Consider the following 56,644-nt stretch of genomic DNA (forward strand, 5'->3'; position numbering starts at 1 on the left):
CCCTAAACAGTTCGATGTGGTGCTCACCGCTAACTTATTTGGCGATATCCTAACTGATGAGGCATCACAAATTGCAGGGTCAATGGGCATGCTTGCCTCCGCCTCTGTTGGTGATGGCGTTGGTTTCTATGAACCTATCCACGGTTCAGCACACGATATTGCTGGAAAAAACTTAGCAAACCCACTGGCTTCCATCCTATCTGCTGCACTAATGCTCGAAATTAGTTTCGGACTAAAACAAGAAGCTAAGGCACTTACTGATGCAGTAGATGAAACCTTAAAACAGGGTTGGAGAACTGGTGATATTGCCGACCAAAATACCGCTAGCGACAAAATTTTGGGAACAAAAGAAATGGGAGAAAAAGTAATTAGTTTAATAAAGTAGAAATTAAAAAATAAGCAAACCTAGAGTAAACAATAAATAGGCATTTGCCTTTTGAATTTTTACTTTTTAATTGAAATATTATGTTACACGATCCAAACAGAGTACATATTTTTGACACCACCTTGCGTGATGGCGAGCAGGTGCCAGGGTGCCAGTTGAGCACACCTCAAAAAATTGAAATTGCAAAATCGTTGGAACTGCTAGGCGTAGATGTAATTGAAGCTGGTTTTCCTGTTTCTAGCCCCGGCGATTTCAATAGCGTGATAGAACTCTCTAAAGCGGTGAACGACCCCATCATTTGTGCTTTAACAAGAGCAAACAAAAATGATATCGACGTTGCTGCCGATGCCCTACGTTATGCTAAAAGGCCTCGTATACACACTGGTATAGGTGCTTCGGATATGCACATCAAAACTAAATTCAACAGCACTAGGGAGGAAATTTTAGAACGTGCTATTGAAGCGGTAAAATATGCCAAAAAATACGTGGAGGATGTGGAATTTTATGCAGAAGATGCTGGACGTGCCGATATTGAATATTTAGCTAAAATGATTGAGGCTGTGATTGCTGCTGGTGCTACCGTGGTAAATATTCCAGATACTAATGGCTATTGCTTGCCTGATCAATACGGATCTAAAATTCTTTACCTAAAGGAAAACGTAAAAAACATTGATAAAGCGATCATCTCTTGCCACTGCCACAATGATTTAGGCTTGGCTACGGCCAACTCTATTGCTGGCTTACAAAATGGTGCTCGCCAAGTGGAGTGTACCGTAAATGGCATTGGTGAACGTGCTGGTAACACTTCCATGGAAGAGGTGGTAATGATTTTAAAAACTCATAAGACCTTGGGATTAAATACCAACATCAATACGCAGGGCTTTTATGAAATCAGTCACCAGGTACGTAGCCTGATGAATATGCCTGTACAACCAAATAAAGCTATTGTGGGAGCAAATGCTTTTGCACACAGCTCTGGTATACATCAAGATGGTTTCTTAAAAAATCGTGAAAACTACGAAATAATTAGACCTGAGGATGTTGGTTTCCCTGATGCAACTATTGTGTTGACTGCAAGAAGCGGCCGACATGCGTTAAAACATCATTTAGATAGACTTGGACATCAATTAGATAAGGAGCAATTAGCTGTGGTTTATACTGCATTTTTAGATTTAGCAGATAAAAAACAAGGGATTGAAGACAGCGATTTAAATGAATTGGTATCAGTTCATTTAGCACCGAAGTTGAGTTAGTTTTTGCTCATCGCCATTTCCCGCGTAGGCGGGAATCTTAAAGCGGTGAAAAGGTAAAAACTACAATACAAGAATTTAGTCTGTCATCCAGAGGCGTAGCGAAGGATCTAGCTGTAAAGTACTGAAAAAATAGATTCCTCGTTCCTCAGAATGACAGCAACTAAGTTTGATAAAAAAACTTGCAACGAATAGCCCCGAAGTAAATTCCGGACAAGCAGGCCTATTGTAACCGATGAAAAGCCGGAATTGCTTTTCAAAAATAAAATTAAAGCTTCGCCAACTGGCGGATTTAGAAAATGGAAACAACAACAGCATATACTTTCGACTTCGAAAAGGCTTTTGAAACGCTGCAAGGCGTAGTAAAAAGAACACCTTTGGAATTTAACGCAGGACTTTCTTTAAAGTACAATGCCAATATTTATTTGAAGCGAGAGGATTTACAAATTGTACGTTCTTATAAATTACGAGGCGCTTACAACAAAATTAGCGGATTAACTGCCGACCAACTCCAAAATGGTGTGGTTTGCGCTAGTGCCGGTAACCATGCGCAAGGTGTGGCTTATTCGTGCAAAAAACTTGGTATTAAAGGCGTCATTTTCATGCCAGAAATTACACCTAAACAGAAAATTACCCAAGTAAATATGTTTGGCGGCGATCATATTGAAGTGGTGCTTGTAGGCGATACTTTTGATGATTGCTTAAAGGAAGCTTTAGCCTATTGCGAAGCGAAATCAGCTACTTTTATTCCTCCATTTGATGATGAAAAGGTAATAGAAGGCCAAGCTACTGTGATGATGGAAGTTTACCAAGACTTGCCAGATTTGGATGCGATAGTAGTTCCAGTTGGTGGCGGCGGGCTAGCATCGGGTGTTACTGCTTATTTGCAAACGGTGAAGCCTAGCGTAAAAGTTTTTGGTGTTGAACCGATGGGCGCTCCATCCTTAACTGAAGCAATTAAACATGGCGGACCGGTAACGGTAGAAAATATTGAACGATTTGTTGATGGTGCCGCAGTAAAACGCATGGGCTGGCTTACCTACAAATACTGCAGTGATTTACTTAGCTCTACTTATTTAATTCCGGAAGGACAAATTTGCACCACCATTTTAAAGCTGTATAATGAAGATGCCATTGTGGTTGAGCCTGCCGGAGCTTTATCTGTAGCGGCATTAGAGCAGGTAAAAGATCAAATTGTTGGCAAAACCGTTGTATGCGTGGTAAGCGGTGGCAATAATGATATTGAGCGAATGCAGGAAATCAAGGAGAAATCTTTGCTTTTTGAAGGCTTAAAGCATTATTTCATTGTACGCTTTCCGCAGCGACCAGGAGCCTTAAAACTTTTCGTGAATGAAGTTTTGGGCCCTCAGGATGATATTACCCGTTTCGAATTCATCAAAAAAACAAACCGTGAAAACGGTCCTGCATTGGTAGGTATAGAATTGATGAACAAGAATGATTATCCTAGTTTATTGCAACGCATGAAAGACTTTAAGTTTGATGTAATTGAACTGAACCAGGACGCTACTTTGTTTGAGTATTTGGTGTAACGTCAGCCAGCCCCTTCATAAGAGTAGAAAAAAAATGAGGTTGCAAAAACTTCTAAATTACAACACACATTGTTCAATGCTGCTCTCTCCTTTTAGGGAGAGATGTCCGCAGGACAGAGAGGGTAAAGAAACCTTTCCATAATTGTAACATCTGAATAGGAGCCAAGAAGTTGTCTCCTATTTTGTTTTCAGCGCAAATAGAATATCCAAAAAAACGTCCAATTTTATTTGTTAAAGCTTCAACATTAAAAAATAATCAATCTATTTTTTTGTTACAAACCTTTAAAAAACCATGCTAAATCGCGTTAAACAAAACTCTCTTTCTTTTGTTTACGATTTTTTAGTTTAATGCTTGACCTTGACATTTTTTTGGCATGATTTTAATGTATGTTAAATAACACACAAATGAAATTGAATTGAAATATCCAAAGTGCAAACCTAGGAGTTTCTGAATCTTAAACAACAAACAATGAAAAAGCTAACCTTACTCCTACTTTGCGTTGCCACACTAGGTCTGGTATCATGCAAGAAAGACACTTACATCACACAAGAATTAAAGGCGAAAACTTACAATTACGAAATTAGAACCTCAGATTGGAAAAGAAATGCCAATGGAAGTTATACTGCAACTTGGATAAATAAAAAATTTGATAATATAACGTTAGAAGACGAAGGTGTGATGGTTTACTTTGAGCACCCAGTTACACCAAGTAGCTTTATTCAACTACCATATACATTCAACTATAGTGCTTACAGCTACGAACTTTTCAATGGTGGAATTGCTTTTGATGTACAGGACACTAACAATTTAGCGAATAGTGTTGCACCTAATTACACCATACTAGTTAAAGTGGTGGTGGTTCCTTCGGAATACGAACCTAATTAATTTTTAAACTTAATACTCTAAAAAACGGCCAATGTTCACATACACTTGGTCGTTTTTTTTGTGCTCACCACTATTGAGCTGCAAGGCTCTAATGTACACTCCATTTCTTTCTAATAATAACTCGTCGTAAAAACCTTTGTAATAAATATCGCGTACGTTAAATTTCTTTGCCGACCAGCCCGCTTTTAGCTCCACCCACTCAGGGTAAAAACAAACCTGCTCGCCACTTACTTTTAGTTCTAAAGCTTGAGCTTCTTTTTTAGAAAGCACTACTGCATTGCCCAACATTTTGGCGGTATAGGTGCTATTTGGATGATTGTAAACTTCCCGTGGTTTGCCCTGTTGCAACAACTTCCCTTCTTTTATCATCACCAAACGATCAGCCATAAACAAACCATCGGTAGCATCATGAGATACCATAATGATGGTCAATCCGGTATCTTTTGACAACTGTTTAATATCGGCTCTCAACTGGTTTTTTAAAATAGCATCTACTTGAGAAAAAGGTTCGTCTAGCAACAAAACTTTGGTATCGCTAACTAGGGCTTTTGCAATAGCTACACGTTGTTGTTCGCCACCACTTAATGCTATAATTTTTTTGTCTTTAAGTGCAGTAATTCGAAGGTGTTCCATTACCTCCATGGTTTTTTGCTGCTTTAAAGCAACATTGGTGTTTGAAAGCTGCGAAGCAATGTTGTCGTAAACCTTTGCATAAATATTGAGCGAAAAATCTTGGGTTACCATTTTCATTTCTGCATGCCCCGGAATCAATTGTTCATCCGGACCTTTAACACGCTTGCCATTGAAAATTACTTCGCCCTCATCTACTTTTAACAAACCGTAAATACATTTAAGCAAGGTTGATTTACCACTACCACTTTCGCCAATAATAGCTACAATTTCACCTTTATTAATTTCAAAACTGATATCGGAAATTCCAGATAATTGCTCTGCCTGATGCTGCTTTGTTAAATGCTGTATACTTAAAATTTGTTCGCTCACGGCATAAAGATAAAGAAAGTCCGGGAGTTTGGAAGTGGGAAGTTGGCAAGTCCGAGAGTCCGGAAGTCCGCAAGACCGTAAAATTAAATAGACCGGAAGTGTAAATTGATATAAGTTCCCTTGCAATTACTAACGCTACCTAATTCATGACAGCTAACCAAGCACAATTCTCTTCTTTTTGGGGAGAGATGCCGAAGGCAGAGAGGGGCAAAAAAAATCCTGCCTCTTTTACAGAAACAGGATTAAGTTTTATTTGTGTGTGTGTAATAGTTTATTGGTTCATTGGTTCATTAGTTCATTGGTGCTACATTCAAACCTATCCAACTCTCTAACTTCCCGACTTTCGGACCTCCCGACTTCTCTGACTTTCGGACTCTCGGACTTTCGGACTTACCGACTTCTCCGACTTTCCGACTTATTTAATTCAATCCAAAAGTTAAACCAAACGACATTGCTTTTAAGCCTTTTTGTGCTGGTGTATCAAACAAATCATTAGCTGAGTACTTAGCAAATAAGCCTAAGCCGCCGTAACCAACTCTCACTGTACCACCGTAACGGAAAGCTGTGAAGTGATAGTCGTCGTTTACTTTAACTTTACCATATTTTTCGCTGATTTGTTTCACTTTTCCATCAAGTAAAAATGCAACCTCTGGGCCAAATACAAACCTGAAACGTTTACCGTGGCTATTTTCTTTAGTTCTTAATTCAAAGTTCAATGGAAAATGTACATAGCTAGCCGAGAAACGGTTTTTACTAAAAGTAGCATCGGTTATTACATCATATTCCAAAGCTGGAGCATTTTTTCTGATAGTAATGTTTTGGTCTAAACGGATAAGTGTCCAATCAAAACCACCCGCCAAATAAATTTTAAAGTAGTTGTTAAATCTGTAGCCAAATTGCAAAAGATCAAATGATACGGTGCTAGTTTTCCAAGGCTTATAATCTAAGAAATTGTTAGCAGGCGATAAAGTAAAGCTTCCGTTATCTACCAATTTGGTGAAACCAATATCTAAGCGGGTAAAGGTAATTCCACCTACAAAACGACCTTTGTTTTGATCAACTTTTCCGGTGCTATCTTTTTTCTCACCAATGGTAATTCCAACACCATAGTTAATTTCAAACTTTTTACGTTTTACAGAATCTTTTACATTCTCGTCTTGCGCTTTTAAGCTACCTGCTGCCATAAAAGTAAGTCCACTTACCAATACTGCTTTTAAAATTAGATGTTTCATTTGTGTGTGTGTTTAATATTGTTGTAAGGTTGGAAGGTTACAAGGTTAAATCTCATCGATCCTGCAAAACCAAAAATCCCGTTCCTATTTATTATTTTTTTTATTCAATTTCAAAAACCCAATATTCAATCCAATAATCGATGAGTTGTCATCATCATCTGTATTAAACTTAATAAGTTTCTTTTCTCTTTTATCAACTTTGTCCACCACGTAATTCACCAAATCTCCCACGTTGCGTATTCCTTTTTTATTATCATTGTCCTCTACGGGGTCAATGTATTCCGTAGTTTCACCTTTTGTCGGAACTGCCGCTATCATTCGGTTGGTTTGTGTTTCTGTTGTTACCTTTTCTTGTTTAATCACCTCCAAAGGTTTAACCTCTCCCCTTTTGATACCGTCTTTAATAGCTAGATGATCATTCGTTTCAGATGGTTGCACGCTTGCAAAAATATTTTTTTGTTCATCGGCATTAACTGCCTCAACAGGCGCAACAGTACGTTTAACCGCTTGTACATACTTGGTAGCACTTGGCGCTGTAGTCTCATCGGCAACTACTTCATCTTGCGTAGTTACAACGGCAGTTACCGGCACAGTCGTAGTATTACTTTCATTACTTACAGAAGCCACTGCCGCAGCATTAGGCCTTAACAAAATTTTATCATCACTTTGTGTAAACAGCATTACCGATGCTACCACCGCCACACTAGCTGCAGCCGCAACCCACATCAGCGGGAAGCCCCGTTTTTTCTTAGGTTCCAATTTATCGGCAATATTGCCCCATAAATCTGCAGATGGTTCAATTTCTGCATCCATGAATTTATCGTGGAACAATTTATCAAAATCCTTATCCGGCATGTGTTGCATAACCAAAGCCCTCCAATTTTATAATTTCTTGTTGTAAAATAGCTCTTGCTCTCGAAAGTTGCGATTTGCTCGCTCCCTCCGTAATTCCTAACGTATCGGCAATTTCTTTGTGCGAATATCCCTCAATCACATACATGTTAAACACCATTCGGTATCCATCCGCCAGTTTCTGTATCACTTTCATTAAATCCTGCATACCCAAGCTACTAAAATCAAAACCGCTCGATGGTTGCTCATAAGCATCCTCAATAGGCACCACATTTAGTGTGCGTAGGTTTTTTCTGTAGCTTTCAATAGCAGTATTTACCATAATGCGTCGTATCCATCCTTCAAAAGATCCCTCACCTTTAAACTCCTTCACTTTCTGAAAAATTTTCACATAACCCATTTGCAATACATCTTCGGCTTCCATTCTGTCTTTAGCATATCTCATACACACGGCCAACATTTTAGATGCGGTTTGCCTGTAAAGCATCTCCTGCATCTGCCTGTTGCCAGCCTTACAGCCTTCCATCAGTTCGTCTAACGTATATGTTTTTGCCACCTTCATTTGTCTGCTTGTATTGGGTAGATGATCATTTCCACCCAAAGGTTGCAAGCCTTTTTATTTTTTTTGAATATTTTTTTCTAATGCTTTAAATAGGATTCCTCGAGGGTGATGTCTGTTTGTTTTTTGAAAAGCAAAAATAGCAGTTCTTGGGGTAATTTAGTCCTGCTTTTCACTCCAATCTTTTTGTTTTCTGGCTCTGGTCATTCCCACGTTAGGAGGAATCTGTTTCTGAAATGCATAAACTAAACAAATCCTTCTCCCGAAACTTCGGGATCAGGATCACAGCTTAAAAAAACAAAAAGGATTTTCGTTACAATCAGGTTTAGCGAACAAAAACCTGTACAAAATAGCTCAAATAAAGTTACTGCGTTTTAAAAAAGCTTTTACGTAACTTTAAGTAAATCAAAAAAACTAAAACGTATGAAAATTGTAAAAACCATTATCTGTGTCCTTTTTGGATTAATGTTCATTAACGGCGGACTAAACAAATTTTTCAATTACATTCCGGTGCCCGAATTACCAGCCGATCAGCTTAAAGTAATGAAAGCAATGATGACCATTCCTTGGCTAATGCCTTTATTAGCAACCATGGAAATTATTGGTGGCATCCTTTTCGCCATCCCAAAAACACGTGCCTTAGGTGCAATTGTTATTTTTCCAATAACGGTGGGCATCTTACTTCATCATATTACTGTGGCACCAGAAGCAATAATTATGGCAGCAGCATTATTTTTGATCAATATTTGGATTATTGCTGATAATTGGAGCAAATACAAGCCAATGGTAAATTAATAAAAAAAGACTTGCGAAGCTTTTAAACTTCGCAAGTCTTAATTCATCCCTTTACAGAAAGTTTTATTGCTGTAAAGCAATCATTTTCTTTTATCGGCATTAGCGCTAGTGAAATTACTCCATATTGATCGGTCTGTTTTTAGGATATTTCACCTGATATTTCAAATCAAGCTTCTTTTGTTCATTTGGCTGTAGCAAAAGCTGCCACGTAAGTTTCCCACTGGTTTCATCAAACTTTGCTTTGGAAATTTCCTGTCTTTCAACAGTAATATCACTATTTGTTGAAACCGGAACTTGATCTTCAATGGTAATATTAATTGCCTGGCTTTTCTTATTCTTCACATCAATTATAAAATGTCTGGTATCTTTTTGCGACGAACCGATAAACTGTCTTTCCGTAAAACCTTTCTGTTTTTCCCTTTTGATAGACACATTTTTATCTACACCTAAGGAAATTGTCAGCGTATCTGAATTTTGAACATCCAATAACGATTTGCCTAAATAAGTGCCTTCAAAGAAAATACTTGCTTCGCCGCTAATCAAATTAACTTCATTTAAATCGGTAATTTTAGCGGTCAAAAAAGCATCTGGAGTTACTTTAGGGATAGCGTAATATTCGTAATCAGCTTTAAAATCATAATTGCCTATGTCTACCGCAGCGTATTTTCCATCACTTAAAATAGTATAAGCCGTTTTAATCTCAAAAGTAACATTAGTGGGTTTCTCCATACTTTTTACTTCTAAGGGAACGGAAGATATAGAACTGGCACCTCTAATTTTGACATTAGTGCCAGCAACTTTACCTTCAAGCGCACTCGTTAAATTTTCTTTTGACCTGTAACCGGCCACAACCACTTCATTCAACGTGTTCACACTCGGATTAAGCCTAACATTCAGCTGTCCGGAATAGGCTGCAAGCTCCTGACGGTCATACCCCACGTAATTAAACTCCAGCTGATTGTTTCCAGCAGGCAGTTGTATGCTATAGTTACCGTCACCATCTGTTGCGGCACCTATTGATGAGTTTTTAACCCTAACCGATACACCAACCAATGGTGAATTATCACTTGCATCTACTATCCTCCCTCTAACAATATTAGCAGTTGCTGTTACCGGGTTAAAAAAGGAATATCCGGCACTTAAGTAACCTAAAGAATAAGTTGGCAAAGTTGGCTTCTCATTATTGTTGGATGGATTGCCTGAAGAAAGCGTCAATTTCACTCCCTTCCAATCTTCACCTGAATTTTGACTTACATTGGCCTTATAAACCAACTGAATAGGACTCGTTACATCTATCGCTCTGATATCATAGCTTGGGTACCAATTGGCATTTTTAACCAAGTAGCTGAGCGTGAACTTGCCTTTTGTTGCCACTTTGGCTGATACTTTCACCACCACATCGCTTGAATTGCCAATAGGCTTACCATCAACCTCTGCAGCTTGCATAGCCAATTTACCCATCTCTTTTCTCAAATCATCTATTTCTTTAGCCAATGCGGTCTGTTTATTCTTGGTGTCGGTTAATCGCTGCTTTTGAAAATCTAATGCAGCTTTCAATTTCACCAAATCATAAGTAACATAATCACCAGTTACCTTTTGGTTTTTCATTAGCATTTCTTCTTCCGCTTTATAAACTGCTATCTCGTTGTTTAACTTTTTGATTTTATCTTCATATTCATCAACTTTATTTTGCAAGGCTACTTTCTGTTCCGATTTTTTTTTCTCCAATAAGAAATTACGCTGTTTACCTACCGATAAGATAGTGAAATTGCCTTCGCCTTTGGCTTGTAAGCTTTGCGTTTCAATACTTGATGATAAACCAGAGAATACCAAAAGGCTTACGCCCTGCGGCACATCCACCTGATCAGATTGGCGCTGCACCTGTGCGCCTTGCATAAAAACAGTGACGTTTGTAATTTTTGAATTTACATTTAATTGAGGCTCTTGCGCATTAGTCCTAAAACCTGCTAAAACAAGTAATGCTAAAAGTATTTTTTTATTCATGTTGATTAAGTTGGTAACAACATGATGCCATTAAGAGCCAAATTACATAAGCACTAAACAAAAAAAGCACCACTTTAAAAGTGATGCTTTTTCTTAAGTTCGCTTTCTGTTGAAAACTTACGAAGTTTGGGAAACTATATAAGTTTAGCAACGAGTTAACATTAATGGATCCCTTTAAAAATTCGGCTCCATCTAATTTTATTTAAGAATTTCGCTTCGCCATCTACACTTAACCATATAAATAAAGCTTTACCTACCACGTGATCTTCTGGCACAAAACCCCAATAACGTGAATCAGCAGATGAATGTCGGTTATCTCCCATCATCCAATAGTAATTCATTTTGAATGTATAAGTAGTTGCCTTTTTATCGTTCAACATCCAATCGTTGCCTACTTTCTCTAATTTATTACCTTCATAAATACGGATGCTTCTTTCATAAAGTGGCATATTTACGCTGTCCAATGTTACTGTCCAACCTTTTTTAGGTACAATAATAGGCCCAAAGTTATCTAAATTCCATTTTCTGTTGATGTCATGAGGAAAAATCAAAGGATCATATTCTCCTTCAGGGCTAAGTTCCTCTTTAACCGACTTTACAAACGGAGATTTTTTAAGTTCCTCTACTAAATCAGGTGTACCTTCAAATCTGAAAATAGTTGGGAAGGCTGTTGCACCAATGCGGAAGCCCATATCTTCAAAAAGCTTAAAGTTAACTTCCGAAGTATTGAATTCAACGGTGTAGATAAATCCGCCAGTTCCAATTAACGGCGATGGTTTACCGTTTACCACAGCCATACCATTTTTCATGCTTATAGTATCGCCAGCAATGGCAATACAACGCTTAATAAAGTTTTCACGCTTATCTACCGGGCGGCTAGTTACTGAAAAATTAGACCAAATTGACTGACGAGTTTCACCGCGTAGCTGCATTTGATAGTAATTGTCATCTTGGCGTTCCAGCACTACTGTGTCACCTTCGGGAAAGTTGAAAACCACTACATCATTACGTTTAATCTCTTGCAGTCCTGGCAGCCTTCTATACTTCCATTGTACGCCATCCCAATATGCTTTAGTATTGATAAACGGCATAGTATGGTGAGCAAAAGGAAACGCAACAGGCGTCATCGGTACACGAGCGCCGTAGTTTACCTTGCTTACAAAAAGAAAGTCGCCTACTAAAAGCGAACGCTCCATTGAGCCCGTAGGAATGGTGTAGGCCTCAATAAAAAATACACGAATGATAGTTGCAGCCACTACCGCAAAAACAATGGCATCAACCCACTCTCTAGTTTTAGTTTTTTTCTTTTTAGGCTTATCAGAATCCTTTCTTCGTTGCCAAAATTTCCAGTTCATTATTAATCTTTAAAATTAAATATATCAGCTATGCTGTAAAAACCTCTTTTATCTTGTAGCCACTCGGCCGCCACTACCGCTCCCAGAGCAAATCCGGCCCTACTGTGTGCAGTGTGTTTAATCTCTATATCATCAACCTCTGAACTATATACCACGGTGTGCGTTCCTGGTACATTTTCAATGCGTAAAGACTCAATTAATAGTTGGTTGGCCTTTAACTTTTCAGGCATAGCAGCGCCCTCTAATTCATTCACCCACTCCGTTTTACCATCTAATTGTTCAATAATCCCCTCTGCAATGGTCATGGCTGTACCGCTTGGTGCATCCAATTTTTGTGTATGGTGTATTTCTTCCACCTGTACATCATAAGCTGGATAATTGTTCATCAGCTTTGCTAAAACTTTATTCAAGTGAAAAAAGATATTAACGCCAATACTGAAGTTAGAGCCATAAAGTAGTGTATTGTTACCAGCTGCGCAATCATTTTTTATGCGCTGTAATTCACCGTACCATCCAGTAGTACCAACTACTACAGGCACATTGGCCTCAAAGCATTTGCTAATGTTGTCAACGGCTGCATCTGGAGCACTAAAATCAATAGCTACATTGGCCTTTTTAAGGTTGGCCACCGTAAAATCCTGAAGATTTTCAACGCCTATTTTAAGTACAACTTCGTGTCCTCTTTCGGTAGCAAAACGTTCGATAATTTGCCCCATTTTGCCATAGCCTAAAAGTGCTATTTTCATTTGTTTGATATTTAATAAGTTGCAGCGCCAAAACCTGCTGCAATATTGGCTTATACTATTTTATTGCTTAGCTAAAGTTTAAGCGTAAGTTTTAATCCCGGCGCAATCTGATTGAAACCGTACATGCTATTTGCATTTGTATGAATTGCTGTAGGCGAAATTTTAAAAGATAGCGTTTCATCTACATTAAAATACTTTAAACGGGCAGTTACAAAAGCATCCAGCACGTTAAGTCCGTACAAACCAACTAATGATATGATTACAATTTCGCGGTTACGCTTATAAATATTTTTAGCTACTGTTAAGGCGTTAACATCCGGATATTGAGTTAAGCCGTTGTCTGGATCTGGTTTTTTATAGAGCTGACGGTATTGCAATTCACGCAAAAAGCGGTTATAGTTATTATTGTTGTCGATATAAGACATCACCAATAAAGTTCCACCGGCGTAAATGGCACCAATTTTACCAATGATGTACATTTTTTGGCCAATTCTTTTACCTTGGGTTCTACCAGCTTTTACATCATCAACCACCAAGCCATAGTTATACATTTGGCCCAATCCGGGGAAAATTAACGAACGATAAACTGCCTTTTTACCCGCTATCCTGCCTTGGTTAACATATTTGGCGGGTGCAATGGTATCTAATTTAGCAGTAGTATCCTGTTTAACTGGGGTAGCTGGATTTTGCGCTTTAGCAATTGCGAAAACGGAACAACATAAAACAGAAAGCAAAATTGCCCGCATTACCAATCTAAAAGTTCTAGGATTCGATTAAGATCTTCACTATTTACAAAAGGTATTTCTATAGCGCCCTTTCCATTATCTTTTACCTTTAACTTTACGTTAGTAGCAAATTTTGACGCTAAATCCTTTTGTAGTTTTTGATATTCGAAAGAAACTACCTCAGTTTTAGTTGGGGCTTTTACTTGTACGTGGTTAATACCTCGTACCATATCTTCCACCTTACGTACTGAAAGTCCTTTATCTATAATTTCTTGGTGGATGAAAAGTTGTTTTTCAACATCATCAACCGATATTAAAGCTCTTGCATGGCCCATCGAAATTTTATTATCGCGAATGGAAGCCTGAATTACTGGTGGCAATTTCAACAACCTTAAATAGTTGGCAACAGTAGTTCTATTTTTGCCCACACGTTCACCTAGTTGCTCAGGTTTGAGGCTACACTCATCAATCATTTGCTGGAAACTCAAAGCCACTTCAATTGCATTTAAATTTTCACGCTGAATATTCTCGATAAGTGCCATTTCCAACATTTGTTGGTTATCAGCAGTACGGATATAAGCTGGAATTTCAGTTAATCCTGCCAATTTAGAGGCCCTAAACCTACGCTCACCAGAAATCAATTGGTATTTGTTGCCGTTTTTACGAACGGTGATTGGCTGAATTAAGCCCTGCACTCTGATGGATTCGGCAAGTTCGTCCAAAGCTACCTGATCAAATTCTGTACGAGGTTGATAAGGATTTGTTTCAATATCAGCAATGCTGATGTGGCTAATGCTACCTACTTGAGGGGTAGCGGGTATATTTTCAACGGCAGGTTTTGAGGAATTAACCGTTTCGTTATCATCCAACAATGCACTTAATCCTTTACCTAATCCGGTTTTTCTTTGAAAAGATGTCATCTATAAATCTTAAATAGTTGCTGTGTTTTCTGCCTGCTCTTCTTTCACCAATCCGTTTTTACGAACAATTTCTCTAGCTAAATTTAAATAATTGATTGCGCCCTTGCTGTTGGCATCATGCATAATCACCGATACACCGTAGCTAGGAGCCTCACTTAAACGAGTGTTACGCTGAATAATAGTTTCAAACACTAAATCTTGGAAATGCGTTTTCACCTCTTCAACCACTTGGTTAGATAAACGCAACCTTACATCGTACATAGTCAGTAAAATTCCTTCTATTTCCAAAGCTGGATTAAGTCTATTCTGTACAATTTTAATGGTATTGAGCAATTTACCCAATCCTTCCAAAGCGAAATACTCGCACTGTACTGGAATAATTACAGAGTCGGCCGCTGTTAAAGAGTTGATTGTAATTAAACCTAACGATGGCGAACAATCGATGATAATGAAATCATATTGGTCCTTCACTTTTTCCAATACGGTTTTCATTTTGTACTCTCGATTGGCCAAGTTAATCATCTCAATTTCGGCACCTACCAAATCAATGTGAGCAGGCAACAAATCTAAATTGGGAGTTTCTGTTTTTACAATGGCGTCTGTAGGTTCAACATCGTTAATGATACATTCGTAGATGCTGTTTTTGATGTTTCTGGGATCAAAGCCGATACCCGAGGTAGAATTGGCTTGAGGGTCTGCATCAACCAAAAGCGTTCTATATTCCAAAACGGCTAAACTAGCTGCTAAATTAATAGATGAGGTAGTTTTTCCAACTCCCCCTTTTTGGTTTGCTAAAGCAATAATTTTACTCATTTATCCTCCTTAAAAAAGCCATCGCTTATAATGGCCTTATTTTAAAATAAAAATATCTAAAAAATGCTATTTTTGCGATGTATAGGCATTTTTTAACAATTAGCTAAGATACGAACTAAAACCAAATATTCGCATCGGCTAGTTTTGTGTTTTGCACATCTTATCAACAATTTTTATATGGTTACCATTATAGCTGGCACAAATAGGCCCAATAGCAATACGCTAAAAGTTGCTAAATATTATCAAAACAAACTGGCTGAAAAGGGCTTACAAACCAACTTGCTTGATTTGCAGGATTTACCCAACAACTTTATTGCTGAAGATTTGTATGGAAAAAAATCTGAAAAATTCGAAAACATACAAGGAATGGTGACCAATACCAGCAAATTTTTGTTTGTGATACCCGAATATAATGGCAGCTATCCCGGGGTGTTAAAAACCTTTATTGACGCCTGTGCTTTTCCAGAAAGCTTCTACGACAAAAAGGCTTGTTTGGTAGGCATTGCATCGGGTAAATATGGAAATATTAGGGGAATTGAACATTTCAACGGCGTATGCGCCTACCTACACCTGCATGTAATGCCCTTACGCATTCACATTTCTTACATTAAAAACGAGCTGAACGAAAACGGGCAGCTATACTTAGAGGATACGGTAAAGTTCACCGACCAGCAAATAGACAAGTTTTTAGCTTATTAGTATTGGTTGTTTAGTTGTTTGGATGTTTAGTTGTTTAGATGTTTAGATGTTTAGTTGTTTGGAAATTTCACTCCTAACTCCTAGCTCCTAATTCCTAACACCTGACCCCTGATCCCTAATCCCTGATCCCTTTACTTAGCTAAGGCATAAACCGCAAATGAAGCAAGCCAATGATCGCCACCGTAGTTTCCTTTAAAAATTAGAGGTAGCGCATTGGACAAAAAATGATTAGCAGTTGCTTCAAAACGTGCCTTTAACGGATGGTTTTTAGGCAGTTGCTGTGCCACTCCTTTCATGCACCAGGCTCGTGTGAAGGACAAACCAACCAAATGCACCGTTTGATAATCACTCAAATCGCTCACTATCGGAACTTCGCTAATTCGCTTGATGCTTCGCTCTTCATAAAATTTAGCTAACCATTTCACAAAATCTTCTTTAGCCAATACTCGTCTCATCAAATCTGCTATTTCCAAACTTGGCGAAAAGAAATCTGCACCATCTGGTTCTAAATAAGCTGGCGTTTGTTGGTTATCCCCGTAAAAATCTTTTGCTTTTTTAATGATTTGATTTTCAAACTCCTTATCATGATTAGCCCTAGCCCAGTCTAACGCAAAAACCAGCGCAAATGCGGTGTTACCATGCACTCCAGTACGATTTGGATAGGTTTGTTTCGGAAGATAAGCTTTCCATAACTCCAATATTTGTTGTGTTAGCGGTTGCATAGCTGCATGCCATTTTTTTGCATTCGGATCGTCAAACTGCATTAGTTCCTGATCTAGTTTTAACAACCAAGCCCAACCATAGGTCCGTTCAAAAATCTTCGCCAGCTCATACTTTTTAAAATAGTCTGCTTCCGCTTTCATGTTTTCCACGGTGAAGGTTTTATCCAGCTTAGCCACAATTTCGGCTCTATTTTTAATATCTGGGAAAGTCTTTAACAGGTGTACTAACATCCAATGACCGTGAACCGAGCTATGCCAATCGAAACAACCATAAAATGCCGGATGCAATTGTGCAGGCGTCAGTTTAGCATCAACTTCAGTATTAATGGAATGCGCCGTTTTATTTGGGTATTCCTTATCCATGCAAGACAAAGGCAACAGCGATAACCTTTCTGCAATAGACTTATCAAGTTTTGGAGCTACTTGCGCATAGGCAATTGAAATGTTTAACAGTAATAATGTGAAGTAATTTTTTTTCATAGTGATTTGAATTAAATCCTTTTTAGATAAGTGCCCTGCTAAATGGTAAATCTTATCCACTTATCTCCTTCGTAACCAAATATAAAGTGCCCAGGATGCGTCATCTCCGCTAAATCCTCAACCAACGCCACCGCATCCTCAGCTTTATTGAGCTTGTAATCATCCGCCAATAAACAAACCCTATTATATTGCACTGCCGGCCAAGCATCATCAAGCAAACCCGGTACAGTACGCATTAAATCATCCAAAGCCTTTTCGGATTCTCTAAAAATAACATATACCGCTTCAGCAGGCTGTGTCGTTAGTATGGCGCCACTCATCATTGCAAATGGGGCTAAAGAAATATCTGGATTTCCTTCCGTATCTAAAAAGCAAACTGGCACTTTATCAATGAACTTGATCTTATGTTCAACAATATCCAAACGTTCCTGTAATGCATCCCGCAATTCTTCACTGTTTTCAGCAATAATAAGCTCATTTAAAACCGACATCTGATTTATTTTATTTAATTTGTACACAAAAATAGTATTTCCACTTACGATGCGAACCTTTACACTCAATATATTTTATTGCTGCCTTATCATCTCCTTTTTTTCTTGCCGCTCCAACTCCAATTCTGATAAGAAAATATTTTACATCAACCTCGATCAAAACTTAACTTCACTTGATCCGGCGTTTGCACGAAACCAAAATGCCATATGGATGATTAACCAAGTTTTTAACGGCTTGGTGCAAGTTGATAAAGCACTGAATACCAAACCCTGCATTGCTAAAAGTTGGGAAATTTCTGAAGATGGCCTTAACTACACCTTCTTGCTTCGGAATGATGTTTATTTTCAAGATGACCCCTTGTTTAAAAATGGCAAAGGTAGAAAAGTGATTGCGGAAGATTTTGCCTACAGCTTTAACCGCTTGATTGACCCAAAGGTGGCTTCATCAGGAGGATGGATTTTTAGCGACAAAGTGAAAGACCAAAACAGCTTCAAAGCTTTAAACGACAGTACATTTCAAATACAGCTTGTAAAACCATTCCCTGCATTTATCAATCTGCTAACGGCGCAATACTGCTCAGTAGTTCCTAAGGAAGTGGTGGAACATTATGGAAAAGATTTTAGGAACCATCCGGTAGGAACTGGTCCTTTTAAGTTCAAATACTGGAAAGAAGACGAAGTTTTGGTGCTTTTAAAAAACGAAAACTATTTTGAAAAAGATAGTGCAGGCAATGCATTACCTTATCTTGATGCCGTAAAAGCCACTTTCATATCTGATAAACAAAGTGCTTTTATGAATTTCGTTAAAAAGGAACTTGACTTTTTTTATAGTGTTGATGGAAGTTACCGCGATGATATTTTAACCAAAAGCGGAAAAATGACCAGTAAGTACAAAGGGCAGTTTCAACTGATTAAAGGCCCTTATTTGTGTACCGAATATGTGGGTATTTTGGTTGATCCGGATAAAGACATCGTTAAAAACTCACCGCTGAGATTTAAAAAGGTTAGGCAGGCAATCAATTATGCCATTGATAGGAGAAAGCTGATTAAATACCTGCGCAATAGCATTGGAACACCTGCCACATCTGGTTTTATACCAAGAGGAATGCCTGGTTTTGATAGTGTGAAAGTGAAAGGTTATGATTACAACCCGGCCCTTGCTGCAAAATTATTGGCTGAGGCTGGCTTTCCTAATGGCAAAGGAATGCCAGAAGTGAAGTTAAGCACCTCTACCACTTATAAAGATCTTATCGAATTTATACAAGGGGAACTAAGTAACATTGGCATGAAGGTGAAAGTTGATGTTAGTCCCAGTACAAGCTTAAGAGACCTGATGTCGAAGAATGAAGTAGTGTTTTTTAGAGGCTCTTGGATTGCGGATTATCCGGATGGTGAAAATTACCTATCAGTTTTCTACTCTAAAAACAAAGTTCCCTTTGGCCCAAATTACACCGGCTATTTTAACAAATCGTTTGATAAGCTATTTGAGCAAGCCTATTATGAAAAAGATGATCAAAAGCGATTTGAACTTTACCATCAAATGGACAATATGGTGTTGGAACATGCCTCAGTAGTGCCAATTTTATACGACCAATCGGTTGTAATGCTTCAAAACACCATTAGCGGATACAATATTAACCCGCTGAGCTTAATGATTTTGAAAAACGTAGACAAGAAATAATATTGGCAATATTCAATATGAACTGATACGATCAAAGCTATCTCCTTGCAATCGGCAAAGCTCTGGCATTTGCACGGAAATCAACAAGTTAAATTGATAGCTAAAGCAACTTGTTTGCATAAGCGTACCTCACTAAACCAATGGCATTGTTGGCTCCAGTTTTTCTCATTAGATTTTTTCTATGGGTTTCTACCGTACGCTCGCTGATAAAAAGTTTTGCTGCAATCTGCTTACTTGTAAGCTCCTCGGCTAACAACTTCAGCACTTCCAATTCCCTGTCAGTTGGTCGATTTTCGTTGGTGGCTGTTGGCTGCAATGCCTGTAAAAGCGCCTTATTTACTTCAGCACTCCAAAATTGCTTGCCGCTAGCTACTGCATGTATGGCATTGAGCAGTTCCTGCTGCGCATATTTTTTCAAAACATAAGCATCCACGCCAGCACTCAGCATCTCTTTGATCATGACAGCTTCGTCGTGCATACTAAGTACAACTACTTTAAGATTTGGCTTTAATGCCTTGGCTTGCTTAACCAAAGTTAAACCGTCTATGTCTGGCATGGAATAATCGGTAATCATCATATCTACCTCGTAATTTTTCAAATATGACAAGGCAAAGTTACCTGAAGTTAGCTTTTCTACAATGCTAAGCCCCTCTTCATTTTGCAGTAGCATTTGCAAACCATCACTCACAATAGCGTGATCATCAACTAGTAGAAGTTTCATTATTTCAGTTTGTTTTATTAAAAATAGTAATATTCCTTTTTAGAGTAAATTTTATTTCAATTTAAAATATCAGTAAAAGCACGGATAACAAAATGTGCTTTTTATTACTAATTTTAAGCTAACTAATTGATATGCCAGCAAGTAGACTTTACTCGATTTTAGCACTATACGTTTTAATACAATTTTTATCCTTGAGTGCAAATGCTCAAAGCAGCATAGACAGTTTACGACATGCTTTAAAAACAAAACCTGATGAGCAATTGGCGTTATTAATTGAACTTTGTTGGGAGTACCGTTACCATCATCCGGATTCGGCTAGATTGTACGGATATCAGGCACTAAAAATTGCCAAGCAGCAAAACAAAAAACGATATGAAGCCGAAGCTTTACACAACCTTGCCGTTACTTATGAGGCTCAGGGAGATTATCAAAAATCGTTAAATTTTAATTTGGAGGCCTTAAAAATTAGAAGGCAACTTAAAGATGATTTAAAAACTGCCAATACCTTAAACAACATTGGAATTGCCTACGATGAATTGGGGAATTTCTCCCTATCATTGAAATATTACCGGGAAGCCTATGATACTTATAAAAAGAAGAAACACATAGAAGGCATTGCATTAGTGAGCGTAAACTTGGGTATACTTTTTAAAGCGCAGCAGGATTACAGAAACGTAATCAAATATTATCGCGAAGCAAATGCTATTTATACAAGGTTGAACAAAGCCAGAGAAATTGCCTTTACAGAAACCAACTTAGGCTCGGTTTATTTCTATACAAAACAATATGACAGCTGCATTTATTATTCGTTAAAGGCACAACAAAAACTAAAGGAACTTAATATTTTACAGTTTTTACCAACTACCTATACCAACGCTGGCATCGGCTACGCCGCCCTAAACCAAAATACCAAAGCACTCCGTTTTTTAGAAACTGCCATAGCGCTAAATAAAAAATACAACAACCGGAAGGAACTGGCTTTTGCAAATATCCACTTAGCAAAGCTGATGCTAAAACTCAACAAGCTGACTGAAGCACAGAAAGCGGCAAGTGAAGCGCTTAGTGTAGCGGAAAGCATTGGAGCCAGTAAAGAAGTGATGGATAGTAAACTGGCGCTTGCGGAAGTTTTCAAGCGTAAAGGAGAGTTTAAATCTGCCTTCGAATTGAACCTATCGGCCAACACCATCAAAGATTCCTTATTTCAGCTGGATAAAACCAAATTGATTACCGCTTATCAGGTAAGGTATCAAACCGAAAAAAAAGAGGAGCAAATTAAGTTACTACATCAAAGGAATACAATACAACAACTAAAGTTGAAACAGCGCAATTTATGGTTAGGCGGCTTGTTGGTGGTACTATTTAGCCTTGCCATTGTTGCCTACCTAATAGTGAACCGAAGAAAACTGAAGGCAAAAGCGGAATTGCAGACGGAAATTATCAAACAACAGGATTTAGCCTCTAAAGCTGTATTGGATGCTGAGGAGAAGGAACGCCGCAGGATTGCTAGCGACCTACATGATGGTGTAGGTCAAATGCTATCCGCTGCATTGATGAACTTGAACGGACTATTTTCAGGATTAAAACTACCCTCCGAAACGGATTTGAAAGCTCAGCAAGTATTGGCACTAATTAATGAAAGTTATGATGAAATGCGTTCTATTTCCCATCAGATGATGCCAAATGCGTTGATCAAAACCGGATTGGCTTCAGCGGTAAAAGAATTTATCGGGAAACTAGATAAAGATCAACTTCAAGTTACTTTAGCTACGGTAGGTTTAAACGAAAGGCTAAACGAGCAAACCGAAACTGTAATTTACCGCGTAATTCAAGAAACCGTGAACAATGTGATTAAGCATGCCGAGGCTAGCAAGCTCGACATCCAAATTATCAAAGACGAAGAAGGTATATCCGTTACCATTGAAGACGATGGAAAAGGATTTAATAAGGACAAAGTGGACTTCAAAAATGGAATGGGCTTAAGTAATATTTATTCGAGAGTTAATTTTTTAAAGGGCACGCTTGAAGTGGATAGCAGCGAAGGTAATGGAACATTAATAGCCATCCATTTGCCTACGCCTACTGGCTGATCAACTTTTACTTTCAAATAATTAGAGCATTTCTTCTCTGTATTCTTGCTGAAGTTCCAGCAAACATTTGGCGCATAAGCAACCGTCATAAAGCTCACTTAGGTACTGCACCTCGTTAATAGTTAACTGTACCACACTGCACTGGCATTTGGTGTAAGCATTTGCCTTACACTCAATAGAGGTGCCGCAACGCTCACAAGCGATGATTTCGTGCTTACTATGGATAAATGATTTGTTCATTAATGCATTGCGTTCACCAGTTCATTTTTGGCAACGATAATTAATCAACCAATGAGAAATGAACTATTGAACTGCTACAAAAGTAAGAACAAAAAATAAGGTTCTAGACTTTAAGTCCAGAACCTTACATAATCATTGCTTTTGTGTTATATTTTCCAATGGCTTAAGGTTGCTTCGCCGTTTGCTACTCGCGATAACGAAAACCCTTAAAGCCCCTCTTTTTGCAGAGTTGGGTAGGCTTCTATCCAGAGCAGCTGATACAACCTTCTTCCATTGTACAAACTGGGCCTGAAATAATTTCCTCTGCACCATTTTCAATTACTGGAGGAATAACTGCCTCAATTGCTTTACCGGCTTGATTTTCAACTGTAAACTTCACTGCTTGCGAAGCTGCCTGCGTACGTAGGTAATACATACCAGTTTTAAGGCCTTTTTTCCAAGCGTAGAAGTGCATTGAGGTAAGTTTAGAAGTATTTGGTGCATTGATGAACAAGTTCAGCGACTGCGACTGGCAAATGTACGCACCTCTATCAGCCGACATATCAATGATGTTCTTCATTTTGATCTCCCAAACTGTTTTGTACAATTCTTTGATATAATCTGGAATTTCTGGGATGTCTTGAATAGATCCGTTGGCTAAAATAATCCTATCTTTCATTTGTGGAGACCATAAGCCTAAAGCTACTAGATCTTTCAACAAGTGTTTATTTACCACAATGAACTCACCACTCAATACACGACGAGTGTAGATGTTAGAAGTATATGGCTCAAAACATTCGTTGTTACCTAAAATTTGAGAAGTTGAAGCGGTAGGCATTGGTGCAACTAATAAAGAGTTGTACACACCTTTTTTCACCACACGTTTTCTCAAGCTTTCCCAATCCCAACGGTTACTATCAGGAGTTACGTTCCATAAATCAAATTGGAACTGACCTTTTGATAACGGAGATCCTTTGAAGGTTTTGTAAGCACCGTGTTTCTCCGCCAAATCAGCCGAAGCAGTCATGGCAGCGAAATAGATAGTTTCGAAAATATCTTTGTTCAAACGCTTAGCTGCATCACTTTCAAATGGATAACGCATCAAAATAAAGGCATCAGCCAAACCTTGTACACCTAAACCAATTGGACGGTGACGTAAGTTCGAGTTTTCAGCTTCTTTTACCGGATAGTAGTTATAATCAATGATCTTATTCAAGTTTAACGCCGCTTGATAAGTTACATCGTATAATTTTTGATGATCAAATTCGCCGTTGATTACGAAGCGAGGCAACGCTAAAGAAGCTAAGTTACAAACCGCAACTTCGTCTTTAGAAGTATACTCAATAATTTCAGTACACAAGTTAGATGACTTGATTGTACCTAGATTTTGTTGGTTCGATTTGGCATTTGCAGCATCTTTATACAACAAGTACGGCGTACCGGTTTCAATTTGTGCATCTAAAATAGCAAACCATAACTCTTGTGCTTTAACTACTTTACGAGCTCTGCCTTCTTGCTCATATTTCACGTAAAGTTTGTTAAACTCTTCGCTATGGCATTCCGCTAAACCTGGCGCTTCATCAGGAGAGAACAAGCTCCAATCGCCATTTTCTTCTACACGTTGCATAAACAAATCGTTGATCCAAAGTGCATAGAACAAGTCACGGGCACGCATTTCTTCTTTACCGTGGTTTTTACGTAGGTCTAAGAATTCGAAAACATCAGCATGCCAAGGTTCTAAATAGATAGCGAAAGCACCTTTACGTTTACCTCCACCTTGATCTACGTAACGAGCAGTATCGTTAAATACACGTAACATTGGTACAATACCGTTACTTGTTCCGTTTGTACCGCCAATATAAGCTCCCGTAGCACGGATGTTGTGGATGCTTAAACCAATACCACCAGCGCTCTGCGAAATTTTAGCAGTTTGCTTTAAGGTATCATAAATTCCTTCGATACTGTCATCCTGCATGGTTAACAAGAAACATGATGACATTTGAGGTTTAGGTGTAGCAGCGTTGAATAATGTAGGGGTTGCGTGTGTAAACCAACGCTCACTCATTAAGTTGTAGGTTGCAATTGCACTTTCAATATCCTCTTTGTGGATACCAACCGCCACACGCATAAATAAATGCTGAGGGCGCTCCACAATTTTACCGTTCACTTTTAGCAAGTAAGATTTCTCTAATGTTTTGAAACCGAAATAATCAAAACCGAAATCCCTATCGTAGATAATTGTGCTGTCTAAAATCTCAGCATTATCTTCAATTACTTTCCAAACATCATCAGCAATTAGCGCAGAGTTTTTACCTGTTTTTGGATCAACATAATTGTAAAGCAACTCCATCGTTTTTGAAAACGATTTCAAAGTGTTTTTATGTAAGTTAGAAACAGCTATACGCGATGCTAATAATGCGTAATCAGGATGTTTAGTAGTTAAAGAAGCTGCTGTTTCTGCTGCTAAGTTATCTAACTCAGAGGTAGTAACGCCGTCATACAACCCCTCAATTACCTTTCTAGCAACATCAATAGGATCTACTAACTCAGCATTAAAACCATAGCACAGCTTCTCAATACGAGCTGTAATTTTGTCAAATTTTACCGCTTCTTTGCGGCCATCTCTTTTTATTACAAACATCCTTACAAAATTTTAGGTGCATATTAAACAGCGGCACCTGGTTTCAAAATATTATTTAGCATTTAGATATTGGTTATTTAGTAAAAGATAGGAGGCATTACTACCTGATATCTAAAACCTGATACCTGATACCTTAATTTAAAAATCTTCATCTAATGAAAACGCTTGTGCTTTATCTTCCGAAGAAGTTAACACACCACTTTTTTGGTAATCTCCCACTCTTTTTTCAAAGAAGTTGGTTTTACCCTGTAACGAAATCATTTCCATAAAATCGAATGGGTTAGTTGAATTGTAGATTTTAGCATAACCTAGTTCGGTCAGCCATCTATCCGCTACAAATTCGATGTATTGCTTCATCAAATCTGCGTTCATACCAATCAATTTCACCGGTAAAGCATCACTAATGAAATCTTTTTCGATTTCAACCGCATCTTTAATGATGGTGTGTACCTGTTGCTGTGTTAATTTGTTTTGCAACATGCTATAAAGCAAGCAAGCAAACTCGCAGTGCGAACCTTCATCTCTTGAAATCAACTCATTACTGAACGTTAAACCTGGCATTAAACCACGTTTTTTCAGCCAAAAGATAGAACAGAAACTACCGCTAAAGAAAATACCTTCTACCGCAGCAAAAGCAACCAATCGCTCTGCAAAGGTTCCATTTTCAATCCATCTTAAAGCCCATTCCGCTTTCTTCTTCACCGCTGGTACAGTTTCAATGGCATGGAAAAGCCTATCTTTCTCTTCAGGATCTTTAACGTAAGTATCGATTAGTAAGGCATAGGTTTCGGAGTGGATGTTCTCCATCATGATTTGAAAACCATAATAGCAACGAGCTTCGGGAATTTGCACTTCGCTCATGAAGTTAACCGCCAAGTTTTCATTTACAATGCCATCACTAGCTGCGAAAAAAGCTAGGATATGCGAAATGAAATGACGTTCTCCACTATTCAAGTTTTCCCAATGTTTGATATCATCAGAAAGATCAATTTCCTCTGCGGTCCAAAAACTTGCTTCTGCTTTTTTATACATTTCCCAAATTGCCGGAAACTTAATTGGTAAAAGCACAAAACGATCCTTGTTTTCCTTTAATAATAGTTCTTCTTCCATAAAACTCTTTTTTACTTTCTTTTAGAAATGCGGTTACAGCAAACAGGCAAAATTCTTTTAGTAGTGTAAACAGCCAAACAAAGCGTACTTAGTTTGTACTTTCAGAAAAACTTTGAAAAACGTGTTTTTCGAAAGAACTAAATAACAATTAGTTACAACGATATTTTGGGTGTTTTCTATTAAAGAACTTTGTATAACAAATATAAAAGATAGGGCATTTTTTATCCTACAAAGTTGTTAACATGCCTCTGATTTTATGGGGATTTCTAATCAGAATTTGGTCATAAACACTGAGAAAAAAAGCTAATTATTTCTTTTTAAGGACTTAGGAAATAAAAATGAGTGTTAATAATTTTAAAAAGTGTATGAATTACACTCGATTTTTAGCGCAATACGTAGGCGATTTCCACACGGGCATAACCTAGCCTGTAAATGCCTAAAGCCTGTGCTGCGGCACGAGAAATATCCAAAGAAAATTTCTTGCTGAAAGGCCCACGATCGTTCACTTTTACCTCTACCGTTTTGCCTGTACGCAAGTTTTTCACCTTGATGATGGTGCCGAAGGGCAACGTACGATGTGCAGCCGTAAATTTGCTCGAACGATAGCGCTCGCCGCTGGTAGTTCTCCTACCTTCGAACTTCTTGGCATAATAAGTAGTTAAAATGATTTTCTTCACTGTATCAGGTGCCTTCTCCACAATTTCTTGTGATTTTGCAACTACAGCAAACAAACATAAGAGCAATAACAACCGAATGGGTTTTAGGTATTTCATCAGCATCTTATTTGGATGGCCCAATCATCAACAAGTTGATAAACGGGGCAACAAATATAACAAAAGGCTTGATTTTTAAAAACATAAGCCCTACTAAAAAAACAAAGCCCCGAAATATTCCGGGGCTTGTATGTTCTTTGAGTTAGTAATTACTCAGCTACTACTTCGAAAGGTACTTTAACTTTTACTTCTTTGTGTAAGTTCAAGTTAGCTACGTACTCGCCCAAAGTTTTAGGCTCAGTTTCGAAAGTAATACGACGACGGTCAACTTCAAAACCTTTAGCTTTTAATGCGTCAGCCACTTGAATCGTGTTAACAGCACCAAAGATTTTTCCAGTTTCACCAGCTTTAGCGCCAATAGATAATTTAACATCAGCTAATTGTGCAGCTACCGCTTCAGCGTCTTTCTTAATTTTTTCTTGTTTAAAAGCAGCTTGCTTTAAGTTTTCAGCCAATACTTTTTTTGCCGAAGGAGTTGCTAAAATTGCAAAACCTTGTGGGATTAAGTAATTACGACCAAAACCAGGTTTTACCGTAACGATATCATCTTTCTCACCTAGTGATTTGATATCTTGCTTTAAAATAACTTCCATTGCTCAGCTCCTATTTTAATTGGTCAGTAACGAAAGGCAACAAACCGATGTGGCGAGCACGTTTTACCGCTTGAGCCACTTTACGTTGAAACTTCAAAGAAGTACCAGTTAAACGACGAGGTAAAATTTTACCTTGCTCATTAACAAATTTCAACAAAAAGTTTGCGTCTTTATAATCAATGTACTTAATGCCATTTTTCTTGAAACGGCAATATTTTTTTCTGTTATCCTCCACTTTTGGAGCAGTAACATATTGAATTTGATCTTTTGCCATTACGCTGTAGCCTCCTCTTTCTTAGTTTTGTTAAAAGCTCCGCTACGTTTTTTCTCATTGTAGGCAACCGCGTGACGGTCTAATCTTACAGTCAAGAAACGTAAAACACGCTCATCGCGTTTTAATTCTAGCTCTAACTTGCTTATTAATTCACCGTTACATTTGTATTCTGTAAGATGAAAGAATCCGTTTGCTTTTTTCTCAATCGGATACGCTAATTTTCTCAAACCCCAATTATCTTCTGCGATAATTTCGGCTCCGCCGTCAGTAATGATGCCTTTAAATTTAGCAATTGCCTCTTTAGCAGCTTCTTCTGACAACAACGGGGTAAGAACGATAACAGTTTCGTACTGATTCATTGTTGTGATTTAATTAATTTTATTTTTTTATTCCGCTTAAAACGGGCTGCAAATGTAGCAATATATTTCTATAAATCAAAGCGTTGTTTTAAAATTTAAAGACGGAAAACGCTCATTGCTATTTTGAAGATTCGCCGTTTAATATAGATAATTGCACATCGATTTGCCCACTTAGCTTATTTGTTTGAACTAATAGTCCGACATCTCTATCCAAAACTATGAAAGCAAAAAAGCACTACCGTAAACAGCAGTGCTTTAACTTATCGTATGTAGTTATATATTAAAGGGCAATCGTTTCTGAATATTCTTCTCCGTTAGATCTGATCACGAAGGTAAGCTGTTTTGCAGTGGTAGTACCTACATCAAATTTCTTGATCATTGTAGCGGCATCTTCATAAGTATCTTCGTGTAGTTTCTCGTCGAATTCATTGTAAATCACCAGTTCCACCTTACCGCTGCAGGTTCCATTTAAATCTATCGTAAGTAAATTATTTTTCTTGATGAACAACGGACGCTTAATTTCCTTTACCACCGGCTGCGAAAGTACGGCACTTTCGTCATTCACTTCAATTTGATAGGTTACTACTTTAGAAGCCGATTCAATCTTCAAACTGTACTCACCAGAAGGAAGCGCATTTAAATCATAAGTTTGGAACTTGTTATTGCTATTTTTCAAGGTTTGCTCATGTACCAAATCACCTTTTGCTGTAAACAAAGAAACTTCCACCGCTTGTGCATCATTTGTTATAAAACTAACCCACTTGCTGTTTTCTTTGGCAATTCTAACCAAAACTTCTATATCGTCCGCTTTTGCTGCGTTAACACCCAATAAAGCGAAGGCCAAAAGCAAAAATTTGTATCTATTTTTCATGTTTCTAATTAATTAAATGTTAGAGACCTAATTGATTGATACAAAGTTAAGTAGCAAGCAACTGTGATTTATGTTGCAAATACACCAATAAATATGCTATTTTAACATCATTAATTCAAAAAAGAAAATAACAAGTGAATTTATTACATTTTATTGTTAATTTAGCATTAAATTATGAAGAAGATAAAGCCAAGTTTCGAAATTATAGAGCCTTCGTTTGGAAGTTCGTTTTACTACTCAAAATATTCGCCAAACGCCAACAATAACGCACATGTTTGGCACTACCATCCTGAAATTGAAATGGTTTTTGTTAATGGCGGAACCGGCAAGCGCCAAATAGGTAGTCATATATCATACTACACCGATGGCGACCTGATTTTAATAGGAAGCGAATTACCGCACTGCGGGTTTACAGACGAAACTACAGGGAATACTAACGAAGTAGTTATTCAAATGAAGCCGGATTTTTTAGGTGCTAACTTTTTAGGATTGAAGGAAACTAAGGGTATTGCCAACTTATTTGAAAAAGCGAAATATGGAATTGCATTTGGTAAAGATACCATGCGACTTGTTGGTCCGATTTTAGAAAAGATGAGCAACCAATGGCCTTTTGAACGACTTTTATCGTTGCTTGGCGTACTGAGGGAGTTGGAGCAAGCCCCTGATTATAAGCTACTGAATGCGCAAAATTTTTCCTTTGAAATGCAGGCTCAAGACAATGATAGGATCAATATGATCTTCAACTATGTTAAAGACCACTTTACCGAAGAAATCAATTTAGAGGACATTGCCGAAATGGCAAATATGACAGTGCCTTCATTTTGCAGGTATTTTAAAAAGGCGACTAAAAAAACTTTTACCAAATTTGTAAATGAATATCGAGTGGTGCATGCCTCCAAACTATTGGCTGAAAAGCCAATGAGTATTGCCAATATTGCCGTAGATAGTGGCTTTCCAAACTTTAGCCATTTCAACAAAGTATTTCATGAGTTTACCGGCAAAAGCGCTTCGCAATACAGGAAGGAGTTGAAATCGATTATTTAGATGACTTTAATAATTGTACTGGTAAAATTTGGCCAAGTAAGGATAACGTTTGTGAACTAAACCCGACTGACAGCGAAATCCTTTTTGTAGCATTGCCAGTGCAACTTGGTTAAGTTTTAAAACTTACCAAGTTAAGTACTATCGTTAACAAAAAGATTAAGCAAAAGGCGGGACTAAAGATACCTATGAAAAGTGTTGCATTGTTTTCAAAATGCTCCTTTTAAACAGTAACTTTTCAACATTCCAATTTCCAACATTCCAACTACATAAAAATTACTTATTTTCGTGGCAATGGAAAATTTTATTGTTTCAGCCCGTAAATATAGGCCAGCTACGTTTGAAACCGTGGTTGGGCAGCAACACATTACGGGAACACTAAAAAACGCCATTAAGAATAACCAATTAGCGCAGGCTTTTTTGTTTTGCGGCCCACGTGGTGTAGGTAAAACTACTTGCGCTCGTATTTTAGCCAAAACAATTAACTGCACAAACCTTACTCCAGAGCAAGAAGCCTGTGGCACTTGCGAAAGCTGTCAATCGTTCCAATCGGGCCATTCATTTAACTTTCATGAGCTGGATGCTGCATCCAACAACTCTGTTGACGATATTAGGAGCTTAATTGAGCAGGTAAGGATACCGCCGCAAGCTGGCAAGTACAAAATATATATTATTGATGAGGTTCACATGCTTTCAACTAGTGCTTTTAACGCCTTTTTGAAAACTTTAGAAGAACCTCCTCCGTATGCCATCTTCATTTTAGCTACTACAGAAAAGCATAAAATACTACCTACTATTTTATCGCGTTGCCAAATATTTGATTTTAACCGTATACAGGTTGAGGACATAGCCAATCATTTAGCTAAAATAGCAGAGCGGGAAAATATCAATACGGATAATGATGGCTTGCACATTATTGCGCAAAAAGCAGATGGTGGATTGCGTGATGCGCTCTCCATGTTTGACCAAATTGTTAGCTATACCAATAGGAATGTAACTTACCAGGCGGTAATTTCAAACCTGAATATACTAGATTACGATTATTATTTTAAGCTTACTGATTTTTTAACTGCTGGCGATGTAAGCAACACGCTTTTGTTATTTAACGAGGTTTTAAATAATGGTTTTGATGGTAATAACTTTATTAACGGCTTAGCTGGCCACTTTAGAAACTTATTGGTTGGTAAGGATAACCAGACCATTAAATTGCTGGAAGTTAGCGAAACTATTAAACAAAAGTATTTATCGCAAAGCAACAGCGTAAGTTTAGGTTTTATTTTAACGGCATTGAACTTGGCAAATCAGTGCGATTTAAATTATAAAAACAGTAAAAATCAGCGGTTACAGGTTGAGCTGGCACTCATCAAGATGTGCCACATTCCATCCGTTATTCAACTAGCCAACACAGCAACTGATTCAGATCAGGATAAAAAAAAAACTTTAGTTAAATCTGCACCGGCAGAAAGTAAACCTGAAAATCAGGTAAAGCCACCAATACCTACCACAGAAAACAAGCCTATAGTAAGTACAACGCCTGCTGCACCGTCAAAAGTGGAAGTTCCTGCGGTTAGTACTGCGCCTGTTGCTGCTTCTATCAAAACCTCTCCTGTTCAAAAAAATGCCATGCCCTCGTTAATACCATCATTAACTGATTTGAACGCTGGCATTAATTTAAACGAAGAAGATAAGGGACCGCAGTACGTTAGAGGAAATGAGAAAAAAGCATTTACTGAAGCGCAATTTAAGGAATGTTGGCAAGCCTATGCACAAAAAGCAAAAGAGGAAGATAAAATTCATCTATTTACTTTATTAACAAGTAATGAACCTATTTTAGACGGTGTTCATGTTACAGTTTTGGTAGAAAATATCGCTTTGGAAAGCACCCTGCAAACCGAAAAAATTGAACTTTTAAATTACCTAAGGGGAAGCTTAGGCAATTTTGACGTTCAAATTTTTTCAAAGCGTGTAGAGGCCAAACAAAGCGACCGTATTTATACCAATAAAGATAAGTACGCCTACCTTATGGAGAAAAACCCGAAGCTGGAAGAGTTTCGCCAAAAGTTTAACTTAGACATACTTCCTTAACGAGGCAAATCATTTTTAGGATAGCCCTCTTCGTCTAAGTCATCCCTAAAATCTTCTTCTGTTTGAGATAGAATACGATCTTCAGGATCTAAAAGCACACTTTCGCCTGAACGGTCTATCCTCATCCCGTTATCATCCAATTGTTCGTCTACCAACTCGTTTTCATTGTATTCGTTACCTACATAAGGATTGGCTTCGTCGTAAGTTGAAATAGCATCTTCGCCATTGGCCGCAGAGGTTTCATAAGGAAGTGGATGATCGTAAGTTGGCTCTTCACCCTTTACATCAAATTCGAAGCTATTTTTATCCTTATTAAATGACAGTTCGTTAAAATCTTTAGTTTCGCCCAAATCACTACCATGTAGTTTATCGTTGGCTGGTTGTTGATTTTCCATAATATTTGAATTTATAGAATAACTTTTCGAGGATTAATTTTGTTTGAAGCAAGAGACGATTTATCGTTATTAACGCTTTACTTTAAGCCTAACTATTTATAAATGTGTACAATATGCTTCCTCATGCTAAAACGAGGCGCAATAATTATTTGTATTTAATCTAAATAACATTACTTTTGCGTAAACACTGTTGACGTGCAAAAAACTGGAGAAATTTTAACTACTACACCAACCTTTGAAGAGGTATATGCTACAGACAATGGCGTTGTGTTTCAATGTGATTTGGAAAAATGTTGGTATATAGATTTTGCAGGCAAACTTGCTCGTTTTGATTACCGAAATTTTCTTAAGCTGAAAAAAGCGGTTTATCAAATCAATATTGAAGAAAAACTATTAAGCAGCGATCAAACTGCTGATGTAGAAATTATCTTTATTTGCGCTTGTGACCATGCCTACGTGCTTAGCCTGCTACAATTGATACAGCTTAAAGAACTGCTACAAGGTGCTTTTACAATGCTGGAGCTCAATCACATTATTTACGATCGTTTGCATCGTGTCTCTTTTTAAACAACAGTTCGAACGCTAAGCATTCGATAAAATTTCCGTTTTAAAGAACATTCCGCTTTAATTTTTGTATTGTTTAATAACATTACGCTCAAATATTCTATCGAAATAGCGTATTCAAAATTTGGACGATATGAAAGATTTAATGAGGATTAAATGTTTACTTTCTTCGGAAATAGAAACATTGATTAACCAGCAAATTAAAAAAGAAGCACTATCATCTGCCATATATTTATCGATGGCTTCTTGGTGCAACAGAAATGGCTTTGACTTTTCGGCCGAATATTTTTTTAAACAAGCTGAAGAAGAAAGACAGCATCAACTGAAATTTTTCAAGTATGTGCTTGATATGGGTGGCACAGCAATTTCACCCGAAATCACCAATATTAAGCAAGAATATAACTCATTTAGAGAAGTTTTTGAAGAAGCGCTAGACCAGGAAATTAGTGTAACGCAGTCGATTAAAAACATTGCGGCACGTTGTCATAAGGAGCAAGATTATGTAACCTTGGAATTTTTGAATTGGTTTTTCAGGGAACAACGTGAAGAAGAATACAAAGCCCGTAGAGCTTTAGAATTGTTCGAAGTAATTGGCGAAGAAGGCACTGGAAGATGGCAAATTGACAAACATGTTGGACAAATTTCCTATGACAGTGAAGCCAATTAAATTACATATCTAAGGATGAGCTGAATTGAAGTAATTTCAACGTAAATAACAGGGTGTGTACCAACAAGTACACACCTTTTTTTGTTGTGCATAAGCGAGCAGGATAATTTTTCGCGTCAAATCACCCATCACTATGTCTAAAAAGGATAAAAAGAAAAAGGACAAAAAAGACAGAAAAAAAAAGAAAGTATGTTGCGAAAAATACTTAAAGGGTAAACGCTGTAAAAGCTGTCCCTTGGCCTAGCATATTTTCCCGCTTAACAATGATTTGTTTAATTTGCTCGGCGTGTCGTTCGTGGTGTGCAACCATAAATTCCAACACATCACCTACTTTAAGTCTAATTAGCCTGTTAATGGAAGTAGCAATTCTAACATCATCAATAGCTATTTTTTCAAAAGATTTGAGACACTTCAACATTCGCTCTTGCTGAGAAATAAACTCGGCTACCTCAAAATAAGCATCCCTTACGCTAGGCAGATGTATTTTTGCCGCTTTAAACCGCTTGCCCCTACGCTGCATCATTTTAACAAAATACGAACCCAACCAACCGGCTGTAAATGCTTTATTTGAAAAATGATTTGGCTTGCTTAAAATATCTTCCAGTTTTGGCAGGTAATAATTGCCATATGAATTAAGATGCGAAAGGCACTCGGCAATGTTCCAGGACTGTTGATTGGCAGAGAAATAGAGTACCTCCTCCCCTAAGTTTTGATAGCATCTAACTGCTTCATCCAGTAAAACCTCAGTTCGTTGATATAAATTGGTAATAAAGTTATTTTTATCTACTGCTTTCATGTATTGTTTTTTGATGAAGCAAATCTAAATTACCGCTCAGTAGAAAAAGTTGGCATTTACCAAGATTAAATTTTTATTCTATTGATGAGCTTACTAAAATTGGTGGGGTCAATTCCTAAGTAGCTGGCTAAATATTTGTGTGGTACCAAAGTTAAAATGTGCGGACTGCGACTTAGCAATTGTTTAAATTTATCTTCTGAAGATAGCAATTGTATTTCTGCTAAACGATCCAAAACCCCGCCTAAAGCAGCACTTACGCCAATATTCACCATCTGAGAAATTTCGACGTTATTTACCATCAGCTTTTTAACTTCCGCTATTGGGGCTCTCAAAAAAGATGAAGGCGTTAATGTTTCATAACAAAAACGGGAAACTTGCCCGGTCATCATGGCATCCAACACTCCACCAAAAGACGGTGCATAGGTAAATATCAATGTGGCCTCTCTGCCATCAGCATTAAGAGAGTAGACGCGTTGCACACCTTCCAAAACAAAATACAGGTAATTTTCAGATTCCCCAACATTAGTAAGTGTGGTTTTACGGACGCAGTCAAAATATCGCCAGTGGGGCAAAAAATAATTGATACTAGTTTCCGATAATTGAAAAACAGTTCGAAGATAATTAGCCAGCAACTGATGATCTTTATCCATTTTTACTTAAGAGCGTTCCATAAAATCTCTACTGGATGCTGAGCCAAACGCTGGGTTCCATCTTTAATTTGATGACGACAACTGGTACCAGCTGCAGCAATAATTACATCCTGTGGCTGCTTTCTAACCTCGGGCAACAATACCAATTCACCAACTTTCATAGACACCTCATAATGTTCTTGCTCATATCCAAATGAGCCTGCCATGCCACAGCAACCAGATGGAATCAACTCTACCGTATAGTTAACCGGCAAATCCAATATTTGCTGCGTTGGCAAAAGTGCATTTAGCGATTTCTGATAGCAATGTCCATGCAACTTCACTAAACGTTGTTGTTCAGTGAACAAGCCTCTATCTATGCGACCGGCAGCTACTTCTTTCACCAAAAACTCCTCAATTAGCATTGCATTTTTAGCTAATTCTTTAGCCTTTAGCACTAAATTAGCATCAACCAATTCCGGATATTCATCCCTAAAAGTAAGCAAAGCTGATGGCTCTACGCCTAATAAAGGGGCTTCATCTTTCACCAAATCCGCCAACATAGTTACGTTTTGGTTGGCCAATAATTTAGCGTCACGTAGTAAACCTTTGGATAAATAAGTCCTTCCGCTTTCCACGTGATTAGGGATGACGACTTCATAGCCTAGTTTCTCTAACAGTTGAATTGCCGTGATACCAATTTCTACATCATTATAGTTGGTAAACTCATCGCAGAACAGGTAAACCTTGCGTGATGCATTCGGTACCGACGATCGTTTATCATGTTTCTTTTTCCAGCTACGCAACGTAGTTTTACCAACTTTAGGCAAAGACCTATCTGTAGCAAATCCCGCTACTTTTTTGATTAACTTCGACGTAAATCCATTTGAAACTAAAGCATTGTATAAAGAAGGCACCATACTTGCCAAACGTTGCGATTTAGTAAAATTAGCAATCATTTTAGCTCGGAATGGTACGCCGTTGGCATCGTAATAATGTTGCAAAAACTCAGCCTTCATCTTAGCTACATCCACGCTAGAAGGACATTCGGACTTACAACCTTTACAGCTTAGGCATAAATCCATCACTTCTTTTATTTCCTCATGGTTAAAAGGATTATCGCCGGTATCGTTTGTTAAAAACTGACGTAAAATATTTGCTCTAGCACGGGTGGTATCTTTTTCCTGCCTTGTAGCCATGTATGATGGGCACATGGTACCACCGCTTACTTGAGTTTTTCTGCAATCTCCAGACCCTGAACATTTTTCTGCTAGGCGGAGGATACTTTCATTCTTAGAAAAATCGAAAATGGTTTGTATTGGCTTAACTTTTTTATCAGCTTCGTACCTCAAAAACTCATTCATTGGAGGCGTGTCAACAATTTTATTGGCATTAAAAACTCCAATTGGATCAAAAAGTTGCTTTACCTCTTTTAAAAGTTCGTACACCTTATCACCCAAAACATCCTTAATAAACTCGCCTCTTAACCTTCCATCGCCGTGTTCACCACTTAAAGATCCCTGATGTTTTTTCACCAAAACCGCAGTTTCTTGTAGTACAGTCCTAAAAAGTTCCTTACCTGCCTGCGTTTTCAAATTGATCATCGGTTCAATGTGCAACTCGCCAGCACCAGCATGCGCATAATACGATGCTTTTAGGTTATACTTATCTAAAATTACCTGTAAATCTGCTACGTAAGCTGGTAAATCCTCGGGAGCTACCGCACAATCTTCAATTAAGTTTACAGGCTGCTCATCGCCAGGTAAGTTTCTAATTAAACCTAAACCTGCTTTACGCACATCCCAAGCAAGCTTAGTTTGTGCACCATACACCACGGGATAAGCATAGCCCAATTCGGCCAATTTTAAATCAGCAATCAGCGCCGCCGTTTTCAGGTCAAGCTCTTCTTTGGTTTCCGCAAAAAACTCAACCATCAACAAGGCTTCGGGCTCACCTTCAATAAAAAACCGATTGTACTGATAAACCGGATGGCCTTTGGTAAAATCCATAATATACTTATCTACCAACTCCGACGCCATTGGCTGATGTTTGAGTATGATGATATTAGCCAAAAGTGATTCTGCTAAGGAATTGAAGTGTACACATACCAACGCTTCTTGTTTTGGTGGCAAAGGCAGCAACTTCAATTTCGCTTCAGTTATAAAAACAAGTGTCCCTTCCGAACCTGCAATTAACTCGCACATGTTGAAGTTTTCTTTCCCTTCCTGAGGAATCAGAAAATCTAAGGCATAGCCTGTGTTTCTTCTTGTTAATGTTTTTTTGGGATAACCGTTTGTAATGGCTTCAATGTTTTCAGGTTGATTTACTAAATCGGAAATTCCTTTGTAAATTACTCCTTCCAAACTATTTAATTGTGATTTCTCAGCCAATTCTTCAAAAGTGACGGTGTTAAAAACAACCTCTTGTCCGTTACTCAAGTAGCCCTTCACTTCTATTAAATTCTGTCGGGTATCACCCCAAACAATGGAGTGCAAACCACACGAGTTATTACCAATCATCCCGCCAATCATTGCTCGGTTTGCGGTAGAAGTTTCAGGACCAAACATTAAGCCAAATGGTTTCAATGCAACGTTTAGGTCATCCCTAATTACCCCAGGTTGTACCCTAACATACTGTTCTTCTGCATTTATCTCTATAATTTGATTGAAATACTTAGAGATATCTACCACAATACCGTTACCTACTACTTGGCCCGCCAACGATGTTCCGGCCGCCCTTGGAATTAAAGTGAGGCGCTGTTCGCCTGCAAAGGAAATCAGCTTTTCGATATCCGCTTTAGTTTTCGGGACTGCTACGGCCAAAGGCTTCTCTTGGTATACCGAGGCATCTGTAGCATAAACCATTTTCTGTGCTTCATGAACGCTTGAGTCATCGAAGAACAATTCGCCAGCCATGCTATTGCTTAGCGACTTAAATAATTGCGGTAGTTGAGTTTGATTTGACACAAGGTAAAATTAAGCATTTTATTGCCTTTTTCTAAAATTAAAAACAGCAAAAAACCGCATAACAATTATAAAGCAAAACGCGACACAAACGTTTGCTATTTACAACAGCTTTAAGGATACCAAAGCGCCCGCTTTTACATTTTAAAAATGCTGGCAACCTATTAAACACACGCAAACGTTTGTAAAGAACGAGGTTATCCAATAAAAAATTTCAAATTTAGTTTATCGAAGATTCAGAAATGTAATTCGAAATTGAAAAGTAATTTCTTAAACCTTAATGAATGCTTATGGATATTAACCTGTAGAATAACGATTGCTTGGCCTTGAATAGAGCGTTGACCGCCTACAAAATGAATTAGATTGTTATCAAAACAAAACCAGAAAAATTCAGTTTGATTTAAGAGATAATTGGAGTAAATTTAGCCTTCAGCCTATCATTTTTAAACTCAAAAAAATAAACTAGCAAATTAATAGAAGTAAATTAAATATGCGTATACTTTTTAATTTGTAAAACTTAACTTTGGCAACAACTAAATATTCATTTAAAAACTAAATAGTTAATGAAACCAACCTTACTAATTTTGGCTGCCGGGATGGCAAGCCGCTATGGTAGCATGAAACAAATTGATGGTTTTGGGCCTAACGGAGAAACCATTATCGATTATTCTATATATGATGCAATAAAAGCTGGATTCGGTAAAGTTGTATTTATCATCAAAGAAGAATTTGCGGACAATTTCAAATCAATTTTTGATGAGAAGCTAAAAGGTAAAATTGAAGTAGATTACGTTTACCAAAATTTCGACCTAAAACAGTTTGGAATAGAAGAAGAAATTTATAGAGAAAAACCTTGGGGAACAGCTCACGCCATTTTATCGGGAAGAAAAGTAGTTAAAGAACCTTTTTGCGTAATTAATGCAGATGATTTTTATGGCTACGACGCTTTCAAAAAGATGGCTGATTTCCTTACCTCGGAAGTTAACGACGCCAACTACTGTATTATCGGTTACAAAATTGGAAAAACATTATCTGACTTTGGAGCGGTATCAAGAGGCGTTTGTAAAGCAGACGAGTCGGGAAATTTAACCGAGATTGTTGAAAGAACCAAAGTTTACAAAAAAGACGGAACCATTGTGTATGAGGAAGAAGGACAAGAATTCCCTCTTGATTTTGACACCCCGGTTTCAATGAATTTTTGGGGATTCACTCCTTCAGTATTTCAAATCGCAGAAGATTTGTTTAGAACTTTTGCAATGGAAAACAAGGATAAACCTAAAGCAGAATTTTTCATTCCTCTAGTTGGAGAGCATCTGGTTAATACCAATAAAGCTTCTTTTAAAGTAGTACCAACCGATAATCAGTGGTTTGGTGTTACCTATAAAGAAGATAAGCCATTAGTTCAAGAAAGCATTGATGAGCTTATAAAAAATGGTAATTACCCTGAAAAATTATGGAATTAAAAATTGATGAAACTATACTTGAAGCTTACGGCTTAACACATAAAAACATCAACATTCAACAAATAGGTTCTGGCCACATTAACGGAACCTATTTGTTAACCAAAAAACCAAGCAACGAAAAATTTGTATTGCAATACATCAATACCAACGTTTTCACCAACCCCCAAGCTATTGCAAATAACATTCAAGCGGTAGCAGACTTTTTAAATCAACAATTCCCTTCTTATCTTTTCCCAGCTCCGCTATCAACTATTAATGGCAAAAACATGGCTGTTAACAATGGCTCCTATTGGCGATTATCACCTTTTGTAGATGATACCGTTGCTTTAGATACGTTAAGTTCGCCCAAGCAAGCTTACGAGGCTGCTAAGCAATTTGGAAAATTAAGCAGGCTTTTGGATGACTTTGACAGCAGCAAACTACAAGCTACAATTGTTGGGTTTCACGACCTAGCGCTTCGATTCGAACAATTTCAGACGGCGTTGGAAAATGCTAACACAACATTAAAAACACAAGCAGCCAAAGAAATTGAAGTGGCCATTGGTTTCCAGTACCTTTTAAATATCTACCAGGAACTAAAAAATCATTTACCTAATAGGGTAATGCACCACGATACAAAAATTAGCAATGTACTATTAAATAGCGCTAATTACGAAGGCGTTTGTGTGATAGATTTAGATACCTTAATGCCTGGCAAATTTATCTCCGACTTGGGCGATATGATGCGCACCTATCTTTGTGAGTTTTCCGAAAATGAAACCGACCTCACTAAAATCAAGATCCGAGAAGATTATTTCTCTGCCATGATTGAAGGTTATCTTTTTGAAATGGGCAGCATTTTAACAAACAAAGAAAAACAAGCGATCCTATTTAGCGGAAAATACATCATATACATGCAAGCCCTGCGCTTCTTAAGCGATTACCTAAACGGAAGTGTATATTATCCCATCCATTACCCTACTCAAAACTTAGATAGAACTAAAAATCAATTTAAGTTGTTGCAAGAACTGGTTGACAATGAGGAAAAGCTACAGCATATCATCAATCAAAGCCTGCTTAAAGTGCACTAGTCAACTCAACAGCAGCATAAACGCCAGCAACAAAACACCCTCAAATCAAAATTGTAAACCGAACCGTCATAACAAAAAAAGCGTTGCTGAAAATTCATCAGCAACGCTTTGTATTTTAATTTAGCATCGAAAATCTTTCTGAATTTCGACCTCTAAACTTTCCGACTAACTATTTGTCGTCTTTTACTTCTTCGTAATCCACATCAGTTACAGAATCACCACCTTGTTGTGGCTCAGCTTGTGCAGCATCACCTTGTGGTTGACCTTCCTGACCCGCTTTATACATCTCTTCAGAAGCAGCGTTCCAAGCATTTTGCAACTCAGTTTGTGCCACTTCAATATCAGCGAAGTTACGAGCAGCGTGAGCATCTTTTAATTTTTTCAACCCATCTTCAATTGGAGCTTTTTTATCAGCAGATAATTTATCGCCAAACTCTTTCAATTGTTTTTCAGTTGAGAAAATCAAAGCATCAGCACTGTTAATTTTATCTGCTTCCTCTTTTGCTTTAGCATCAGCTTCTGCATTGGCTTCAGCTTCCTGCTTCATTTTTTGAATTTCAGCATCAGTTAAACCAGATGAAGCCTCGATACGGATTTTTTGCTCTTTACCAGTAGCTTTATCTTTAGCACTTACGTGTAAAATACCATTGGCATCAATATCAAAAGCCACTTCAATTTGAGGTACGCCACGAGGTGCTGGTGGAATTCCATCTAACATGAAACGACCAATTGTACGGTTTTGTGCAGCCATTGGGCGCTCACCTTGTAAAATGTGAATCTCTACCGATGGTTGATTATCAGCCGCTGTAGAGAAAGTTTCCGTTTTCTTAGTTGGAATAGTAGTGTTAGCTTCAATTAACTTGGTCATTACACCACCCATCGTTTCAATACCTAACGAAAGTGGAGTAACATCTAACAACAACACATCTTTTACATCACCTGTTAACACACCACCTTGAATAGCAGCACCAATAGCTACCACCTCATCAGGGTTTACACCTTTAGAAGGCTCTTTACCAAAGAAAGCTTTCACCGCATCCTGAATTGCAGGAATACGAGTTGAACCACCTACTAGGATAATCTCATCAATATCGCTAACTGATAAGCCAGCATTTTTAAGTGCCGATTTACACGGATCGATAGTACGTTTAATTAAATCGCCAGCTAACTGCTCAAATTTAGCACGGCTTAACGTACGCACCAAGTGCTTAGGTCCGCTTGCATCAGCAGTAATGTAAGGCAAGTTAATTTCTGTTGATGTAGTGCTTGAAAGTTCAATTTTAGCTTTCTCAGCAGCTTCTTTTAAACGTTGTAACGCCATCGGATCTTTGTGTAAATCCATACCGTTTTCGTTTTTAAACTCTTCTGCCAACCACTCAATCAATACGTGGTCAAAATCGTCACCACCTAAGTGAGTATCACCATCAGTTGATTTTACTTCAAATACACCATCACCAAGTTCCAATACTGATACGTCATGCGTACCACCACCACAGTCAAACACCACAATTTTCATATCCTTGTGCGCTTTATCCAAACCATAGGCTAAAGCAGCGGCAGTAGGCTCATTAATGATACGTTTCACCTGCAAACCAGCAATTTCACCAGCTTCTTTAGTAGCCTGACGTTGTGCATCATTGAAATAAGCAGGAACAGTAATTACAGCTTCAGTAACTTCCTGTCCCAAAAAGTCTTCAGCGGTTTTTTTCATTTTCTGTAAAACCATTGCCGAAATTTCCTGAGGCGTATATTTTCTGTCGTCAATTTCTACACGTGGTGTGTTATTATCACCTTTAACCACTTTGTAAGGCACTCTTCCAACTTCTTTATCAACTTCAGCAAAGCTGCTGCCCATAAAGCGTTTAATAGAGTAAATTGTTTTTGTTGGGTTTGTGATTGCCTGACGTTTTGCAGGCTCGCCCACTTTGCGCTCGCCGTTTTCCGTAAAAGCAACAATAGATGGCGTAGTACGTTTACCCTCGCTGTTAGCAATAACCACAGGCTCGCTACCCTCCATTACAGCTACACAAGAGTTCGTAGTTCCTAAGTCTATACCAATTATTTTTCCCATTTTGTTATATATTTTCTTTTCTAATTTTTTACGTTCTAATACTAGTTAACAAGCCATGTGCCAATAGAGTTTTGGCAGAATTTTGAACAAAAAAGCTGTTAAAATGTAAATGAAAAACCAAATATCTGCTGACAGCTTGGCAGAAAAAAGGCGCAAGGCGTAAAGCTAAAAGCAAATATTAAGATATCAGTATTGACGATTTGGAAATGATAGTCAGTATTGCTTGGCCCATGCAGCCCTGCTGTCCGCTCATATCTTTTGTGTGCTGCCTATTCACGCTCGCGTCATTGCGAGGAGCAAAAACGAAGCAATCCTTCCCGAAACAGCTCACAAAAGTATAACCGCTTCCATCAGGTTTAATTAACAAAGTTTTAAACCCTTGGCTAAAAACGTTGTGTTAAGAAACCAGCAATTAAGTGAAAAGTTATATGAGAAATGTAAAGCGCTTAAAATATTTCTTTTGTTTATTATGTTAAATGTATAACTTAAAGAGAATTAATTTATTCGGTTATTAACTTTAATTATTTAATCATGAAAAAAATCTATTTTATCGTTCTCGCAGCTGTTGCATTTGCTGTTTCCTGCACAAAAAGTAACCCAGAACTTCTTAACCCTACAGAAAAAGAAAAAGTTTTGTCGAAAACAAGCAATGTAACTTATTCTACATGTACATATGACAACGTTATAACGCCTAATTCTTACACAGGTTTTACCGATCCATCAACGCAAACCGATCCTGGTTTCGGAATCTTTTCTGACGACTTATACGATAGGGGTTGGAAGGCAGGATATGAAGATGCTTTATTTTACCATAACTATTACGTATATGATGGTCCAAATCAATGTGGCAGCTTTGAAATGTATAAGGTTGTTAAAAACACTTCTACCAATGAAATTAAAAATGAAGACATTTATTATAGCCTTTTGGAGAATGAGGTTAATACGGGAATTGGTATAAAATTGGTCTCTAATGAAACCTGCAATTACGACTTTCTCTTAAAAAGGTGTGTTCTTCTTAATTCTGGAAGTTCCAAGAGCTTAAGATTACAGTACCAATTTAACACTACCTACCCTAATAGAACGTCAGATCAAATTAGTTTTGACAACGGCAGGTATGATGGATTTTATCGAGGGGTATCTCAACAACCATTTTCGAACTAAAGATATCTTTTAATAATTTAAGCCATCAATAATTCAGCAGCTGATGGCTTACTTTAATTCAAGCAATCTTTCCAAATGATGATAGTCGATGCCAAAATACGCCTTCGTTTCTTTTATTTTCTGTAAGATAGTGTTTTGCTCTTCGCTCAGCACATCCAACTTTTCGCTTTTCACTTTTAACTTTTTACTTTTTATTCCTACCACCATTACATTCTTAGGCGTATGCACATCAGAAACAAATTCAAAAACTTTCGTTTTGTAACCGAAATACTCCAAAATTAATGCCCGTAGGCCATCAGTTACCATTTCAGCCTGACGTTCCAAAAATATACCGTGTTTAGTAAGGAAAGAAAGCTCATTTTTAGCTTTCCCTTGTTCAATTTCCCTGCGTACCTGCTTATGGCAGCAAGGCGCCACTACAATTAATTCAGCATTAGCTTTTATTCCTTTATATATTGCATCGTCTGTTGCCGTATCGCAAGCGTGTAAAGCAATCAATAAATCAATATTTTGGTGCTCGTAGCTATCAATAGTACCTTCCACAAAAGAAAGCTGATCGAATTTCGCCTTTTGGGCTATTGCGTTACATAACTCCACCATGTCTTTTCTAAACTCCACCCCTACCACATTTGCCTTTTGGCCAATTTGCTGTAAATAATCGTACAGTGCAAAAGTAAGGTAACCCTTTCCCGAGCCCATGTCAACAACATCACAAATACTTTTTGATGGCAGTTCTTTAATTAGCGAACTTAAGATTTCCACATACTGGTTAATCTGACGGTACTTATCCTGCGCATGCTTTAATACTGTTCCTTCACCATCCGTCACTCCCAGTGCGCTTAAATAAAAATTATCAACCGCTGCAATTAGTCTCTTCTTCTCCTTATCATGCGTCTTTACCACCATTTTAACATCCTTCAATTGATTGCTTCGCAATTTAACCACACCTTTCTGATTGCGCTCTAAAATAAGCTCTTCTGTTGTAGTGAATAACGTAGCAACATTAAATCCATCTAACAAATAGTTGTTAATGGATTTCAAGGCTTCTTCAAATGAGAAATTTTTAAAGATATCTTTTGTCTGATATCTAAACGTAAAGGCAAACATGGCCTGCCTCTTAATCACCACAGGTTTTACAAAAATTTGCTTTAATTGCTGCTCTTCACCTTTGTAATTACCCAATGATAGCTTTACGAAAACCTCTTGCTGCATGGCCTCTCGCAAGTGATTAATAAACTTAGTGATTTGATTTATTTCCATATCGATTTACAAAGTTACTGCTCTATTTTCAATAATGGCGAAAGCTTGCCTTATTATTCAATATGCTACCTATCTTTGATAGATGAACATTATACTTGCCTCTACTTCCACTTTATTTGGAGGAACATATTTAGACTATCTTAAATCAGAAATTATTTCCCTTTTCCAGGGAAAAACCGAGATCATATTTATTCCATTTGCACGTCCGGGCGGATTATCACACGACGAATACACCGCAAAAGCCAGTTCTTTTTTTGAGCAGCTCAACATAAAGGTCAAAGGTCTTCATGAGTTTGAAGACAAAGCTGCCGCTATTACTAACGCACAAGGATTCTTTACCGGTGGAGGCAATACTTTTCTGTTAGTTAAAACGCTACATGAGCAGGGCTTAATGGATGCGCTTAAAAATGCTGTGAGTAAAGGAACGCCCTATCTTGGATGTAGCGCAGGGAGCAACATTGGCGGTATGAACATGAAAACCACTAATGACATGCCGATTGTTTACCCGCAAAGCTTCGACTGTATGGGACTAGTGCCATTTAACATTAACCCACATTATCTGGATCCACAACCAGAGCTAAAACATAACGGAGAAACAAGGGAAACCAGAATACTCGAATTTCTAACGCAAAATAACGTTAAGGTAGTAGGTTTAAGAGAAGGTAACTGGATTAGAAGAATTGGCGATAAAATCACTGTAGAAGGCACGCAACTTACCAGAATATTTGAGCAAGGTAAAGCACCCTATGAAATAGAGCCTAGCAGTAGCCTTTCATAAAAGGTTTCACTACCATTTAAAAATTGCAGAAAGAGCAATTGTATCTTTATTTTGCTAATTTTTGATAGAATTTTGATTTCTTCTTAACTGGAACTTGAAGTTCTGCAGCTGTTTGAGGCGTCACTATTAAGTTAAAATCAAAGCTCAGTTGTTCATTTTTCTTTAATGTGATTTGATCAGCGTGAACATCTAGCAACATGGAACCGCCTTTAACATTAATCTGCATTGCACCGCCAATAGGCAACAAAGTAGTGGAATTACTAAGACTAAAATATAAACCCAAAGAATCGTTACCAATCCAAACATTAGGCTTAACCTTTTTCCAATTACTACGTTGCCAGCGTACAGTATCCGGCCTTAAACCTCCTTTTTCGCCTAGTCCGCTTAGATATTTACTTGCTGATTTCTCAAAAGGGATGTGAAAATTCATATTAGTTAGCAAAAGATCTTTAATTGCCGATATCTTAATGTGATAGCTCAGCACCCCCTTAGATAGCATTTTACCTTGAACAGTCATTTTCAAATTGGCAGAAGTACTATTTGCATTCCATACAATTGAGTCTGCGTTTTGGGCAGTAATTTCAAAACCGGCACCGTTCATCTTCTCCTGAGCCTTTGCACTGGTATAAAAGTGAAAATGCATCGGTTCAAATAAAAGCTGCTGGGTTTTAATCCCAGTATTATCATCAACTACATAACACTGCTTAGGCATTCCATCATTGTTAATTTCTAATCTAGTAGCTTTAAATGCTATTACTTGCTGATTTATTTTAAGCGAGCCATCTTGTGCAAAAACCGCAAGACTACCCAGCAGGAAGCACAACAATAAGATTTTTTTACGCATTTTCAAATTAAATACTTTGATGTTGAACAGCAGAAACTTATAAACTTCACACAAGATAAGCACAAACTAGCACTTACAATAAGTAAAGCGAAATTAATTATAAATCACAGCGGTTAAAATCAGGCACAAAAAAACCCTTTAGGAAAAACCTAAAGGGTTAAGCATAACAATAAGTTAGTTAGATTACGCTTTTTGCTCTTCAGCATCGTCAGCAGCTGGTGCTTCAGGAGCAGTTTCTTCAGCAGCTGGTGCCTCTTCAACTTCTTCTTTAGCCTCAACAGCTGGAGCAGCTTCTTTCACCTCAGCAGCAGGAGCATCAGCTTTCTTAGTAGCTTTGCTTCTACCTCTACGAGTAGTTTTCTTTTCAGCTGCCGCTGCATCTTTTCCGTATACTTCGTTGTAATCTACCAATTCAATTAACGCCATTTCTGCGTTATCACCTAAACGGTTGTTTAATTTGATAATACGAGTATAACCACCTGGACGGTTAGCAACTTTTGCTGCTACATCACGGAATAACTCAGTTACTACCTCTTTGTTCTGTAAGTAAGCAAATACTGTACGACGTGAGTGAGTAGTATCGTTTTTAGATTTAGTGATGATTGGCTCTACATAAACTCTTAAAGCTTTAGCTTTAGCTAATGTAGTAGTGATTCTCTTGTGAGTGATCAAAGAAGAAGCCATATTTGCCAACATCGCTTTTCTGTGCGAAGTAGTTCTTCCTAAGTGGTTGTGTTTTTTACCGTGTCTCATTTTTTTGTTTATAAAGTGTGTACCGTCTCGTTGAACTTAATCTGAGGGAATTACACACAGTGAATTAATTTAATTCTAAAAGTTATACGTTATAAGTAATACGTAGTACGTAAAACCTACAACCTAAAACTTATATTATTCTTCGTCTAACTTAAATTTAGAAAGGTTCATTCCAAACGATAATTGTTTAGATTTTACCAATTCTTGGATCTCAGTTAAAGATTTTTTACCGAAGTTCCTGAATTTCAACATATCAGCTACATCGTAAGAAACCAAATCAGCTAAAGTACGGATATCAGCTGCTTTTAAGCAGTTCAATGCACGTACTGATAAATCTAAATCCACTAATTCCGTTTTAAGGATTTTACGCATGTGTAAAATTTCCTCATCAACTTCCTTAGTTTCTTCTTTAGCTTGTGATTCCAATACTAAGTTCTCATCAGAGAATAGCATAAAGTGTTGGATCAAAATTTTAGCTGCTTCTTTCAAAGCTTCTTCCGGATGGATAGATCCATCGGTTGAAATATCTAAAATTAACTTCTCGTAATCTGTTTTTTGCTCTACACGATAGTTTTCAATCGTGTACTTTACGTTTTTCATTGGAGTAAAAATCGAATCGATTGCAATCACTCCAACTACGCTATCAGAAACTTTATTCTCTTCTGCAGGAACATAACCACGTCCTTTGTTTACAGTTAATTCAACTTCCAAAGTAACTGATTTCTCCATATTGCAGATTACCAATTCTGGGTTCAACACCTCAAAATTGTTTGAGAATTTAGTAATATCTCCTGCTAAAAACTGCTCCTGACCATTTACGATGATAAAGATTTTCTCCGAATCGCCAGATTCACCTGTTTTTTTGAAACGAACTTGTTTCAAGTTAAGGATGATTTCCGTTAAATCTTCAACTACACCTTTGATAGTAGAAAACTCATGAGAAACGCCTGAAAAACGAATGCTTGTAATAGCATAGCCTTCTAATGAAGAAAGTAAAATTCTTCTTAGGGCATTACCAATGGTTACTCCGAAACCGGGCTCTAAAGGACGAAATTCAAATTGACCATCGAAATCAGTTGATTTCTGCATGATTACCTTATCTGGTTTCTGAAATGCTAAAATTGCCATTTATTAATGTTTTTAGATCGTTTATTAATGTTTTGTAATGTAAAAAAGTTAAAGCCACAAGGGCTTTAACAATTATGATTACTTAGAGTACAACTCTACTATAAGGTTTTCCTTAATGTTTTCAGGAATCTCATCGCGGTTAGGGTATGATAAGAACTTACCTGATAATTCTTTAGCGTTCCAATCTAACCAAGAATGTTTGTTGATTGCTCTTCCTGCTACTGAATTAGTGATCGCTTCTAAAGATTTTGATTTCTCTCTTACCGCGATAACATCGCCAGCTTTCAACTGATATGATGGAATATTTACTACTTCACCATTAACAGTTACGTGCTTGTGGCTAACTAACTGACGAGCACCTGAACGGCTAGGAGCAATACCTAATCTGTAAACAGTGTTATCTAAACGAGCTTCTAATAATTGCAATAAGTTATCACCAGTGATACCTTGACGAGAAGATGCTTTAGTAAATAAGTTACGGAATTGTTTTTCCAATACACCGTAAGTATATTTTACTTTTTGTTTCTCTTGCAACTGTACTGCGTACTCAGATTGCTTTCCTCTTCTTTTAGAAGCACCGTGTTGCCCTGGAGGATAGTTTTTTCTTTCTAATGCTTTATCAGGGCCGAAAATTGGCTCTCTGAATTTACGGGCGATTTTGGACTTTGGTCCGGTATATCTTGCCATTTTGTTGTGATTTTAAAGTATCAGCCCGACCGCATCGGGTGACTCTTAGCTTTAAAAATTAATTGATTAAACTCTTCTTTTCTTTGGAGGACGACATCCGTTGTGAGGAAGTGGAGTAATATCTTTAATAGATGTTACTTCTAATCCTGCTACCTGCAAAGTTCTGATAGCCGACTCACGACCTGAACCAGGACCTTTAACGAAAACCTCTACTTTACGCAAACCTAAATCGTAAGCTACTTTACCGCAATCAGAAGCAGCTTGTCCGGCAGCATAAGGAGTGTTCTTTTTAGAACCTTTGAAACCCATTTTACCTGCTGAAGACCAAGAAATGGTTTGACCATTGTTGTTTGTTAAAGTAACAATGATGTTGTTGAACGTAGCATTGATGTGAGCTTGGCCAACTGGCTCAATCACAACAAGACGTTTTTTGGTAACTTTTTTACTTTTAGCCATTTTTTCTTTTAGATTTTAGATATGAGAATTGAGAAAAAATTTCTCGGCACCCATATCTTCATTTTCTTTGATGTATTCCAGATTAGAGTAATACTTTAAAGACTATGCCTGCAAAGCATCACTCAACCTATCAATTATTATTTAGATGCTTTTTTCTTGTTAGCAACTGTTTTTCTCTTTCCTTTACGAGTACGAGAGTTGTTTTTAGTGCGCTGACCACGAACTGGTAAACCTTTTCTGTGACGAAGACCTCTGTAGCAACCGATATCCATTAAACGTTTGATGTTTAATTGAACCTCAGAACGCAAAGCGCCTTCCACTTTAATTTGATCGTTAATGATACCACGAATTGCAGACAATTCGTCATCTGACCAATCTTGTACTTTTTTGTTGAAATCGATACCTGCTTGAGTTAAAATCTCTTGAGCAGTTGATTTACCTATACCATAGATATAAGTTAATCCAATTTCACCTCTTTTGTTTCTCGGTAAATCAACACCTGAAATCCTTGCCATATTTGTATTTTTACTTTTTTAATGAACGACCGAACGGCGGGCCACCGTTGTACGGAAAACTCGTTCCAATTTTTTAATTATCCCTGACGTTGCTTGTATTTCGGATTTTTCTTGTTGATGATGTAAAGCTTTCCTTTACGGCGAATAATCTTGCAATCAGCGCTACGTTTTTTAATTGATGACCTAACTTTCATTTTATTTATATCTATAAGTGATTCTACCTTTTGTTAAATCATAAGGCGACATCTCTAGTTTTACTTTATCACCAGGCAAAATTTTGATGTAGTGCATCCTCATTTTTCCTGAAATATGTGCAATAATCTCGTGTCCATTTTCAAGTTCTACCCTGAACATCGCATTTGATAATGCCTCTTTAATTACTCCGTCTTGCTCAATTGAGGCTTGTTTAGCCATATATTATTGATTTTTACTTAATTAGCTGCTATTAAACAGGGTTGCAAAATTAAATATTATTTTTCAAATTTTTAACTTTTTTCTGCTAAAACTTTTTCTATCACTGAAAAAGTGCTTAAAACGTCTGCTTTACCCTTTTTTACAGCAACAGTGTGTTCAAAGTGTGCAGAGGGTTTATTATCCTTCGAAGTTACCGTCCATCCATCAGACCAAAATTTAACAGCGGCAGTACCAGCGTTAATCATTGGCTCAATGGCTATTACCATTCCCTCTTCCAACTTAATTCCCTTTCCTCGGCTACCGTAGTTTGGAACTTCAGGCTTCTCGTGAAGTTTAACACCAACACCGTGACCAACAAGTTCTCTTACTACTCCGAAGCCATTAGCCTCAGCATGTGATTGTACGGCATAAGCAATATCACCGATGCGCATACCAACAACCGCTTTGTCAATAGCGAAATTCAAACACTCTTGCGTAACCTTGATCAGTTTCTGACGTTCGTCATCTATTTCACCGATAGCAAAAGTATAAGCCGAATCACCAAAGAAATTGTTCTTGATGACACCACAATCCACAGAGATCAAGTCGCCATCTTTGATGACATAATCACTAGGAAAACCGTGGACTACCTGTTCGTTGGGAGAAATGCAAAGCGAATATGGGAATCCGCCGTAATTAAGAAAAGCTGGCACAGCTCCGTTATCTTTGATAAACTCGTATGCCAGCTTGTCTAATGATAATGTCGTAATTCCGGGTTTAATTACCTTAGCCACTTCGGCCAAAGTTTTTGAAACCAACAATGAACTTTCTCTAATTAACTCAATCTCTTCTTGAGACTTGTAAAATATCTTAGACATGTAATGTTTTAAACGCTAATTAAAGCGCTGCTCCGCTAGTGCTTGTAACAGCCGATGGGATACCAGAACGACCGGTTACCCTACCTGTTTTCATCAAACCATCATAGTGGCGCATTAACAAATAACTTTCTATCTGTTGCAAAGTATCTAATACTACGCCTACCAAAATCAACAATGAAGTACCGCCAAAAAAGTGAGCAAACTCCTGCTGAATTCCAACTTTTACTGCCAATGAAGGTAAAATCGCAATAGCTGCTAAGAATAACGATCCTGGGAAAGTAATCTTAGAAATTACATCATCAATGAAAGAAGAAGTAGCTAAACCTGGCTTAACACCTGGTATAAAACCACCATTTTTCTTCATATCGTCAGACATTTGCGTAGGATTAACCGTAATTGCAGTATAGAAGAAGGTAAACGCAATGATTAAAAATGCGAAGGTTAAGCTATAAGTTAATGAAGTAATATCCGAATATTGGTGCAACCAACTGTTTTGCAAGTTAGGAAACAATCCGATTAAGGCACTTGGCACAAACATTAAAGCTTGAGCGAAGATGATAGGCATTACCCCAGCAGCATTAACTTTTAAAGGGATGTACTGTCTAACGCCACCTACCTGCTTGTTACCAACAATACGTTTTGCGTATTGTACAGGCACTTTGCGCACACCTTGAACAATAAGAATGGTGAACATGATAATGGCATATAATGCTACGATCTCCAATACCAACCTGATCAAACCACCATCGCTACCTGCAAACACCGAGCTGATCTCCTGTGATAAAGCAATAGGCAAACGAGCAATGATACCAACCATGATGATTAAAGAAGTACCGTTACCAATACCTTTATCTGTAATTTTTTCACCAAGCCACATTACAAAAAGCGTACCTGCAGTTAAAACTATAGCCGAAACAAAGTAAAACAAAGTGTGATTGATAATAATCGCGTCCTGAGCTACTTGAGTTTTAACGTAACCAACCGCTTGTACAAGCGTAATAGCTACTGTTAGGTAACGTGTATACTGTGTTAACTTTTTACGTCCACTTTCACCTTCTTTTTGCATTTTTTGGAAAGTAGGCACAGCAATACCCAATAACTGCACCACGATAGATGCAGAAATATAAGGCATTACACCTAATGCAACGATAGACGCTTTAGAGAAAGCACCACCGGCAAACATATCCAATAAGCCTAAAAGACCAGTTTTTTGCGCATTTGATAATTGTGCAGGATCAACTCCTGGCAATACCACTTGGCAAACCAATCTATAGATCACAAGAATCATGAGCGTAAATAAGATACGCCCTTTTAATTCTTCGATTTTCCAAATATTACTTAAAGTAGAAAATAGCTTCTTCATTTTATAATTTTACGATTGAGCCTCCAGCAGCCTCGATAGCTTTTTGTGCGCTAGCAGAAAAAGCGTGAGCTGTTACTTCCAATTTAGCTTTAACTTCGCCACGACCTAAGATTTTCACTAAATCGTTTTTAGAAGCTAAACCATGTTCTTGCAATGTAGCAAAATTAATGGTGCTTAAGCTAAATTTCTCAGCTAATCCTTGTAATACATCTAGGTTAACGCCAACATACTCGGTACGGTTAATTGGTTTGAAACCAACTTTAGGCACACGACGTTGTAAAGGCATTTGACCACCTTCGAAACCTACTTTTGTAGAAGTACCTGAACGAGATCCAGCACCTTTATGACCGCGAGTAGATGTACCACCACGACCAGAACCTTGACCACGACCAATTCTTTTACTTGTTTTAACAGAACCTTTTGCAGGTTTTAAATTACTTAAGTTCATTTGATAAACTTTATTGTGTTGCCCCTTCGCTTTCACTAATCAGGAAACAACGATTAAACAAAAAAAATTTGCCTAAGATATATAAATCCTAAGCAAATCCTAATAATAATTTTATATAGCTTCGATAGCTACTAAGTGATTAACTTTTCTAACCATGCCAATGATTGCAGCATTAGCCTCAACCTCAACACTTTGGTTTAATTTGTTTAAACCTAAAGCCTTCATGGTTCTTTTTTGGCGCTCGCTTCTATCGATAACGCTCTTTACCTGAGTGATTTTAATTTTAGCCATGATCTTATCCGTTAAAAACTTTGTTTAAATCAACACCACGGTTTTGAGCTACTGTATAAGCGTCACGCATTTTTGTTAATGCATCAACTGTAGCTTTTACCACGTTGTGAGGATTTGATGAACCTTTTGATTTAGCCAATACGTTGTGTACACCAGCACTTTCTAGTACGGCACGCATTGCACCACCAGCAATTACTCCAGTACCCACAGCAGCAGGCTTAATTAATACAAAACCACCTGAGTATTTACCGATTTGCTCGTGAGGTACAGTACCGTTCAAAATTGGAACTTTTACCAAGTTCTTTTTTGCGTCGTCTACACCTTTAGCGATAGCTTCAGTAACCTCTTTAGCTTTGCCTAATCCGTAACCTACAACGCCGTTCTCATCACCTACAACTACGATAGCTGAAAAGCTGAAAGTACGACCACCTTTGGTTACTTTAGCAACACGTTGGATGCTCACTAAACGATCTTTTAATTCAATCTCGCTAGTTTTTACTCTTTTTATATTGATAGTTGACATTATATCTTATTTAAATGATTAAAATACTAGACCAGCTTCGCGGGCACCTTCTGCCAACGATTTTACACGACCATGGTACAAGTAACCATTTCTGTCGAAAACAACTTCCTTAACACCAGCTGCAATTGCTTTTTCGGCAACTAACTTACCTACTGCTACTGATTGTTCTGACTTGTTTCCTGAAGCATTGAAATCTTTAGATAAAGATGATGCTGCAACTATAGTTTTACCAGTTTCATCGTTAATGATTTGAGCATAAATACCTTTATTGCTTCTATAAACTGATAAACGTGGACGGCTCTCAGATCCAGTAAGTCTTTTTCTGATACCTTTTTTAATACGCTCTCTGCGTGATAATTTTTTTCCTGCCATTTTAATTATTTTTTAGAAGCTGATTTACCTGCTTTTCTTCTTAACACTTCGCCTACGAACTTGATACCTTTACCTTTGTATGGCTCTGGTGCACGTAACGAACGGATTTTAGCTGCTACTTGACCAATCAATTGTTTGTCGATGCTCTCTAAAATGATTTTAGGAGTTTGACCTTTTTCTGATGTGGTAGTTACTTTAATTTCAGCTGGCAATTGGAATACGTAGTGGTGAGAATAACCCAATACTAAATCCAAAGTTTGACCTTGGTTGCTAGCACGGTAACCAACACCTACTAATTCTTGTTCTAATTTATAACCTTCTGTTACACCTACAACCATGTTGTTGATTAGTGAACGATACAAACCATGTAAAGCTCTGTGTCTTTTTTGATCTGTTGGACGTTGTACGGTTAATACGCCATCTTCTTGAGAGATAGTGATATCTTTATCTACTAACTGGGTTAACTCTCCTTTAGGACCTTTTACAGTTACTAAGTTATCGTTATTAACGGTAATAGTTACTCCTGCAGGTATGTTAATTGGGGCTTTTCCTATTCTTGACATTGTACTGATCTCCTTTAATTAATAAACGTGACACAATACCTCACCGCCAATGTTCAATTTGGCTGCTTCTTTATCAGTCATTACACCTTTAGAAGTAGATAAGATTGCGATACCTAAACCATTTAATACTCTTGGCATGTTATCAACGCCTGCATACTGTCTCAAACCTGGCTTACTGATACGGGTTAACGTACGGATAGCTGGGATTTTCGTGATTGCATTGTATTTTAACGCAATTTTGATTGTACCTTGAGCAGTTGTGTCTTCAAACTTGTAGTTTGCGATGTAACCTTTGTCGAAAAGAACCTTAGTGATTTCTTTTTTAAGGTTAGAAGCTGGAATTTCTACAATCCTGTGATTTGCTTTGATAGCATTTCTTAATCTTGTAAGATAATCCGCTATTGGATCTGTATTCATTATGAATCGAATTGTGATACTGGTTTCCGTACGCATCAGCCGACTTCCGGACCTAATATCGGTTAATAATCTGTTTGTTCACTTATATGCTAATGAGTCATAAGCTGTAAGGGCTGCAAAAATACAACTTACAACTTATAACTCAAAAACTTATGTGATATTAAATTACCAGCTAGCTTTTCTTACCCCTGGGATTTTGCCTTCTAACGCCATTTCACGGAAAGTTACCCTTGAAATACCGAAAGTACGCATATAACCACGAGGACGGCCAGTTAACTTGCAACGGTTGTGTAAACGTACAGCCGAAGAGTTTTTAGGTAATTTGTCTAATGCTGCGTAATCGCCTGCTGCTTTCAATGCTGCACGTTTCTCAGCATATTTAGCTACTAATTTTTGGCGTTTAACTTCGCGAGCTTTTACTCCTTCTTTTGCCATTATTGTTCTGCTTTTTGATTTTTAAATGGTAATCCAAATTGTTTTAAAAGTTCCAATGCTTCAACATCAGTTTGGGCACTAGTTACAAACGTAATGTCCATACCTAAAATCTTGTTGATTTTGTCGATGTTGATCTCAGGGAAAATGATTTGCTCGGTAACACCTAAAGTGTAGTTACCTCTTCCATCAAATCCTTTATCATTGATTCCTTTGAAATCACGGATACGAGGCAAAGCTACAGAAATTAATCTATCTAAAAACTCGTACATGTTGTTGTCACGTAAAGTTACACGTACACCAATTGGCATACCTTTACGTAATTTAAAGTTTGATACGTCTTTTTTAGACTTAGCACTTACCGCTTGTTGACCAGTGATGGTACTTAACTCAACGATAGAGCTATCGATAATTTTCTTATCAGCTACAGAGTAACGACCAACACCTTGGTTGATAGAGATTTTCTGAAGCTTAGGAACTTGCATTACGCTTTTGTATTGGAATTTCTCTTTAAGAGCCGATACAATTTCCTCTTTATATTTGCTTTTTAATCTTGGTACGTATGCCATTATTTAATTTCCTCCCCTGAAACTTTAGCAACTCTAACTAATTTTCCGTCGGCATTTAATTTACGGCCAACACGAGTAGTTTTACCAGATTTTGGATCAACCAACTGAACGTTCGAAATATGAAGAGCAGCTTCTTTTTTAATTATGCCACCATTTGGAGTAGCAGCACTTGGCTTAGTGTGTTTAGATACAAGGTTTACACCTTCTACTACCACTCTATTTGCAGATACAAGTACTTCCTGTACTTTACCTTGTTGTCCTTTAGAGTCGCCAG

Annotated in this window: 62 protein-coding genes (2 of these 62 cut by a window edge); 16 read left to right on the plus strand and 46 right to left on the minus strand. The window is 37.7% G+C overall.

The window, feature by feature from the left end; translation table 11 throughout:
• The 4 genes from leuB to DUT68_RS09785 form a co-directional block, all read left to right on the plus strand.
• Nucleotides 1-385, plus strand: the 3' portion of a protein-coding gene (gene leuB, locus DUT68_RS09770) for a 3-isopropylmalate dehydrogenase (protein ID WP_113637967.1). The gene continues 689 nt to the left of window position 1, outside the view; the window shows 385 of its 1,074 coding nt (coding positions 690-1,074); its start codon lies beyond the left edge, outside the window; its stop codon occupies nucleotides 383-385.
• Between the two features lie 80 nt (nucleotides 386-465).
• The gene (locus DUT68_RS09775; RefSeq protein ID WP_113637969.1) at nucleotides 466-1,638 is read left to right on the plus strand and encodes a 2-isopropylmalate synthase; all 1,173 of its coding nucleotides are present in this window, start codon (nucleotides 466-468) and stop codon (nucleotides 1,636-1,638) included.
• Nucleotides 1,639-1,934: 296 nt separating this feature from the next.
• Nucleotides 1,935-3,185 (plus strand): threonine ammonia-lyase IlvA, encoded by a 1,251-nt coding sequence (gene ilvA, locus DUT68_RS09780; RefSeq protein ID WP_113637971.1) that lies wholly within the window; start codon nucleotides 1,935-1,937, stop codon nucleotides 3,183-3,185.
• A gap of 469 nt (nucleotides 3,186-3,654) precedes the next feature.
• On the plus strand, nucleotides 3,655-4,071 hold the full coding sequence (locus tag DUT68_RS09785) for a hypothetical protein (RefSeq protein WP_113637973.1): 417 nt from the start codon (nucleotides 3,655-3,657) through the stop codon (nucleotides 4,069-4,071).
• A gap of 9 nt (nucleotides 4,072-4,080) precedes the next feature.
• Here the strand turns inward: DUT68_RS09785 and DUT68_RS09790 are convergent, their stop codons facing one another.
• From DUT68_RS09790 to DUT68_RS09805, 4 genes are all read right to left on the minus strand, one after another.
• Nucleotides 4,081-5,073 (minus strand): ABC transporter ATP-binding protein, encoded by a 993-nt coding sequence (locus DUT68_RS09790; RefSeq protein ID WP_113637975.1) that lies wholly within the window; start codon nucleotides 5,071-5,073, stop codon nucleotides 4,081-4,083.
• 419 nt (nucleotides 5,074-5,492) lie between these two features.
• Nucleotides 5,493-6,305, minus strand: coding sequence for an outer membrane beta-barrel protein (locus tag DUT68_RS09795; RefSeq protein WP_113637977.1), 813 nt, complete (start codon nucleotides 6,303-6,305; stop codon nucleotides 5,493-5,495).
• Nucleotides 6,306-6,389: 84 nt separating this feature from the next.
• On the minus strand, nucleotides 6,390-7,169 hold the full coding sequence (locus DUT68_RS09800) for a hypothetical protein (protein ID WP_113637979.1): 780 nt from the start codon (nucleotides 7,167-7,169) through the stop codon (nucleotides 6,390-6,392).
• Nucleotides 7,150-7,719 carry an RNA polymerase sigma factor gene (locus tag DUT68_RS09805; protein WP_113637981.1) on the minus strand — a complete coding sequence of 190 codons (570 nt, stop codon included), beginning with the start codon at nucleotides 7,717-7,719 and terminating at the stop codon, nucleotides 7,150-7,152. Before DUT68_RS09805 ends, DUT68_RS09800 begins: the two co-directional genes overlap by 20 nt.
• Before the next feature lie 420 nt (nucleotides 7,720-8,139).
• On the opposite strand from DUT68_RS09805, the gene DUT68_RS09810 reads away from it, so the two are divergent.
• A complete protein-coding gene (locus DUT68_RS09810; protein ID WP_113637983.1) occupies nucleotides 8,140-8,511 on the plus strand; it encodes a DoxX family membrane protein in 372 nt (123 codons plus the stop codon).
• A gap of 114 nt (nucleotides 8,512-8,625) precedes the next feature.
• Here the strand turns inward: DUT68_RS09810 and DUT68_RS09815 are convergent, their stop codons facing one another.
• The 6 genes from DUT68_RS09815 to DUT68_RS09840 all read right to left on the minus strand — a co-directional run bounded on the left by DUT68_RS09815 (nucleotide 8,626) and on the right by DUT68_RS09840 (nucleotide 15,074).
• Nucleotides 8,626-10,515: a mucoidy inhibitor MuiA family protein gene (locus tag DUT68_RS09815; protein WP_113637985.1), complete on the minus strand. Its 1,890-nt coding sequence runs from the start codon at nucleotides 10,513-10,515 to the stop codon at nucleotides 8,626-8,628.
• A gap of 161 nt (nucleotides 10,516-10,676) precedes the next feature.
• Nucleotides 10,677-11,870 (minus strand): signal peptidase I, encoded by a 1,194-nt coding sequence (gene lepB, locus DUT68_RS09820; RefSeq protein ID WP_113637987.1) that lies wholly within the window; start codon nucleotides 11,868-11,870, stop codon nucleotides 10,677-10,679.
• Between the two features lie 2 nt (nucleotides 11,871-11,872).
• A complete protein-coding gene (gene dapB, locus DUT68_RS09825) occupies nucleotides 11,873-12,616 on the minus strand; it encodes a 4-hydroxy-tetrahydrodipicolinate reductase (protein WP_113637989.1) in 744 nt (247 codons plus the stop codon).
• 71 nt (nucleotides 12,617-12,687) lie between these two features.
• On the minus strand, nucleotides 12,688-13,362 hold the full coding sequence (locus DUT68_RS09830; RefSeq protein WP_113637991.1) for a DUF5683 domain-containing protein: 675 nt from the start codon (nucleotides 13,360-13,362) through the stop codon (nucleotides 12,688-12,690).
• Nucleotides 13,362-14,261: a ParB/RepB/Spo0J family partition protein gene (locus tag DUT68_RS09835; RefSeq protein WP_113637993.1), complete on the minus strand. Its 900-nt coding sequence runs from the start codon at nucleotides 14,259-14,261 to the stop codon at nucleotides 13,362-13,364. The genes DUT68_RS09830 and DUT68_RS09835 overlap by 1 nt, the downstream gene beginning before the upstream one ends.
• Nucleotides 14,262-14,270: 9 nt before the next feature.
• The gene (locus tag DUT68_RS09840; protein ID WP_113637995.1) at nucleotides 14,271-15,074 is read right to left on the minus strand and encodes a ParA family protein; all 804 of its coding nucleotides are present in this window, start codon (nucleotides 15,072-15,074) and stop codon (nucleotides 14,271-14,273) included.
• A 177-nt stretch (nucleotides 15,075-15,251) separates the two neighbouring features.
• Between DUT68_RS09840 and DUT68_RS09845 the strand changes: the two genes are divergently transcribed.
• Nucleotides 15,252-15,773 (plus strand): NADPH-dependent FMN reductase, encoded by a 522-nt coding sequence (locus tag DUT68_RS09845; RefSeq protein ID WP_113637996.1) that lies wholly within the window; start codon nucleotides 15,252-15,254, stop codon nucleotides 15,771-15,773.
• A gap of 131 nt (nucleotides 15,774-15,904) precedes the next feature.
• Here DUT68_RS09845 and DUT68_RS09850 read toward each other — a convergent pair whose 3' ends face one another.
• Nucleotides 15,905-16,975, minus strand: a complete 1,071-nt coding sequence (locus DUT68_RS09850) for a DUF2891 domain-containing protein (protein WP_113638116.1) — start codon at nucleotides 16,973-16,975, stop codon at nucleotides 15,905-15,907.
• Between the two features lie 38 nt (nucleotides 16,976-17,013).
• Nucleotides 17,014-17,466: a hypothetical protein gene (locus DUT68_RS09855; RefSeq protein WP_113637998.1), complete on the minus strand. Its 453-nt coding sequence runs from the start codon at nucleotides 17,464-17,466 to the stop codon at nucleotides 17,014-17,016.
• 211 nt (nucleotides 17,467-17,677) lie between these two features.
• On the opposite strand from DUT68_RS09855, the gene DUT68_RS09860 reads away from it, so the two are divergent.
• Nucleotides 17,678-19,147, plus strand: a complete 1,470-nt coding sequence (locus tag DUT68_RS09860) for an ABC transporter substrate-binding protein (RefSeq protein ID WP_237088308.1) — start codon at nucleotides 17,678-17,680, stop codon at nucleotides 19,145-19,147.
• Between the two features lie 100 nt (nucleotides 19,148-19,247).
• On the opposite strand, the gene DUT68_RS18455 is transcribed toward DUT68_RS09860, so the two are convergent.
• Nucleotides 19,248-19,868: a response regulator gene (locus DUT68_RS18455; RefSeq protein ID WP_113638002.1), complete on the minus strand. Its 621-nt coding sequence runs from the start codon at nucleotides 19,866-19,868 to the stop codon at nucleotides 19,248-19,250.
• A gap of 131 nt (nucleotides 19,869-19,999) precedes the next feature.
• Between DUT68_RS18455 and DUT68_RS09870 the strand changes: the two genes are divergently transcribed.
• Nucleotides 20,000-21,955: an ATP-binding protein gene (locus DUT68_RS09870; protein WP_113638004.1), complete on the plus strand. Its 1,956-nt coding sequence runs from the start codon at nucleotides 20,000-20,002 to the stop codon at nucleotides 21,953-21,955.
• Between the two features lie 21 nt (nucleotides 21,956-21,976).
• Here the strand turns inward: DUT68_RS09870 and DUT68_RS09875 are convergent, their stop codons facing one another.
• From DUT68_RS09875 to DUT68_RS09910, 8 genes are all read right to left on the minus strand, one after another.
• Nucleotides 21,977-22,195 (minus strand): cysteine-rich CWC family protein, encoded by a 219-nt coding sequence (locus DUT68_RS09875; RefSeq protein WP_113638006.1) that lies wholly within the window; start codon nucleotides 22,193-22,195, stop codon nucleotides 21,977-21,979.
• Nucleotides 22,196-22,436: 241 nt separating this feature from the next.
• The gene (locus tag DUT68_RS09880) at nucleotides 22,437-24,815 is read right to left on the minus strand and encodes a ribonucleoside-diphosphate reductase subunit alpha (protein WP_113638008.1); all 2,379 of its coding nucleotides are present in this window, start codon (nucleotides 24,813-24,815) and stop codon (nucleotides 22,437-22,439) included.
• Between the two features lie 138 nt (nucleotides 24,816-24,953).
• On the minus strand, nucleotides 24,954-25,925 hold the full coding sequence (locus DUT68_RS09885) for a ribonucleoside-diphosphate reductase small subunit (protein ID WP_113638010.1): 972 nt from the start codon (nucleotides 25,923-25,925) through the stop codon (nucleotides 24,954-24,956).
• 383 nt (nucleotides 25,926-26,308) lie between these two features.
• Nucleotides 26,309-26,698 (minus strand): septal ring lytic transglycosylase RlpA family protein, encoded by a 390-nt coding sequence (locus DUT68_RS09890; protein ID WP_113638117.1) that lies wholly within the window; start codon nucleotides 26,696-26,698, stop codon nucleotides 26,309-26,311.
• A 149-nt stretch (nucleotides 26,699-26,847) separates the two neighbouring features.
• Nucleotides 26,848-27,291 carry a 50S ribosomal protein L9 gene (gene rplI, locus DUT68_RS09895; RefSeq protein WP_113638012.1) on the minus strand — a complete coding sequence of 148 codons (444 nt, stop codon included), beginning with the start codon at nucleotides 27,289-27,291 and terminating at the stop codon, nucleotides 26,848-26,850.
• Nucleotides 27,292-27,301: 10 nt separating this feature from the next.
• Nucleotides 27,302-27,565: a 30S ribosomal protein S18 gene (gene rpsR, locus DUT68_RS09900; protein WP_113638014.1), complete on the minus strand. Its 264-nt coding sequence runs from the start codon at nucleotides 27,563-27,565 to the stop codon at nucleotides 27,302-27,304.
• Nucleotides 27,565-27,924 (minus strand): 30S ribosomal protein S6, encoded by a 360-nt coding sequence (gene rpsF / locus DUT68_RS09905; protein WP_113638015.1) that lies wholly within the window; start codon nucleotides 27,922-27,924, stop codon nucleotides 27,565-27,567. The genes rpsR and rpsF overlap by 1 nt, the downstream gene beginning before the upstream one ends.
• 280 nt (nucleotides 27,925-28,204) lie before the next feature.
• On the minus strand, nucleotides 28,205-28,795 hold the full coding sequence (locus tag DUT68_RS09910) for a DUF3244 domain-containing protein (RefSeq protein WP_113638017.1): 591 nt from the start codon (nucleotides 28,793-28,795) through the stop codon (nucleotides 28,205-28,207).
• Nucleotides 28,796-28,969: 174 nt separating this feature from the next.
• Between DUT68_RS09910 and DUT68_RS09915 the strand changes: the two genes are divergently transcribed.
• The gene (locus DUT68_RS09915; RefSeq protein ID WP_113638019.1) at nucleotides 28,970-29,839 is read left to right on the plus strand and encodes an AraC family transcriptional regulator; all 870 of its coding nucleotides are present in this window, start codon (nucleotides 28,970-28,972) and stop codon (nucleotides 29,837-29,839) included.
• Between the two features lie 291 nt (nucleotides 29,840-30,130).
• Nucleotides 30,131-31,921, plus strand: a complete 1,791-nt coding sequence (locus DUT68_RS09920) for a DNA polymerase III subunit gamma/tau (RefSeq protein WP_113638021.1) — start codon at nucleotides 30,131-30,133, stop codon at nucleotides 31,919-31,921.
• Here DUT68_RS09920 and DUT68_RS09925 read toward each other — a convergent pair.
• Nucleotides 31,918-32,316: a hypothetical protein gene (locus DUT68_RS09925; protein WP_113638023.1), complete on the minus strand. Its 399-nt coding sequence runs from the start codon at nucleotides 32,314-32,316 to the stop codon at nucleotides 31,918-31,920. The two genes, DUT68_RS09920 and DUT68_RS09925, sit on opposite strands and share 4 nt — an antisense overlap.
• 195 nt (nucleotides 32,317-32,511) lie before the next feature.
• Here DUT68_RS09925 and DUT68_RS09930 point away from each other — a divergent pair, with 195 nt between their 5' ends.
• Entirely contained in the window at nucleotides 32,512-32,883 is a 372-nt protein-coding gene (locus DUT68_RS09930) for a hypothetical protein (RefSeq protein WP_237088309.1), read from the plus strand.
• A 130-nt stretch (nucleotides 32,884-33,013) separates the two neighbouring features.
• Nucleotides 33,014-33,547: a ferritin gene (locus DUT68_RS09935; protein ID WP_113638025.1), complete on the plus strand. Its 534-nt coding sequence runs from the start codon at nucleotides 33,014-33,016 to the stop codon at nucleotides 33,545-33,547.
• 205 nt (nucleotides 33,548-33,752) lie between these two features.
• Here DUT68_RS09935 and DUT68_RS09940 read toward each other — a convergent pair whose 3' ends face one another.
• The 3 genes from DUT68_RS09940 to DUT68_RS09950 all read right to left on the minus strand — a co-directional run bounded on the left by DUT68_RS09940 (nucleotide 33,753) and on the right by DUT68_RS09950 (nucleotide 37,938).
• The gene (locus DUT68_RS09940; protein ID WP_113638027.1) at nucleotides 33,753-34,343 is read right to left on the minus strand and encodes a DinB family protein; all 591 of its coding nucleotides are present in this window, start codon (nucleotides 34,341-34,343) and stop codon (nucleotides 33,753-33,755) included.
• Between the two features lie 65 nt (nucleotides 34,344-34,408).
• Nucleotides 34,409-34,993, minus strand: a complete 585-nt coding sequence (locus tag DUT68_RS09945) for a Crp/Fnr family transcriptional regulator (RefSeq protein WP_113638028.1) — start codon at nucleotides 34,991-34,993, stop codon at nucleotides 34,409-34,411.
• A gap of 2 nt (nucleotides 34,994-34,995) precedes the next feature.
• Complete coding sequence (locus tag DUT68_RS09950; RefSeq protein WP_306419613.1) at nucleotides 34,996-37,938, minus strand: FAD-binding and (Fe-S)-binding domain-containing protein; 2,943 nt, start codon at nucleotides 37,936-37,938, stop codon at nucleotides 34,996-34,998.
• A gap of 560 nt (nucleotides 37,939-38,498) precedes the next feature.
• Between DUT68_RS09950 and DUT68_RS09955 the strand changes: the two genes are divergently transcribed.
• The gene (locus tag DUT68_RS09955) at nucleotides 38,499-39,398 is read left to right on the plus strand and encodes a nucleotidyltransferase family protein (protein ID WP_113638032.1); all 900 of its coding nucleotides are present in this window, start codon (nucleotides 38,499-38,501) and stop codon (nucleotides 39,396-39,398) included.
• The gene (locus tag DUT68_RS09960) at nucleotides 39,389-40,468 is read left to right on the plus strand and encodes a phosphotransferase enzyme family protein (protein WP_113638034.1); all 1,080 of its coding nucleotides are present in this window, start codon (nucleotides 39,389-39,391) and stop codon (nucleotides 40,466-40,468) included. The genes DUT68_RS09955 and DUT68_RS09960 overlap by 10 nt, the downstream gene beginning before the upstream one ends.
• A 169-nt stretch (nucleotides 40,469-40,637) precedes the next feature.
• Here the strand turns inward: DUT68_RS09960 and dnaK are convergent, their stop codons facing one another.
• Nucleotides 40,638-42,539 carry a molecular chaperone DnaK gene (dnaK, locus tag DUT68_RS09965; protein ID WP_113638036.1) on the minus strand — a complete coding sequence of 634 codons (1,902 nt, stop codon included), beginning with the start codon at nucleotides 42,537-42,539 and terminating at the stop codon, nucleotides 40,638-40,640.
• Between the two features lie 531 nt (nucleotides 42,540-43,070).
• On the opposite strand from dnaK, the gene DUT68_RS09970 reads away from it, so the two are divergent.
• A complete protein-coding gene (locus DUT68_RS09970) occupies nucleotides 43,071-43,700 on the plus strand; it encodes a hypothetical protein (protein ID WP_113638038.1) in 630 nt (209 codons plus the stop codon).
• Between the two features lie 48 nt (nucleotides 43,701-43,748).
• Here the strand turns inward: DUT68_RS09970 and DUT68_RS09975 are convergent, their stop codons facing one another.
• Complete coding sequence (locus DUT68_RS09975) at nucleotides 43,749-44,960, minus strand: class I SAM-dependent methyltransferase (protein WP_113638039.1); 1,212 nt, start codon at nucleotides 44,958-44,960, stop codon at nucleotides 43,749-43,751.
• Between the two features lie 82 nt (nucleotides 44,961-45,042).
• Between DUT68_RS09975 and pepE the strand changes: the two genes are divergently transcribed.
• Entirely contained in the window at nucleotides 45,043-45,738 is a 696-nt protein-coding gene (gene pepE, locus DUT68_RS09980; RefSeq protein WP_113638040.1) for a dipeptidase PepE, read from the plus strand.
• A 46-nt stretch (nucleotides 45,739-45,784) separates the two neighbouring features.
• Here pepE and DUT68_RS09985 read toward each other — a convergent pair whose 3' ends face one another.
• The 19 genes from DUT68_RS09985 to rplX all read right to left on the minus strand — a co-directional run.
• A complete protein-coding gene (locus tag DUT68_RS09985) occupies nucleotides 45,785-46,582 on the minus strand; it encodes a glycoside hydrolase domain-containing protein (RefSeq protein WP_113638041.1) in 798 nt (265 codons plus the stop codon).
• Between the two features lie 183 nt (nucleotides 46,583-46,765).
• Nucleotides 46,766-47,335: a 50S ribosomal protein L17 gene (rplQ, locus tag DUT68_RS09990; RefSeq protein WP_113638042.1), complete on the minus strand. Its 570-nt coding sequence runs from the start codon at nucleotides 47,333-47,335 to the stop codon at nucleotides 46,766-46,768.
• 135 nt (nucleotides 47,336-47,470) lie between these two features.
• Nucleotides 47,471-48,463 (minus strand): DNA-directed RNA polymerase subunit alpha, encoded by a 993-nt coding sequence (locus DUT68_RS09995; protein ID WP_113638043.1) that lies wholly within the window; start codon nucleotides 48,461-48,463, stop codon nucleotides 47,471-47,473.
• Nucleotides 48,464-48,541: 78 nt separating this feature from the next.
• Complete coding sequence (gene rpsD / locus DUT68_RS10000) at nucleotides 48,542-49,150, minus strand: 30S ribosomal protein S4 (protein WP_113638044.1); 609 nt, start codon at nucleotides 49,148-49,150, stop codon at nucleotides 48,542-48,544.
• 66 nt (nucleotides 49,151-49,216) lie between these two features.
• Entirely contained in the window at nucleotides 49,217-49,606 is a 390-nt protein-coding gene (gene rpsK, locus DUT68_RS10005) for a 30S ribosomal protein S11 (RefSeq protein WP_113638045.1), read from the minus strand.
• A gap of 137 nt (nucleotides 49,607-49,743) precedes the next feature.
• On the minus strand, nucleotides 49,744-50,121 hold the full coding sequence (gene rpsM, locus DUT68_RS10010; RefSeq protein WP_113638046.1) for a 30S ribosomal protein S13: 378 nt from the start codon (nucleotides 50,119-50,121) through the stop codon (nucleotides 49,744-49,746).
• Nucleotides 50,122-50,198: 77 nt separating this feature from the next.
• Nucleotides 50,199-50,315 carry a 50S ribosomal protein L36 gene (rpmJ, locus tag DUT68_RS10015; RefSeq protein ID WP_113638047.1) on the minus strand — a complete coding sequence of 39 codons (117 nt, stop codon included), beginning with the start codon at nucleotides 50,313-50,315 and terminating at the stop codon, nucleotides 50,199-50,201.
• A gap of 1 nt (nucleotide 50,316) precedes the next feature.
• Nucleotides 50,317-50,535: a translation initiation factor IF-1 gene (gene infA, locus DUT68_RS10020; RefSeq protein ID WP_079643278.1), complete on the minus strand. Its 219-nt coding sequence runs from the start codon at nucleotides 50,533-50,535 to the stop codon at nucleotides 50,317-50,319.
• 71 nt (nucleotides 50,536-50,606) lie between these two features.
• Complete coding sequence (gene map, locus DUT68_RS10025; protein ID WP_113638048.1) at nucleotides 50,607-51,392, minus strand: type I methionyl aminopeptidase; 786 nt, start codon at nucleotides 51,390-51,392, stop codon at nucleotides 50,607-50,609.
• A 19-nt stretch (nucleotides 51,393-51,411) separates the two neighbouring features.
• The gene (secY, locus tag DUT68_RS10030) at nucleotides 51,412-52,755 is read right to left on the minus strand and encodes a preprotein translocase subunit SecY (protein ID WP_113638049.1); all 1,344 of its coding nucleotides are present in this window, start codon (nucleotides 52,753-52,755) and stop codon (nucleotides 51,412-51,414) included.
• Nucleotide 52,756: 1 nt separating this feature from the next.
• Nucleotides 52,757-53,203: a 50S ribosomal protein L15 gene (gene rplO, locus DUT68_RS10035; RefSeq protein WP_113638050.1), complete on the minus strand. Its 447-nt coding sequence runs from the start codon at nucleotides 53,201-53,203 to the stop codon at nucleotides 52,757-52,759.
• A gap of 111 nt (nucleotides 53,204-53,314) precedes the next feature.
• On the minus strand, nucleotides 53,315-53,494 hold the full coding sequence (gene rpmD / locus DUT68_RS10040; protein ID WP_113638051.1) for a 50S ribosomal protein L30: 180 nt from the start codon (nucleotides 53,492-53,494) through the stop codon (nucleotides 53,315-53,317).
• Between the two features lie 4 nt (nucleotides 53,495-53,498).
• Nucleotides 53,499-54,017: a 30S ribosomal protein S5 gene (gene rpsE, locus DUT68_RS10045; protein WP_113638052.1), complete on the minus strand. Its 519-nt coding sequence runs from the start codon at nucleotides 54,015-54,017 to the stop codon at nucleotides 53,499-53,501.
• Nucleotides 54,018-54,035: 18 nt separating this feature from the next.
• A complete protein-coding gene (rplR, locus tag DUT68_RS10050) occupies nucleotides 54,036-54,389 on the minus strand; it encodes a 50S ribosomal protein L18 (RefSeq protein ID WP_113638053.1) in 354 nt (117 codons plus the stop codon).
• Nucleotides 54,390-54,394: 5 nt separating this feature from the next.
• On the minus strand, nucleotides 54,395-54,952 hold the full coding sequence (gene rplF, locus DUT68_RS10055) for a 50S ribosomal protein L6 (protein ID WP_113638054.1): 558 nt from the start codon (nucleotides 54,950-54,952) through the stop codon (nucleotides 54,395-54,397).
• 18 nt (nucleotides 54,953-54,970) lie between these two features.
• On the minus strand, nucleotides 54,971-55,369 hold the full coding sequence (gene rpsH, locus DUT68_RS10060) for a 30S ribosomal protein S8 (protein WP_113638119.1): 399 nt from the start codon (nucleotides 55,367-55,369) through the stop codon (nucleotides 54,971-54,973).
• A gap of 165 nt (nucleotides 55,370-55,534) precedes the next feature.
• Nucleotides 55,535-55,804 (minus strand): 30S ribosomal protein S14, encoded by a 270-nt coding sequence (gene rpsN, locus DUT68_RS10065; RefSeq protein ID WP_113638055.1) that lies wholly within the window; start codon nucleotides 55,802-55,804, stop codon nucleotides 55,535-55,537.
• Nucleotides 55,804-56,370: a 50S ribosomal protein L5 gene (rplE, locus tag DUT68_RS10070; RefSeq protein WP_113638056.1), complete on the minus strand. Its 567-nt coding sequence runs from the start codon at nucleotides 56,368-56,370 to the stop codon at nucleotides 55,804-55,806. Before rplE ends, rpsN begins: the two co-directional genes overlap by 1 nt.
• Nucleotides 56,370-56,644, minus strand: partial view of a 50S ribosomal protein L24 gene (gene rplX / locus DUT68_RS10075; protein WP_113638057.1) — the 3' portion only. The gene runs 67 nt beyond the window's last position; the window shows 275 of its 342 coding nt (coding positions 68-342); the start codon falls outside the window, past its right edge — the gene reads right to left on this strand; it ends in the stop codon at nucleotides 56,370-56,372. The genes rplE and rplX overlap by 1 nt, the downstream gene beginning before the upstream one ends.

The organism is Pedobacter zeaxanthinifaciens (genome assembly GCF_003313335.1).
In the GTDB taxonomy this organism is placed as follows: domain Bacteria; phylum Bacteroidota; class Bacteroidia; order Sphingobacteriales; family Sphingobacteriaceae; genus Pedobacter; species Pedobacter zeaxanthinifaciens.

Coding starts and splice junctions, on each gene's coding strand:
- DUT68_RS09775 (WP_113637969.1), top strand. CDS start 466: ATGTTACACGATCCAAACAGAGTACATATTTTTGACACCACCTTGCGT.
- ilvA (WP_113637971.1), top strand. CDS start 1,935: ATGGAAACAACAACAGCATATACTTTCGACTTCGAAAAGGCTTTTGAA.
- DUT68_RS09785 (WP_113637973.1), top strand. CDS start 3,655: ATGAAAAAGCTAACCTTACTCCTACTTTGCGTTGCCACACTAGGTCTG.
- DUT68_RS09795 (WP_113637977.1), bottom strand. CDS start 6,305: ATGAAACATCTAATTTTAAAAGCAGTATTGGTAAGTGGACTTACTTTT.
- DUT68_RS09800 (WP_113637979.1), bottom strand. CDS start 7,169: ATGCAACACATGCCGGATAAGGATTTTGATAAATTGTTCCACGATAAA.
- DUT68_RS09805 (WP_113637981.1), bottom strand. CDS start 7,719: ATGAAGGTGGCAAAAACATATACGTTAGACGAACTGATGGAAGGCTGT.
- DUT68_RS09810 (WP_113637983.1), top strand. CDS start 8,140: ATGAAAATTGTAAAAACCATTATCTGTGTCCTTTTTGGATTAATGTTC.
- DUT68_RS09815 (WP_113637985.1), bottom strand. CDS start 10,515: ATGAATAAAAAAATACTTTTAGCATTACTTGTTTTAGCAGGTTTTAGG.
- lepB (WP_113637987.1), bottom strand. CDS start 11,870: ATGAACTGGAAATTTTGGCAACGAAGAAAGGATTCTGATAAGCCTAAA.
- dapB (WP_113637989.1), bottom strand. CDS start 12,616: ATGAAAATAGCACTTTTAGGCTATGGCAAAATGGGGCAAATTATCGAA.
- DUT68_RS09830 (WP_113637991.1), bottom strand. CDS start 13,362: ATGCGGGCAATTTTGCTTTCTGTTTTATGTTGTTCCGTTTTCGCAATT.
- DUT68_RS09835 (WP_113637993.1), bottom strand. CDS start 14,261: ATGACATCTTTTCAAAGAAAAACCGGATTAGGTAAAGGATTAAGTGCA.
- DUT68_RS09840 (WP_113637995.1), bottom strand. CDS start 15,074: ATGAGTAAAATTATTGCTTTAGCAAACCAAAAAGGGGGAGTTGGAAAA.
- DUT68_RS09845 (WP_113637996.1), top strand. CDS start 15,252: ATGGTTACCATTATAGCTGGCACAAATAGGCCCAATAGCAATACGCTA.
- DUT68_RS09850 (WP_113638116.1), bottom strand. CDS start 16,975: ATGAAAAAAAATTACTTCACATTATTACTGTTAAACATTTCAATTGCC.
- DUT68_RS09855 (WP_113637998.1), bottom strand. CDS start 17,466: ATGTCGGTTTTAAATGAGCTTATTATTGCTGAAAACAGTGAAGAATTG.
- DUT68_RS09860 (WP_237088308.1), top strand. CDS start 17,678: ATGATTAACCAAGTTTTTAACGGCTTGGTGCAAGTTGATAAAGCACTG.
- DUT68_RS18455 (WP_113638002.1), bottom strand. CDS start 19,868: ATGAAACTTCTACTAGTTGATGATCACGCTATTGTGAGTGATGGTTTG.
- DUT68_RS09870 (WP_113638004.1), top strand. CDS start 20,000: ATGCCAGCAAGTAGACTTTACTCGATTTTAGCACTATACGTTTTAATA.
- DUT68_RS09875 (WP_113638006.1), bottom strand. CDS start 22,195: ATGAACAAATCATTTATCCATAGTAAGCACGAAATCATCGCTTGTGAG.
- DUT68_RS09880 (WP_113638008.1), bottom strand. CDS start 24,815: ATGTTTGTAATAAAAAGAGATGGCCGCAAAGAAGCGGTAAAATTTGAC.
- DUT68_RS09885 (WP_113638010.1), bottom strand. CDS start 25,925: ATGGAAGAAGAACTATTATTAAAGGAAAACAAGGATCGTTTTGTGCTT.
- DUT68_RS09890 (WP_113638117.1), bottom strand. CDS start 26,698: ATGAAATACCTAAAACCCATTCGGTTGTTATTGCTCTTATGTTTGTTT.
- rplI (WP_113638012.1), bottom strand. CDS start 27,291: ATGGAAGTTATTTTAAAGCAAGATATCAAATCACTAGGTGAGAAAGAT.
- rpsR (WP_113638014.1), bottom strand. CDS start 27,565: ATGGCAAAAGATCAAATTCAATATGTTACTGCTCCAAAAGTGGAGGAT.
- rpsF (WP_113638015.1), bottom strand. CDS start 27,924: ATGAATCAGTACGAAACTGTTATCGTTCTTACCCCGTTGTTGTCAGAA.
- DUT68_RS09910 (WP_113638017.1), bottom strand. CDS start 28,795: ATGAAAAATAGATACAAATTTTTGCTTTTGGCCTTCGCTTTATTGGGT.
- DUT68_RS09915 (WP_113638019.1), top strand. CDS start 28,970: ATGAAGAAGATAAAGCCAAGTTTCGAAATTATAGAGCCTTCGTTTGGA.
- DUT68_RS09920 (WP_113638021.1), top strand. CDS start 30,131: ATGGAAAATTTTATTGTTTCAGCCCGTAAATATAGGCCAGCTACGTTT.
- DUT68_RS09925 (WP_113638023.1), bottom strand. CDS start 32,316: ATGGAAAATCAACAACCAGCCAACGATAAACTACATGGTAGTGATTTG.
- DUT68_RS09935 (WP_113638025.1), top strand. CDS start 33,014: ATGAAAGATTTAATGAGGATTAAATGTTTACTTTCTTCGGAAATAGAA.
- DUT68_RS09940 (WP_113638027.1), bottom strand. CDS start 34,343: ATGAAAGCAGTAGATAAAAATAACTTTATTACCAATTTATATCAACGA.
- DUT68_RS09945 (WP_113638028.1), bottom strand. CDS start 34,993: ATGGATAAAGATCATCAGTTGCTGGCTAATTATCTTCGAACTGTTTTT.
- DUT68_RS09955 (WP_113638032.1), top strand. CDS start 38,499: ATGAAACCAACCTTACTAATTTTGGCTGCCGGGATGGCAAGCCGCTAT.
- DUT68_RS09960 (WP_113638034.1), top strand. CDS start 39,389: ATGGAATTAAAAATTGATGAAACTATACTTGAAGCTTACGGCTTAACA.
- dnaK (WP_113638036.1), bottom strand. CDS start 42,539: ATGGGAAAAATAATTGGTATAGACTTAGGAACTACGAACTCTTGTGTA.
- DUT68_RS09970 (WP_113638038.1), top strand. CDS start 43,071: ATGAAAAAAATCTATTTTATCGTTCTCGCAGCTGTTGCATTTGCTGTT.
- DUT68_RS09975 (WP_113638039.1), bottom strand. CDS start 44,960: ATGGAAATAAATCAAATCACTAAGTTTATTAATCACTTGCGAGAGGCC.
- pepE (WP_113638040.1), top strand. CDS start 45,043: ATGAACATTATACTTGCCTCTACTTCCACTTTATTTGGAGGAACATAT.
- DUT68_RS09985 (WP_113638041.1), bottom strand. CDS start 46,582: ATGCGTAAAAAAATCTTATTGTTGTGCTTCCTGCTGGGTAGTCTTGCG.
- rplQ (WP_113638042.1), bottom strand. CDS start 47,335: ATGAGACACGGTAAAAAACACAACCACTTAGGAAGAACTACTTCGCAC.
- DUT68_RS09995 (WP_113638043.1), bottom strand. CDS start 48,463: ATGGCAATTTTAGCATTTCAGAAACCAGATAAGGTAATCATGCAGAAA.
- rpsD (WP_113638044.1), bottom strand. CDS start 49,150: ATGGCAAGATATACCGGACCAAAGTCCAAAATCGCCCGTAAATTCAGA.
- rpsK (WP_113638045.1), bottom strand. CDS start 49,606: ATGGCTAAAAGTAAAAAAGTTACCAAAAAACGTCTTGTTGTGATTGAG.
- rpsM (WP_113638046.1), bottom strand. CDS start 50,121: ATGGCAAGGATTTCAGGTGTTGATTTACCGAGAAACAAAAGAGGTGAA.
- rpmJ (WP_113638047.1), bottom strand. CDS start 50,315: ATGAAAGTTAGGTCATCAATTAAAAAACGTAGCGCTGATTGCAAGATT.
- infA (WP_079643278.1), bottom strand. CDS start 50,535: ATGGCTAAACAAGCCTCAATTGAGCAAGACGGAGTAATTAAAGAGGCA.
- map (WP_113638048.1), bottom strand. CDS start 51,392: ATGTCTAAGATATTTTACAAGTCTCAAGAAGAGATTGAGTTAATTAGA.
- secY (WP_113638049.1), bottom strand. CDS start 52,755: ATGAAGAAGCTATTTTCTACTTTAAGTAATATTTGGAAAATCGAAGAA.
- rplO (WP_113638050.1), bottom strand. CDS start 53,203: ATGAACTTAAGTAATTTAAAACCTGCAAAAGGTTCTGTTAAAACAAGT.
- rpmD (WP_113638051.1), bottom strand. CDS start 53,494: ATGGCTAAAATTAAAATCACTCAGGTAAAGAGCGTTATCGATAGAAGC.
- rpsE (WP_113638052.1), bottom strand. CDS start 54,017: ATGTCAACTATCAATATAAAAAGAGTAAAAACTAGCGAGATTGAATTA.
- rplR (WP_113638053.1), bottom strand. CDS start 54,389: ATGGCAGGAAAAAAATTATCACGCAGAGAGCGTATTAAAAAAGGTATC.
- rplF (WP_113638054.1), bottom strand. CDS start 54,952: ATGTCAAGAATAGGAAAAGCCCCAATTAACATACCTGCAGGAGTAACT.
- rpsH (WP_113638119.1), bottom strand. CDS start 55,369: ATGAATACAGATCCAATAGCGGATTATCTTACAAGATTAAGAAATGCT.
- rpsN (WP_113638055.1), bottom strand. CDS start 55,804: ATGGCAAAAGAAGGAGTAAAAGCTCGCGAAGTTAAACGCCAAAAATTA.
- rplE (WP_113638056.1), bottom strand. CDS start 56,370: ATGGCATACGTACCAAGATTAAAAAGCAAATATAAAGAGGAAATTGTA.